Raw genomic sequence first — 47,264 nt, 5'->3', positions numbered from 1 at the left:
ATCAATCCGCCACGACGGCTCGGGATCCTGCGACGATCACTAGATCAGCAGCTCAACGCATCACTCATACAGTGATCCTTCATGGATTTGTCAGATGAGAGGTCGGCGCGGGCGATGAGCCGGCTGTCGGCGAGGAGGGGGCAGACGTAGTAGCCGTGTTCGCGGCGGGGTGCGGGTTTGTACGCCTCGAAGACCTGGGTGAAGCCGAACAGGCGCTGGACGCGGGGGCGGTGCCAGATGAGGTTGTCGAACGGGCTGAGGAAGACCGGCTCGCGGGGTGCGACCTGCGGCATGTCCAGCGCGCGGGGGTGGGCCCAGGCGGGGCCCCAGCCCTGGACGGTGACCGGGGTGAGCGCCGTGTGCGGCAGAAGGCGCCGCGCGGTCACAGTTCGGATGCGGAGGTAGTCGGCGAAGTCGGCGACGGTACCAATGCCGAGGACTGTTGCGGCGTTTTCGAGGAGCCGGGTCAGGCAGGTGTCGTCGTCCAGGTGGTCATCGAGGAGAGGGGCCGGGATGCAGCGGTCGGGCAGGTCGAACAGGCGTTGGCCCGAGGTGTAGCGGGTGCAGGCGAGGTCGCCGGCCCAGACCATGAACTCCAGGGCGGTCTTGGCACTCCCCCAGTTTCACCCTTTGCTGGGTTGGTCGGTGCTCAGGGCGCGCAGAGGCAGCGGGCCGTCGGCGCGGATGCGGTCGGTGATGGCCGCGCGGTGGCGTGGGTCGGGGCATTGGGGCCGGGTGCGGGTGTGGCGGCGCCGGAACGCCCACAGCGGCCAGTTGGCGAGGGGCACCAGGCTCAGGGCGTGCGCGGGATACACGAACGCCGCGGCCGCGGTGGCGGTGTTGAGGGCCGTGTCGACATCTCTGGTGGTGGCGTTGGGGATGCGGGTGGCGAGGGTGAGCTGGTGGGCGCGGGCCAGGACGCTGATGCTGTCGAGCTGCACCGCGTGCAGATGCTGCAGCACGGACGGGACGCCGACGCTGGAGTGCGGCGGGAAGGCCGCGGCTACCGCGATGGGGCGGGTCTGCGCCAGGGAGATCTCGACGGCGGCCTTCGGCGAAGCGCTCACATCGGCCTCCGTGTCACGGGTGCTGCTCGGCCGGTGCGGCCGGCCCGCCGTGGGCTTGTGCAGCCCGGGCGCCCACGCCTGAAGAAGCGTGGTCTGCCGGCGTGTTCTGCCGTGGGTGTACGCCGGGCCTGCTCGGCCGGATGCAGTGCCGGCTCATCTGGATGAGGGTGGCGGCGGTCCCTGTGGCCGCGCAGCCGGTGAGGGTGAACAGGGCGGTGTCCCATTTCTGTGCTTGGACGAGGGTTCCGATGATGGTGGCCATGATGCCGTTGGCGACGTCGGCGGTGGCGCCGATCCAGGTGTTTGCCTCGATGCGCGTCTCGTCGGTGGCGGTGGCGTCGGTCAGCAGGAAGGCGTTGATGAACAGCGGGGTGACGAACAGTCCGGCGATCAGGAGGAGGGTGGCCAGGAGCCACAGGGGCCGGGCGAGGAACAGCAGGAGCGCGGGGGTGGTGAAGCCGAGGGTGAGGATGCGGTACTTGTGCCACAGGTCGCTGTGCCAGGGCAGGACTGCGTAGGCGATACCGCCCAGGACGCCGCCGGTGCTGGTCGCGGCGAGGAGGGGACCGAGCCAGCTGGTGGCGTGTTCGTGCAGGGTGTAGGCGGGGATCAGGATTCCGGTGCCGCCGAACAAGGCGCCCATGACCAGCAGCGGCAGCAGGATGCCCGGCATGCCGGGCAGGGCGAGCGGCCCGAGCCAGCGTCGCCTGCGCGGGTGCGGTGGGCGGGCTGTTGGCGCTGCGCGGGTCAGGGTGAGGTGGTGGCGGCGAGTGGCGGTGAGGTAAAGGGACATGACGGTGACAAAGCAGGCGGCCGCCAGCTCGTAGCCGTGGCAGGGGCCGAACAGGACGAGGATGGCTCCGGCGGCCAGAGGGGCCAGGACGAAGCCGGCTTCCTCGAGCACGCTGTCCGCGCTGTGGACGGCTTTCAGCTGGGCCGGCCCGGTGGTCAGGCGCCGCCAGGAGCTGCGCAGGGCGGCGTTGAGCGGGGGGGCTGGTGAGGGTGGCGGCGATGACCAGCGGGAGGGTGGTGGGCCAGGGCCAGGTGTAGTGGATGCTGGCGGCGACCAGGGCGAGCAGGGTGGTGGTGGCGCAGGCCATGGCCAGCAGCATGCGCGGGCCGCAGCGGTCCAGCAGGCGTCCGCGCACGGGGGCGCACAGAGCCAGGACGAGGGTGTAGGTGCCGCCGACGGTCGCGGCGCGGGCGTAGCCGTGGGCGTCGGCGAGGGCCAGGAGCAGCAGGATGGGCAGCATCGCCGCGGTGGTGCGGGTCAGGAAGGCGATCGTGAGGAGTCCGCGGACGGGGCCGCCGGTCAACAGGCGCAGCGTGCTGGGGTGTTGCGTGACAGTGGTGGCTGTCTCGGTGGTCCTGATGGAGGGGGTCACGGTGCTGGCCTCGGTGCGTTCGGCGCCTCGGGCGCATGGGGGGCGCCGGTGTCGGCGGGAGAGGGGGCGGGCTGTGCTGCGGTGTCGTGCGGGGTGTGTGCGGTGGCGCGCAGGGAGTCGGGGTGCAGGAGTACGAGCCGGGCGATCTCCTGTCCGCGCTGGATCGGGGTGGGGCGGTCGGGCTGGACGGCGATGCTCATGCCTCCGCGCTCGGCCATCGCGTTGACGGCCTTGGCGGGGATCACGCCGAGCGGCACGCCCGGGCCCGGCGTGCTGGGACTGGGCGGGGGCATGACCATGAGGAAAGTGCCGGCGGGGATCTGGGCGGCGAAGCCCAGGCGCCATTCCACGGTGCCCTGACCGTTCGGGATGAACATGCCCTCCCAGCTGCCGGAACGGGTGCGGTAGTCGCCGAGGTGCAGCCAGGACGCGTCCTTGGTGGCGATCCAGTCCTTGCCGCGTTGGAACATGCGCTGGCCCCCGAGGCGCCGCCCGGCCTGCTGGGGGTCTTCGGCGTCGGGGACGGCCAGGCCGATGTCCTCCAGCGGCCGCATCGTGAGGGTGAGCGGGGAGCGCAGTGACCAGCCCAGTTCCTGGCCCAGGACCCAGGGCGGGCAGTCCGCGGGCAGGCGGGGGATGCGCAGGTAGCGGAACGAGTCCTGGTAGGCGTCGCGTTCCGCGCGGGCACCGGCCCGGTCGGCCTTCGGCTTCTCGGGCAGCAGCGCCCACGGGTGGAGCGGGTGAAAGGTGACCTCAGCCAATTGCGGTCTGCTCTCAGGCGAGAAAACACAGGGGATTCAGGGTCCTGGGGTGCCGTCGCGGGCCCGACGGCTGGCCGGGCCCGCGACGGCCAAAGGGGCCAGGGAAGAACGGGCGACGGCCGCGCCTTCCCTGGCCCCGGCTGGGGTCAGGCGCTGGTGTCGGCGCGGTTGAGGCGGCGCAGGCGCTCGGGCTCGGAGAGGGTGTCGAGGTCGAACATGACGACGGAGCAGGGGCCGTAGCCGACGGTGATCTCCTCGTAGGTGAAGGTGCCTTCGTCGCGGTCCAGCGGCGCGGAGGTGAGGTCGACCATGGTGAGGCTGTTGGGGGCGAAGTTGGGGTGGGCGGCCATCATGCCGGCGCGGGCGAAGTTGGTGACGTAGACGGTCTGGTCGCCGGGGTCGACGACCAGGCCGCGCGGGCCGGAGCCGGTGGGGATCTGGCGGGTCACCTGCAGGGTATCGACGTCGATGACGGCGATGGTGGAGGAGTTCTCGACCGTGACGAGCGCGTGGCGGCCGTCGGGGGTGAAGGCGACGCCGCGCCCGCCGGTGGAGGCGACGTCCACGCGGTGGGTCTGGTCGGTGTCGGTGTCGATGACGGTGGTGTAGTCGGCCTGGGTGTTGGCGACGAACACCCGCCGGCCCGAGGGGTCGATGCCCAGGCTGTAGGGGTGGGCTTCGCGGTCGACGGGGATCTGCGCGAGTTCGCTGACGCCCAGCGGGTTGCCGTCGGCCAGCGCGGAGATGTCGAGCTTGCTGACGTAGCCGCCGCCCCAGATGCAGACGTAGGCGAGGGTGCCGTCCTTGCTGATGCCCATGTGGCGGGGGTCGCGGCCGGTGGGGATCTGGTGGACCTCGACGTTGAGTTCGAGGTCGACGACCGAGATCGTGTTGGAGCCGGAGTTGGAGACCAGCAGGTACTTGTCGCCCGGGACCAGGCCCTGGCCGCGCGGTCCGTGGCCGACCTCGATCCGGCGGACCTCGGTCAGGGCGACGGCGTCGATCTCCGAGATGGTGTTCTGGGAGGTGTTGCAGACGAAGCCGCGGCCGTCCTTGGTGAACTTCACGCCGCCGCGCGGAGCGTTGCCCACCGGGATCTGCTTGACGGTGCGGTGCTCGCCCGGGCCGGTCTTGGTGACGACGGAGACCACGCCGTCGTCGGTGTCGGTCGAGAAGAGCTGAATGTTGCGCATGGCGGTTTTCCTTTTCTTCGAGAGGACAGCAGACCCGGAAATGGGACAGGGCTTTTCCGGTCCGCAGGTGAACGAGCAGGCTGACAGGACTGCGTGGTCAGCCGGTGAAATAGTTCAGGTTCCAGGCGACGGAGATACGCGTCTCGCCGCCCGTGACGGGGGGTACGGAGTGCTTGAGCCAGCCGGGAAACACGATTAGCTCTCCCGGTGTGCAGGCGAGACGCACCCGGTGGCTCTCCCCGGCCAGGCAGATCCCCGGGTCGTAGTAGTCGACCGCCGGCCGCGGGTCGCACAGATCGATCTCGCACGCGCCGGGCGCGGCGACGTAGTAGACCGCGGACAGCGCGGTGTTGGGGTGGAAGTGCGGCTCGTGCAGATCACCCTCCCAGTACAGGGAGGCCCAGCTGCGTGTCACTCCCACCGACACTGACGCCTCGCCGGCCAGCTGCTCACCCTCCCGGGCCAGGGAATGCGTGAACGCCTTGGTCAAGGGCATGCCGGTGAGGGATTCGACGAACCGGGCGGCGACCGAGCACACCCAGCGGCTCAGCCGGGCCGCCTCACTGCCGCCCCAGGAGGTGAACTCCCCCGCGGTCTCCCGCTTGTAGCCGAAGTCCTTCACCCGCTCCGCGTCCCGGCCGTCCACGGCGGCGGCCAAAGGCGGGTTCACGTCGCTCCCGAACGGACAGCCCACGCGGGCCACCGGCGTCGCGAACAGCTGCGACACCACCGCTCGCGTCGTCGTGCTGTCCTCGGGGCCCTGCACGCCGGACGCGGTGCGGGCTGTCTCGAATACCGGCATGACGTGGTAACCCCCACAGTAAATCAGCAGAATTCGCGGGAATCGAAGGGGACTTCCTGATGCGGGCAGCCCTCAGTCTTTCCCGTAATTCGCGGCCTGGCAATCTTTTCGGCCCTGCTCGAAAAGAGCGCGCACAGGAACTGCGCTCCTCGTCGCTTTTCCCGTCGGCGGCCCGTCAGCGAAGGCCGGGCCACTGGATTGCACGCCGCAGTCACAAGGGCCCTCCCCCGCCCCGCACTCCCCGCCAGTTGGCGACCGCCGCTCTGAGCGTGGAGGGCGTGCGCGGACGCCCGGCGCTGGTGCGACACCGTCTGGGCGCGACCTCAGGGGCCGGGGGGCGCGGAAGGGGTGGCAGGCAAGCCATGGGCTCTCAGGAGACTGCGGCCCAAGGGGGTGAGCGTGTGGCGGACGCTGGCACCGTCACGGCGCGTGGTGATCAGCTGTGAGCGGCTCAGGACGCCGGTGTGGTGCGACACCGTTGCGGCACTCACCTCGAGGGCGGCCGCGATGTCGTTCGTCGTGGCAGGCGCCATGTCCGCGATCTGCTGCAGGACCTGGGCGCGGGTCGTACCGAGCAGGGACGCCAGCGCCCGGGGACCTGGAGCCGGCCCGCCCCGGCGGGCGGACAGATCAGAGGTGGCAGACATGAGGGCCTTCCGCAGCGCGGTTGCAGATTTCGTCCAGGGCAGCACCGCAACCGGCGCTCGGTCTGGGCCGGGCGGTAGGCGGCCCCGCGCGCGGCGGGGCATTCCGTGGGCGCCGGGGCGCGGCCGCGGCAGGCGTCCGGGTTCGGTGGCTGGCCGTCAGCTCCCGCGCGGGCCGGGCTCGTTGACGTGCGCGACCGATACGGCGCTCGGGCGCGCCCCGGTGGCGAGGGTGTCGAGCTGTGGCTGGCCGTCGGTGGTGGACAGGTCGACGCCGTCCAGATGCAGCACGGCCAGCCGGCCATCGCCAGCGAGGGCGCAGTAGACCGTGCCGTCGTCCGGATCGATCGCCAGGTGGCGGGGCCCGCGGCCGACGCGTATGCAGCGGGTGACGCACCAGTCGAACAGGTCGACCACGGCGAGCAGCCCGCAGCGCTCCAACGCGACCAGCGCGAAGCCGTCCTGACCGGTGACCGCGATGCCGGCCGGCGCCGAACCCGGCACGCTCAACTCCACGCTCGTGAGCAGAGCTCCGTCGCCGGTACTCAGGACGGGCAGGCTCTCCCGGCGGGTGCAGGCCACCACCGCCTGCGCGCCGAACAGGGCAATGGCCCGCGGCTGGATGTGCGGATGCGGGCCGAGCACCGTACGCCACCGCACGCCGACACGCTCCGGCCGGCCCTGGGACAGCGGCATGAGATCCAGAGCGGTCACCGCACCCGATCCACGCTCGCAGACCAGCACGGCGCGACCGTCCGAACTCACCGCCATCGCACCCGGTTCACGTCCGACCCCGACCGATGCCACCGCCCGGGCTGCTGCCGTATCGACGACCGACATGGTGTCCGAGCCCGCGTTCGCGACCAGCAGGTAGGGAGTGCCGGGGACCGGTGCCAGGCTGCGCGGCGCCCAGCCCGTCCGGATCCCCCCAGTCGCACAGCCCGCCGGCACCTCGGCCACGAGGACCTCGTCGCAGACCGCGGCCGCCACGAACAACACCCCGCCCGGGCCGCACTGCACAACTCCCAGAGGTCCCCGTCCCATCGCCACAGACACCGGGCGCCGGTAGGTGGAGGGGCCGTCCTTCTCAGTCACCGTGAGACAGCCCGATCCCGTGTCCGCTGAGACCACGAACACCGCCATTCCCGCCCTCGCCTCCACACGCGCCCGCCCGACCGCTAACCACCACGGGGAGCACCCGCTCGCTCCCTCCGTGATAGCGCCCCACCGCGCCGAAAGAGGGCCGCCGTGCGTCAACTGTCCGTAACTACACGGCATATGTCTGATCGTGCAGTCTGGAAGAAACTATCCCTATCCGGTATAGGATGCGGCCCCAACTCACCCAAGGGGTGCACTCTCCGTGACAGATACGGGAACGCCGGCGACTGGCACACTGCATCACGTCGAGATCTGGGTCCCCGATCTCACCCGCGCGGTCAACGACTGGCAGTGGCTCCTGGAAGACCTCGGCTACAGCCTCCACCAGACCTGGGAACACGGCCGCAGCTGGAAACTCGGCCCGACCTACCTCGTGTTCGAGCAGTCCCCCGCCCTATCCAGCCCCCGGCACCAGCGCCTCGCCCCCGGCCTCAACCACCTCGCCTTCCACGTCGACACCCCCGACCGCGTCGACTCCCTCACCAGCAAGGCCCAGGACAACGGCTGGAGCCTCCTCTTCCCCGACCGCCACCCCCACGCCGGCGGCCCCCAGCAGTACGCCACCTACCTCGAAAACACCGACCACTACGAAATCGAACTCGTCGCACCACCCCACACCCGCGCCGCCCGCGCCGTGTAACTGCTGCGAAGCTCACCACCGCACCAGCGGCAGCTGCCGCCCGGTGTACAGCACCGGTTAGGCCGTTTCTCAGCAATCACCTCGCAGCCATCCACATCTGGGCCGCGCCGCCTGGGCGAGCCTGAACTGCCAGCCGCCGATCGGGGCGTGCGCCGCCCACGCGGTATTTGAGATCCTGTGGTGACTGTGCACGCCGCACGTCGTTCCCCCCGGTATGACCACTTGCCGCACAGCAACAGCTCTCGCGCTCACCGCAGCGGCCATCGGGGCCGCGCTCACCACTAAACTCGGCCTCAGCTAGCGGATCGGCCAGGGGGCGAAGGCAACCGATTACGCCCCCTCTGCGTTATGGAATGGAGGCCAACCACGGTGGGGGAAGGACGACCGTTGAAGGAAGAAGGGTGCCGACAGCAGCGAGCAGTCCACTGGGAGCCGAACCTGTTGCACGATCGAAGGACACGGCGCTGCCGGAGAATACGGCGCCGCTGAAGAACACCTTGCTACCGGAGAACGTGGTGTGCTCGAAGAGCACCCTCCCGCCGGAGAACGCAGCGTCGCCGAAGGACACCGAGCCGCCGGAGAACGTGGCGCCGCTGAAGGACACCGTGCCCTCGGAGAACGTGGTGCGGTAGAAGTACACCGCGCTGCCTGAGAACGTGGCGTCGACGAAGGACACCCTGCTGCCACCGGCAAATGTGGCGTCGATGAAGGACACCGAGCCGCCGGAGAACGTGGCGTCACTGAAATTCAGGTCACAGTCGATGGTGACCCCGGTGAGGTCGAGACTGCAGCCCTGCCAGGATCGGTGAGTTCCCCGGGAGATGCGGTAGTGGTCGCCGATGAGACGCATGATCGTATGCCGGACCTCTCGCAGTGCGCGGTGCAAATCCCTCTTTTCCTGGTGGGCGTCGCGCCGTTCTTCTGTGGGCGAGGTGCCGTCGGGCGACGGATCGGGCAGGTCACCAGGGTCGGAGGGGTGGGGGAGACGGAGGTAGGCGCACAGGACGTCAATGCAGGTTTGGCGCAGGTCGTCGTCGGGGGCGTCGTCTGCGAGGCCGGCTAGGGCGTGGACTCCACCGAGCCGGACGGCTGGGGAGTCGGAGCCGAGTTGTTCGACGGCCCGGGAAAAGCGCTCGGTGTGGAGCCGGATGGCTTCCCGGCGGGCGCCGGCTTCGTCGACACGCTGGCGACGGTAGGCAACGACCAGGGCAACGAGCGCACCGGCCCCGGCGACCACGCCGAAGGAGAGTTTCACAAGATCGAAGAGGGTCTTGGCGTCGAGCTTCTTGGTGGTGTCGATTTCTTGGAAGTCCAGCAGGCGCACCAGGCCGTAAAAGATGCCTCCGGCCACCAGGACCGCGGCGACGAAGGTGACGATCAGGGCTCGGCCCGCCCTCCATAGCCGCAGCTCCCGGTCGTCCGAGGTCGGTCGCGGCTGTCGGTTCGCTGTCATATGGAGGAAGACAAGGGGGCGAGACCTGCGGTTGCAGTACTTCCAGTGGCAGGGCATCGAGCAATCGATTCTGCCCCCACGGATCAAGGCGATGACGCGGGTCTGCTCCAAGCGGGCCTTCGTTGCCCATGGCGACGACTCTGGGCACACGGTGAGCCGGCCGCAGTCCGCGTCGTACGCCACGGTAAGGACATGACCGGTGAGTTTGGGGGCAATGGCCTCCTACCGCTCCCGCAGCGTCGTGCCGGCGGCCGGGAGCTCCCAGGCCCGCCCCCCATCGGCGCCCACCGGCTCACCGGGTGCGTGGTGGCGTCATCCGTGCGTGCAGCAGGGTGCTGCGGGTGAGTTCGGTGCCCTGCTTGTGGTCCTCGTTGAGCAGCGCGGTCAGGCCCTTGGGGGCGTTCCAGTGCTCGCGCAGGTTGGGGGTGCCACCGAGGTCGTCCAGGAGCAGGTTGATGACGGTGGCGGCCTCGCTGGGGCGGTCGCCGTAGCCGTTGCCCCACCACAGGTGCTCAGACGGTGTGCAGGGGGCGGGGTGCAGGTGGCCGTCGCTGGTGGTGACCCACACGGTGTGGTGGAGGACGACCGAGGCGAGTTCGGCGGCGCCGGCCGGGAGGGACAAGGGGGCGTAGAAACGCCAGACCTGTTTGCCGTCGTGGCCTGCGGTCCGCAGGACGGGCATGTCGGTGAGCGGGTCGAGGAAAAACGCGTCCGCCTTCTTGCCCTGGGCGAGGACGACGTGGGCGGCGGTCGGGTCGCACAGGGTGAGCCGGCGGGCCCACCGCTCGCTGATGGCGCCGGGGCGCACCGGCACCTCGGTGAGCGCGCCGAAGGGGAGCAGGTCCGGCCGGCGGCTGACGGCAACCTCGATCGCAGCGACGGCGTCGGGGTGGGTGCTGAGGGCGAGCTGGTGCCAGCCGGCCTCAAGGACCTGGCGGTCGCCGTCGCAGCGCAGGGGGTGGTGGCTGGTGTCGGGTTCGGCCGCGATGGTTACGGGGTTGCGCCGCTCGCCGTAGCCCTCCTTGCCGAAGATCTCATTGTCGTGGAGGGCGGCGGCGACCCTGTCGTTGCGGATGTCGTTGGCCATGTCCGTCGCGGCCAGGTGCGAGGTGACGTCGAAGGCGTCGTTACCCACGACGCGGCGCAGGGTCTTCTCCCTGTCGTTGGCCGGCACCTCCACGACGACCGCTCGGGCGCCGGGCTTCCAGGCCCGGATCAGGTGCGGCAGGCGCAGCAGGTCGGGCCACCAGGGCAGGTCCTGCCCCGCGAGGGCCGCGACGTCGCCCCAGTCGGCCTCGTACTCGATACCCGGATGCGCGGTGTCGGCCGCGACCAGGGCGGGCCCGCGGAAACTCATGTCCCCGTACAGGGCGCAGACGACGGCGACGCGGTCCGGGTTTCCGCGGCCGGCGATGTCGGTGGCGACGTCGGTGGCGACCCTGCGGTCGTCGCAGTGCACGAGCCGGACCGTCCCCAGGGCGGTGTTCCAGTCCAGCGCGGGGCCGCGCACCGTGTCCTTGTATCCGGCCCACCGGCCGGGCGGCAGGTCCTCGGGGAGCGGGCGCAGCAGCACGGCGCCGCGGTGGGCGAACTCCGGGGTGTGGGCCGCCCACCGGTAGAGCTGGAAGCCGTCCCAGACCTCCTCGGGCTCCTTCCTGTCGCCGAACCCGGCGAACGGGTCGTGCGGCGGCTCGGTCTGCTGCGGGAAGTCGTCGTACTTCCGAACCAGACGCCACAGCCCGAAGGAGTTGATGCCCAGCAGCTGCTGGACCTCCGTCCTGGACAGGTAGCTGACGCTCACGCCCATACCGTGCTCCTCACCGTCCTGGGGCTGCTTCGCCCAGGTCAGATCATGGGACGGACCGGTGGGCGGCGGTTGCGGAGCTGACCTTCCTGCCCGATTCCCCCTCCGCTTTGGCCGAGAACGCGCTCTTGGCCCCCGCCGGACACGGTCCTGCCAGTGCGGCTGCACGGAGTTACCTCAGCGGCTGGGCAGCGTTGGGCAGTACGCCGCTCTGGTCTTCCCGCTGCGGCGAGGTCCACTCCAACTCGACGAAGACCTGGAGGAACAGGGCCACGGTCGGCAGGAGTCTGCGAACATCAGGGCCACGATGTGCACACTTCCGTAAGCTGGTGTGCATGACAGGGACGACGTACTCGATCGTGGAAGCCCGTGCCCGCTTGGGCGCCATCGCGCGTGAGGTCAGCGTCACTCGCGAGCCGGTCGCCATCACCGATCACGGTCAGACCATCGCCATACTGGTCAGTCCTGCCGATGCCCTCGAACTGCAGGAGATGCGAGCCCTGGCCGCCTACCGCGAGCGTCAGGCCCGTGGCGAGGACGCCGGCGTCTCCCACGGCGAGGCGTACCGCCGCGTGTTCGGCGAAGGCGCGGTGTGAGCTTCGAGGTCATCTGGGAGCCCGAGGCTCTCGCTCAGGCGGAGCAGTTCGCAAAGGACGATCCTGGCGGGGTGCGGCAGGTGTTCGCGGCTGTCGACCACCTTGCCGACGACCCGCGGCCCGAGGGCGCGTTCGGTAGCGCCGACGTGCTGCGTATCCACGTCGGCCGCTACCGCGTGATGTACGAGATCAGTGACCGGCAGGTCCGCGTCAACGTGATCCACCTCGGGCGCGTGCGCTGAACGCCTCGAAGGTACAGCTACACGTGAGCGGAGCTCGCTGAGGCTGGCATCAAAGATCTGAGGGAGGGAGCCACCCATGGGGGCAATGGTGCTGTGCGCGGTGTTCTGGGCGGGCGCGGCCGCGGCGGTGATCCGGTGCGTCCAACAGTGGCGCAGTGGCGCCGATCGGGTGTGGTCGTCGAAGTGGAAGACGTTGGCCGGGGCCTTGGTCGTAACGGCCTTCCCGGTGATGGCAACGGCCCGGGTGGTGTCGCCCGACGCGCCCTTCCTCATGGATCTCGCCGGGCTGCTGGTTCTGGGCTCCGCCGGCTCCCTGGTGGCTGGATGGGTGGCGGCACGCCGCAGCAACGCCCAGGCGCGGGCGATGCGGAGCGGGCTCGGGCTGCCCGTCGAGCGGAGGCTGTGGAGCCCGTGGGTCCTGTCCGGCTTGTGGAGCGCCGCCGGAATCCCCTTCACCGCCGCCGCGGTGGTCATCACCACCCGGTACATCGAGGCACACTCCGAACCTGCTGCCGACGGCACCTGGGCAGAGGCGGACATGGTCGCCTGGCTCGCGGTCCTGACCATCGCCGCCTTCGTCGTCATCGGCACGCTGCACGGCCTCCTCCAACACCGGCGCCGCACCCGGGAACAGCAGCGCGTACGGCACGCTGAGCAGCAGTACCTCACCACCAACCCGGCCGACTGATACCCGGCGGCGAAGCTCCTCGCGAGCGGTTCTCGGCAGCGGCCCGACTGATCGTCACCTGGACGCAGAGCAGCGCAGAAGACCGTGGTGGCCGGGCGCATGCAGCACGGCCGGCGTGCGGACCCAGCGCCTCTGGCGGGGACCGCGCCGCCGGAAGGCCAGCACGATACCGCCGGGCGCGTCCCGGTCGTCGCTGTCCACGATGGGCTGCGCAGCCGGCAGCCACGTCGGCGACGACCGCGCATGCCGGGCCGGTCCGGACGGGGGCGGGCAGGACACCAGCTCAACGCACGACCCGCAGAAGCAGATCCGGGGCGCCGGCTCCCCCGGCGGCCGCCGGTGCCTGCCCGTGCCCGCCGCCCGCAATCCGTCAACTCCCCAGACCATGCCCAGCCCAACGATCCAGGCGCCGACTGGACGCGGTACGAGCGCCCGAGGACAGGAGCACCAGCGTGCGCCGGGTGCGGGCACCGCAACGCCTCGGAGTCAGGTACCCAGTGCCTCTAACCGTGGCCGTGGCCGTGGCCGTGAGGAGAGTCAACGACCAACACCCGCACACCCCAGGAACGGCCCGTACAGCACCAGGCCCGACGCCGGTAGGGTGGTCCAACCGGGGCGGATGGCTGGCAACTCTGCCGGTGACGGAACGTTCGCCCCAGGTATTTCCTCACCCCACGGCGCACACACGCTCGCGCACTGCCGGTCGTTGATCACCACGCACCTCGCCCCAACAGGTGCGTGCACCGGCTCCCGGGAATCCCAGCACAGCGGGACCCCGGAAGCCGCCCCGCCCCCGGCGAGCCGGCGCGGCCTCGCCGGGGGCGCGGGCACCCCGATGACCGCGCGAGCTCTGCGCCACGGCGCCCCATCCCCGCCGCGCCCGCAGACCAAGCCCCCACCCTCCTTTTCTTGATCAATTGGGCGCAGGGAGTCGGGCAGAAGGGGATGCCTGACCCCCGACCATGCTCCGCAATGGCTCTGACCTGGTTGTTTGTGCCGTCTGTCGGGAACGGGGTGTACCAGATGGTGAACCAGATACTCGTACCGGATGGTGTACCAGATCGGCTCTGGCAAGATTTTCGTAGGTGGAGATCATCTTGGTGAGGTGGTCGGCCGGTCTGCGTAGCGGCGCCGGAGGTGGGCGATCAGGACGACGCGGTGTCTGAGGAGACGGACGCTGGCGCGTCCCGCCATGATCCGTTTCTGCAGCTTGACGTCGGTGATGCGGCCTTCGTTGACCCCGGAGTTGTAGGGGGGTGGTGATGCCCTGGGTGACGGCAGCTCGGTCTTCACGCAGGGCTCTGGCCAGGCCGATCAGCGGTGCGAGTCCGCTGTTCGCGAGGTCATCCAGCCACTCAGGCAGGGATGTCGCGTCGCGGTTGTCGAGCATGGCGGCGAACCGGCGGACCAAGTCGTGGGCGGTCCTGAGTTCAGGACAGTGGTCGAGGAGGCGGGGCAGGCGGTCGTTGATGTGCGGGCTACGCCGGTGGGGGTGGTTTGTGATCCATCGGGCGGCTTCGCGTGGTGAGGGCGGCCGCTCGCGGGGCTCGTCGATGGGCAGGCCCCGCCTGAGCGGTGCGACGGCCATTTTCACGCGCTGGTAGTGGCCGAGGTAGCCCTTGATCTGCAGTTCTTCGTGCAGGATCTTCGCGCTGTGCTGTCCCTCGTCCCAGCGTTGCTGCAGGTAGTCGAGGTAGGCATCCAGGGTGGAGAACTTGCGCGGAGGGCGCCGCACGACCTCCTGCCAGGTGCGGGCTCGGACGTACTTGCTGACGGTACGGCGGTTCAGGCCGAGCTCTCGGGCCACGGAGCTGTGGCTCCGACCAGCACGGGTCAAAGCCTGAACGGCTTCGAAAAGCCTTCGAGCGTGACGCTCGGCTCGCGTGTCCTCGGTGGTGTTCTCGACGGTTTCCTCGACCGGCGCGGGAGCGGTGTCGCTGATCGGAGGCAGTGCTGTGGGCAAGCAGCCGCGGTGGGCCGAGGCGATGTCCTGCACCCGGCGGGAGAGGCCCTGCCAAAGGTGAAAACGGTCGCTGACCTGCACGGCGTCCGGGGCGCCGGCGGTGATGCCCTGCCGGTAGGTGCGGGAACCGTCGCGGCATGCGACCTCGACGCCTGGGTGTTCGCGGAGCCAGCGGCCGAGCCGTTCCGCGTCGCGTCCTTCCCAAAGCGTGAGTGGGAGCCGGGTGGTGGCGTCGACGAGGATAGTTCCGTAGGTGTTGCCGTAGAGAGCGAAGTCGTCCACTCCCAGCACCCGGGGCGCAACCAGCGCAGGCAATGGCACGCGCATCAGCTGGGACAGGACGGCGGCCCTCGAGAGCTTGATGTTCAGGATCCGAAGCATTCTGGAGCCGCCGCGGCCGGCCAGCATGACTCCGACATCCTCGACCAGGCCTTGTAGTCGTGGTGTCCGCCGCTGATAGCGCATGGTCAGCCCTGGCACTTGCTCCGCGAAGGTCACCTTCGGGCACGTCGCGCTCTCGCAGTACAGACGGCGGACGGACAGGTCGATGAGGAGAGGCCTGCCCGCGAGCGTGACGTCGGAAAGGCGGCGTGCATAGCGGCTGTGGCACCACGCGCTGAGCTGCCCGCATCCCGTACACCCCGCCGGAACACCGGATCTCGTACGGGCATGGACCGCCACCACAGAATCAGAGACCTCGACCGAGACCACGAGCACGTCGGACAACTGGGGTAGCAGACTTGCCAATTCGACAGGGCACAGTCAAAGGCTGCCCGCTACAGGCGCTGCCCGATCCCGTCCTCGAGATGATCTCCACCTACGAAAATCTTGCCAGAGCCGGCTGTGGTGCGAGATCTCGCTCAGTTCCTCGATCCGGATGCCGGTCATCCGCAGGACCTCGACCGCGGCCCAGCCCCAGAAGGAGTTGCTCTCCTCCCTCGCCAGGTTCCGGCGCCGGCCGGTTGCGGGGTCCTCTGCCCAAAGGTGAGGCGAATGCCGCTTGAGGATCGCGCGCCGCAGCGTCTGTCCGCCGGCGGTGAACAGCTCGCCAGGGCGGATGTGCTCGGCGGCAGTCAGACGAGCCGCCGCGGCTTTGCGGTTCCGGACAACTGCTTCGAGCAGGGCCGGGAGGACAGGAAGTCGCTCGCGGGTGCGCTGGTCCATGCGGTCCTTCTGCCGCGACTTCATCTTGCGGTGCTGCACGTCGTCGGCGCGGACCGGGCAGGGAACCGCCCACGGGCCCCAGCGTCTGCAGGCGTCGCTTCCAGGCTGCGGCGGCGTCCGGCGCGAGCAGGAGCGAGTCGATGCCGGGATGGTGTTTCTCCAGGTCCTTCCAGAACCACAGGGCCAGCGCGGTCGCCAGGCCAGTCAATGTGTTGTAGTCGACGCCGGGCTGACGCTCTGCCAGATAGTCGACCAGCAGGTCGCGGACGGGGCGGCAGGCCAGCTCGTAGCGGTCGACGAGTTGCTCGGTGGTGAGCTGGCCGGGGAAGCGCGTGCTGAACATGCGGAGGTGTCGAATAAATCACCAAGATCGCCCAGAAATGGCTCGCGGTCCGCTCCCGCGAATGCAGCGGCCGCACCGGAGTGCTTCCGGTGCGGCCAGCGAACTGATAGCGAACTGATGCTGAATCAGTCAGTCGGACCCTGGCCGTGTAGCCAGTTGAACTACTCTTGACGAGCTGAATGTCTGAGAAACTGCGGCCCGAACTGGTGAGCCCGAGCGTCCTGGATCAAGCACCCAGCAGTTTCCCCACACCTGCGCAAACGCGGCGCCCGAAGCAATACAGCTGGGCGCCGCGCTAATTTCGCTAGCGGCTCATTCGAAGCGCACTACGAATCGATCCTTGCCTCCGAATTCGGCATCTTGCTCCATGACCCGGATGAGCAGTCCTTTAATCTGGGTGAAAAGCTGATCACCCATGGTCTGCTTGCTTGCGTCGGATTCTTTCCAGATCAGTTCCACTGGGCGCTCCACGTCGGTTGTGAGGCGGTCCCAGAGGGCGTCTAGGTTGTTTCCGTAGTACGGCCCGAAATCCAATGGGCCGGCCAGTTCTCGATGCAGGTCCTGTTCGGTTCGGATTGCTTCTCCGTGGAGGATGACTTTCATGTTTCTACTTCCAGTTCGGTAGCTGATAGAACGACACGTAGTGGTCGGATGTGACGTAGGCCAGCCCGTCGTCCGACCAGACAAGACGCCAGCCTGGTTGCTTGGAACGCTTCATCATCGGGTTGATGCCCAGGTCTGCTTCGTAGTAAGTGCGGCCGGACTTGGCGGGCAGCTGGCCCCTGCTGTTCTGCCAAATGTCTCCACCTATTTGACCGTCCCTGACACTGTTGCCGAGGGCCTTGCCCTCCTCCCAACCAGCTTGTTTGGCTTGAGCTTTGGTGATGTATTGAGAAGGGAGCTTTCCGATCTTCTTTAGGCTTTCGATCAATTCGTTGGCGCTCTCTGCCGCAGCGAGGTCCATGCCCATTCGCCGACAGGTCGAGTTGTGAACCAGGACCGGTGTGCCGCCAGCCAGCACATAGTACGTGTGCAGGTCATCGACGGTGAGGTTGTAGGTGCGCGCGTGCTGGCTAAAGGCACGGTTGGCTTGGACGCTTACGGTGCTTTGGTCGCTGCTCAGCAGCGTAGTGCCGGGGGTGAGTTCGCTCGCCTTGAGCCAGGTGTGCGCTGAAGGGCTCCAGAACGGGTGCTCGTAAGTGGCGGTGATCTTCTCAGAACCGTTGCGGGTTGCGAGCGTGAGTTCGTTGAAGTTCTTATCGTCTTCAGTGATGATCAAGTCAGTGACCCTGCGCGGGCCACTTCTTCCCGTGACTGGGTCGGTTGCTAGTACCTCATCACTCTCGCGGATATCTTCGATTTTCTTTGTGGTGCGGTCGGCCATCAGCACTTTGGTGCCAGCGAGGAAGCAGTGGGTGCAAACTATGCGTGGCGTTTTCTCCGCGCCGTCCAGTTTGCTCAAGATGCCAGCCAACATCTTTAGCTTGGACTTGAAGGTCAGGCTTTCCGTCGAATCACCGCAGGCCCAGAGATCGTAGTCGTCTACGCAGCGCACGAGTGAGCTGAGGTGGACGACGTAGTTGACGTAGCCGTTCAGCTGGAGCATGGCCTTTTCGAAGGCCGGTCCGCTGGCGAGGATTTCGCAGGCGACTTCGTGGTGCTGGCACCAGCGGGCGGGATTGTCCTGTGCCTCTTGGCAGCCGGGGAACCCACACCGGTACGTTTCGCGGGCACGGGCTCCGGGGGACGCGGCTGCCTTGCGGCGGGCTTCTTCTTCGGCCCGCATTTTGGTGACGGCCGTGTTGTAGGCGTCCGTGGCTGCCTTGCCGGCGGTTTCAGCATCCTGACCAGCGGAGGTGGCAGAGGCACGGGCCTCATCAGCAGCGGCCCATGCCGTACTTGCCGAGAAATGCGCCGATGCTGCCGAAAGTTGTGCCTGGTCGGCCGACGTGGCCGCCTCGCTGGCTGCATTCTGTGCGTCGTTGGCAGCCTGACGGGCGGTTTTGGCGGAGGCGGCGGCGTTGGCTGCAGAGGTTTCGGCTTCCTTGGCTGATTTGGCTGCCTGATCGGCGTAGTTCTTTGCTTCGTTCTTGGATGTTTCGGCTTGTTGGGCGTAGGTAGCGGCGTCGGCTGCGACCTGCTTAGCGGTGGCGGCGGCCTTGAGGGCTTCCTTGGCGTTTTGCTGGGCAGTGGCGGCGATGCCGGCGGAGTCGGCGATCAGCTGCTGGACCTGCGCGTTGTGGGTGGCTGCGAGGAGGTCTTGGCGCTGGGTCTTGTACTGGCCGGACTGGATGAAGGTGCGCAGCGGAAGGGCGGGGCCTTCCATCGCGATCCGGGCCGCGGCTTTGGTTTCGGGGCCGCCACTATTGACGAGTTGGGCCGCGCTGATGCGGTCGTCGTCGCGCTGGGCGGCGTACTGGCCGGTGGTGATGAACTCGCGGTACCTGTCGATGTTCCCGGAGTTGAGGGCCGCATCGCCGGCTGCCTTGACCTTGGGGCCGCCCGCGTTGATGATCCGGGCGACTTCCAGGCGGAAGTCGTCCTCGGCCACCTTGTACTGGCCGGTCGTCAGGAACGCAGTAATCGCAGCGGCATCGCCCTTGAGCGTGTTCTCCGCGGCCGTGCGAACCTTCTCCAGCTGGCTTTCCCCGGCCAGTTCCTCGACGCGGTCGCGTTCGTCTTCCTGTCCGGCCTGCTTCCAGCCCCCACGGACGTACTCAACCACGGCCATGTCCGGGCTGGCGAGGGCGGCTTCGGCGGCAGCGACGCTCCACTGCCCGCGGCCCTTCAACGTCAGCAGCGCGACCTGGCGGCCGTTGGCCACCACGGCCTTGGGGTCGACGCCGGGCTGAGTGGCATCGGTGGCCAGGCGTTCGGCCCGGGTCTGCAGGTCCTTGGCCTGCTGTGCCGCCTTGGCGTTCTGAGCCTTGCTCAGCTCCTCCTGGGCCGCGAGGTCCTGGGCTTGTGCGATGCCCTCGTTGGTGCGTGTGGTCAGGCCCTCGGCTGCGACTTCGGCTGCCAGGTCGTGGGTAGAGCGGGCCTGGGCCACCGCTTCGCTGGCAGCATCGGCTGCCTTCTGCGCGGCGGTGGCATGCAGGAACGACTCGTCGGCAGCAGTGGCCGACTCACCCGCGTGTTCGGCTGCCCTGTCGGCTTCCGCGGCGGCCTGCTCGGCATGAGTGGCAGCCGAGTTGGCCGCGTCGCGGGCGCCCTTTGCGGCGGTGGCGGCCTTGCGGGCCAGCGCCTCAGCGGCATGGGCCGCCCGGTTGGCTTCCTTGGCATGGCGACGCGCGGCCGCGGCGGCGGCCTTGGCCTCGGCGTTTGCCGCATCGGCCTGGGGCACATAGCCGCTGGCTTCCTCGGCTGCAGCGGCTGCGTCGTCCGCGTTGCCGCCGGCGCTCAGGGCCGCGACAGCCGCGTCCCCGGCAGCGTCGGCCGCCTTCCATGCCTGGTCGGCAGCGTCGGCAGCCAGGTGCGCCCCCTTGGCCGCGGTGCTCGCCCCCTCGGCCGCGGCGCGGGCGGATGCGGCCTTGGTCTTGTCGAGGGCAGCGTCGGCGGCGGCGTTCTGGGCGCGGGATGCGGCCTGGGCGGCGCCGGCGGCCGCGGATGCGGCCTGGGATGCGGCGCTCGCCGCGACCCGGGCGGAGTTGTTGGCGGCACGCGCCGCATCGATGGCCGTCTGGGCGGCGGAGGCGGCGGCCTGCTTGGCCGCGGTCGCGGCCTCCTTGGCCCGCGCCGCTGCCATGTCCGCGTCGTTCTTCGCGGCAGCCGTCTGGGCCGCTGCCCTCTGGGCGGCCTCCTTGGCCAGCTTGGAGGCCTTGACCGCGCGGTCGGAGGCATCCTTGGATGCCTCGGTCTCCACGGCTGCCTGGCGGCCGGCCTCCTGGGCCTGTGCGGCCAGCTGGGCCACCGTGGCGTGTTCTTGGTCCATCGCGCGTGCGGTGTACTGGCCGACTCTGAGGAACTCGCGGATATCGTCCGCGGTGCCGTTCATGGCGATGTCTGCGGCCGTCCGGACGTTGGGACCGCCGGTGCTGAGGATCTGGGCGAGCTGTATGCGCTCGTCGTCGTCGCGCGCGGAGTACTGGTACTTGTCCAGGAACTCCTGGATGTCCTCGGCGGTGCCGTTCAAGGCGGTGTTGCCAGCCTCCTTGACATGCCGTCCGCCCGCGTTCAAGATCTGGGCGACACGAACCCGCTGGTCATCCTGGAAGGGGGCCTTCCAGCCGTCCTTCAAGAACGCCCGCAGTTCGTCCAGGGGGCCGTTCAGGGCCCGGTCTGCGGCATCCTGCACATGTCGCCCGCCGACACTGGCTATCTGGGCTGCAGATATCCGGTCGTCGTTGTCCTTGAGTGTGGGGGCGACTTGGTTCAGCTTGTCCTTTATGGTCTGACCTCGAACGATGCCTCGAACGGAATCGCTCATCCGGGAGTTCGCCGGACGTGGACACGGCCTTCGTCTGATCATGTGCTCCGACCAAGGACACGCATGCTCAACACGAAGGCCGTGGGGGAATGAGTCTGCTGCACCACGATGCCCAGCGGAAGGCGTTCGCTGAAGCGTCACACTTCCGGGAGGACTTCTTCGAGTGTCTGGCCGCGCGACGTGACGAACTATTCGAGCTCGCGGACGCGCTGCTGTGCGCGGACGGGCCGGTGACCGCGCCGGTGGACCTGACGCTGCTGGCCGAGCACCGCCGCGGGCACGGCGCGCTGTACGACGCGCTCAACCGTGGCCGTCTCGATGCGGTTCGGCTGCGGCGAACGCTGGCCGCGTTACCCCAGCCGAAGGCCGCCGACGACCGGCTCGTCCTGGCCGTGGATGTGAGCAACTGGCTGCGGCCGGACGCCGAGTGCAGCCCGGACAGGCTGTTCTGCCACACCTTCGGCCGCGGCCGGGACCAGCACCTGATGATCCCGGGCTGGCCGTACTCGTTCGTCGCCGCTCTCGAATCGGGCCGCACCTCGTGGTGCCAGCTGCTGGACGCGGTGCGGCTCGGCCCAGAGGACGACGTCGCCGAGGTCACCGCCCGCCAGGTCCGCCGGGTCGTCGGGGACCTGGTCGCCGGCGGGCGGTGGCGCGAGGGCGATCCGGACATCCTGGTCGTCTTCGACGCCGGCTACGATGCGCCGCGCATTGCCTACCTGCTGAGGAACCTGCCGGTTGAGGTGCTGGGGCGGATGCGCTCGGACCGTGTCATGCGCCGACCGACGCCCACGCAGTTTGAGTACGCCGAGGCGTATCCCCGGGGCGGGCGGCCGCCGAAGCACGGCAAGGAGTTCCGCTTCGCCAAGCCCGAGACTTGGGGCGAGCCGAACGCGGCGACCGTCCAGGTCACCGACCGCTACGGCACCGCACGCGCGATGGCGTGGGACCGCATCCATCCCCGGCTCACCACCCGCTCCGCCTGGATCGACCACGACGGCGAACTCCCCATTATCGAGGGGACATTGATCCGCCTTCAGGTCGACCGGCTGCCTGGTGGCGGAGACCCGCTGCCGCTCTGGCTGTGGTCCTCCGCCACCGCCATGACCGGCGCCGACATCGATCTGCGCTGGCAGGCGTTCCTTCGGAGGTTCGACCTGGAGCACATGTTCCGCATGATCAAGCAGACACTCGGCTGGACCCGCCCGAAGCTCCGCACCCCGGAAGCGGCAGACCGCTGGACGTGGCTGATCATCGTCGCGCACACCCAGCTCCGTCTCGCCCGGCCACTCGCCGAGGACATCCGCCGGCCTTGGGAGCGACCGATGAAACCGAACAGGCTCACCCCCGCCCGGGTCCGCCGGGGGTTCAGAAACCTCCGCCCTGCCTTGCCCTGTCCGGCCCGTGCGCCGAAACCATCACGGCCGGGTCCCGGCAGGCCGCTCGGCTCGAAGAACCAGCGGCCTGCCACCCACTACGACGTGGGCAAAACCGTCCGCCGCCCCGAAACCATCAGCGAACGCGACCGGATCAGACCGTAAGGGACAATCAGACAACCCTCACGACATCCGACAAGGAGATGTCGATCCTGGTCGCGCCCCGAAGATGTCCACCGTCAACTCGACACGGCCCCGAACATGGTCAATAGCCACGACAGGGCTCGTGAAGTCTGTGAACGGTCCCCCGGTAATCCGCACGTCAGTCCCGACCTGGATGTCCATCTCGTGCATCACACCAGCCCTCTTCACGCTGCTACTTCGACCAGCCATCGCTGTCAGAAGCGAACCTACCCTTCGGCGGAACGGGACCGAACGGCCCGGGGCAGGCCGGGATGTGATCGTTGATTAAAGCACAAGTTCAGTGCCTGTTCCTAAACCGGCTTGCTGAGCGGCCTCGGGCTCTACGCTGGCGGGGTGTCCGAGGACGGCAGGCGGGCCGTGGAGCGGGTGTGCGGAGGCTGTGGTGAACGGCTGAGGCCGGGAGCACGGTCCGATGCCGTGTACTGCGCGGCTGCATGTCGTTCCAGGCAGTGGCGCCGGGACCGCCGGTTGCGCAAGCGGGTGGCCGCGGAGCTGAGCGGTGCTGGCGAGGCCAAGTGCCCCGAGTGTGGGACCACTTGGGTGGCCGGGGTCGACCGCCGTTCGAACGCGGTCTACTGCTCACGGCGGTGCGTCACGAGGGCTTGGAGGGCCCGGAAGGAAACGTTCGGTGAACGCGCACAGTGACCGCATCGCGAACGCATCCAGATCCCAACTTCGGTCAGAACCCGGTTAATTACGGTCGTTCGTTGTGATCATCACATAATCGGTCTGACTCTCGGCCCAGGAAGCGGGCCGGGTCTTGTCACGGCCGCGGGGCCGTGCCCCGGCCCAGCGGTGGGTGGTGGATGCCATGCCGGAAGAGATCGAGACGAGTGGCAAGGTCGGCAGCGTTAGCGCGAACCGCTATGCGGAGATCGTGGCTGAGCTGCGGAAACTGGTTGACACGGCCAGTCGTATCCAGTTCACGATCGGCGACTACGCCCTGGAGATCGAGCCGATGCGCGAACACGGCGGCTCGGCGCCGGCCGATGAGTTGTTCACGGTCAAGGACTCGCTGTTCCGTCTGTCCGAGGACATCGGGCTGTCGTACTCAACGGTGAAGACGGCCCGGTGGACGGCGTCGAGGTGGCCGGAGGACCGCCGGGCTCAGGGGGTGTCCTTCACGGTCCACAACATCCTGGCGGGCATCGTCGACGACGAGGAACGGTGGGCGACCATCCTCACTCCGCCCGAGGGCAAGGCCCGGTGGACGCCGGACGAGGCCAAACGCCGGACGGGCCGTCAGGTCGTCAAGCCCGTCACTCCGCAGGAGAAAATCAGCGCGATTCACACCCTGGCCCAGGACGAGAAGGTGGCCGCCCAGGTCACCGGGGATCTGCTGCGGCGTCCGGCGGTCGTCGCGCAGGTCAAGGAGGAGGACAAGGTCCGGGTGGTGGAGGAACTGACCCGTGAGGAGAAGGTCGCGGCGGCCGTCGCCCCGGACTTCCTGCGTCGGCCCGAGGTGGTCGCCCGGGTCGCGAAGGCGGACAAGGTGAAGGTCGTGGAGGAACTGACCCGCGATGAGCACGTCGCGGCCGAGGTGACCACCGGCCTGCTCCGGCGTCCGGACGTCGCGTTCCGGGCGATGTCCGACGACACCGCCCGCCACCAGGTCAACCATGCCCAGGTCGAGCGCGGCCGGCAGGCCCGCGAGCACTTCGAGGAGACCAGCCCCGTCGCGCCAGCCATCCGCAACATCGACCGGTCGGTGGAGTTCCTGGACCTGGTCACCGCCTGCCACGCGTTCGTCGCGGCGGCCGGGCGGGTCGTCCCGGGCATGCGCGACCGCCAGCTCGGCGACGACGAACGCACGATCATCCACGAGAACGTCGCACGAGTGAGGGCGACGCTGGACTGGATCGAGACCGCGGTGGACACCGGCAAGGTCGACGTCGACGGCGAGCTGGCCCGACTGCTGCAAGGTGAGTAGGCGATGCCTCGCGCTTCCCAGCGCAGATCGCCCGCAGCCCAGCGACATGCCGACACCGTCCGGTTCGTACTCTTTGAGGCCCGCCCTGCCGGTCTGGCGTTCAACCAGCTGGTCAGATCCAGTGAGCTGTCGCCCAGCCAGGCCCGCGCGGGCCTGGCCTGCCTGCGGGACACCATCGCCGAACGCGGCTGGCCCCCGCTGATCTGGACCCGGGTGGACGGCTACAAGTTCTGTTCGGACCCGGCCGAGCTCCAGGCATACGAGGTCGCGATCATCCGGGAGAAGCTCACCGAGATCCGCCGCTTCATCACCGGCGTCGTCGCCCCACACGCCGCCCTGCAGCCCAAGGGCCGGTGGATCAAACACCTGAACACCCAGCTCAGCTCGGTCGAGTCCACGCTCGACGTGATCGCCGACTACATCGACGCCTGACCGGCTGGGCCGGCCGCGAAGCGGCCGGCCCAGCCCCGTCCTTGAAAGGGAGGGAACAGAAGTTGCCGCGGCGCCGCTGCTACCCCTCCGACACGTTCGACGACGAATGGGCCCTGATCGAGCCCCTGCTGCCGCCCCCGGCCTGCGACTCCCCCAAAGGGGGACGCCCGGAGAAGCACCCCCGCCGGGAGATCGTCGACGCCATCCGATACGTCGTCGACACCGGCTGCAAGTGGCGTGCCCTGCCCAGCGACTTCCCGCCCTGGCGGACCTGCTACAACTTCATGGCCCGCTGGGCGGCGACCGGCATCATCGGGCAGATCCGCGACCATCTGCGCAAACGCATCCGCCGCGAGATGGGCCGGGCCCCCGGCGCGGTCGCTACCGTCATCGACTCCCAGTCCGTCAAAGCCGCCGAGACCGTCGGAAAGGACTCCCGCGGCTACGACGGCGCGAAGAAGATCAACGGCCGCAAGCGGCACATCGTCGTGGACACCAAGGGCCTGCCGCTGTTCGGCATGGTCACTCCCGCCGACATGACCGACCGCGACGCTGCGAAGGAAATCCTGTTCCGGCTGCGGCTGATGCACCCGGAAATCACCATCGTCTGGGCCGACTCCGGCTATGCCGGACAGCTCGTGACCTGGGCGAAGAAGCACCTTGACCTGACGCTCAAGACTGTCAGCCGTCCCAAGGACGCTGTCGGGTTCGTCATCCTGCCCCGCCGTTGGGTCGTAGAACGCTCGCTGGCCTGGATCATGCACGCCCGCCGTCACGCACGCGACTACGAACGGCTCATCCAGCACTCGGAATCACTGATCACCTGGGCTGCGATCACGCTCATGACCAGGCGCATCACCCGCCGCACGTCCCGCAGGAACGGACAGGCAGCTTCCCGCGAAGCCCAGCGGGACTGATCGTTCTCAAAGGTATGGTCAGCCCCTTGCCCAGGCCGTCCCGAAGTCTCCGGCCCGAGCCCACTCTCCCACCCAGCCCACATTCCCGCAGACGGTGCGGCTGATGCACCCTGAGATCACCATCGTCTGGGCCGACTCCGGCTATGCCAGACAGCTCGTGACCTGGGCGAAGGCCCACAGTGATTGTCGAGAGGTCCAGGGTTTTTGCTGTCTCCCTTTGACGCCCCGCGAGTGGTGCCGGATGTCTCACCGGCTAGGCATCGGTGACGTCCCGGGGCGTCGCCGGGTGAAGGGAGTCGATGTCCTCCATGAAACTCAACATCCGGGCGTTGACGAGGTCGGGGTGGTCGATCTGCGGCCCGTGTCCGGTCGCGGCGACGATCTCGGCGCGGGCGCCGGGAATCACCCGAGGAACGCGTTCGAGCTGACGCTTCGGGTGCACCAGCAGGCTGCGCTTACCCATGATCAGGTAGAACGGCGTCCGGATGGAGCCCAGCTCGGCGTCGGACAGCGGCAGTGGAGCGGGACGGCGTATCCGGAAGGCCTTCACGCCGGCCTGGATCCAGGCGCGCAGATCCGGGTCGGATACGACCGGCTGCTCCAGCCACTTGGCCAGGGCCGGGCGCAGCCGCTTGGGAGCGAAGGTGGCGAAGAGGCTGGCGAAGATCCAGACGAAGAAGCGAAGCCCGACCTTCTCCAGCCCGCCCGGGTCGAGGGCGGTGACGGAGGCGAGCCGTTCGGGTCGGCGGTGGGCCTGGTTGATGACGAGCCAGCCGCCGTAGGAGGAGCCGACGAGGTGGACCTTGTCGAGGCCGAGGGCGTCGAGGGCCTCGTCCATCCACTGGGCGGCCCGCTCGGGTTGCCACATCGGCGCGCGGTGGATGCTGCGGCCCGGGTCGCCAGGGGTGTCAAGGGCGTAGACGGGGCGATCGGCGCTGAGCGCGGCCGTGTTGGGGTACCACATCGCGGAGCAGCCGCCCGAGCCGTGGATCAGGACGACCGGCGTACGGGACTCGGCCGCCGGGTCCGCAGGGCCGTACCGGTAGACGTGAGTCGTCCCGAAGCTGGTCTCCACGTCGGTTTCGAAGCGGATCGGTGCGCCCTTCGCGTACAGCACGTCGCAGGCGGCGAAGTAGCGGTCGCGCAACTGGTCGTTGACGTAGCGCCCTATGTCGCGGCGCGTTCCGGGCGTGTTCTCGGACATGGGCTACCTCCGTGAGATCCACTCTTTATGATACGAGCGTATCATGTTGGTGATACGGCGGTATCATGAAAAGAAGTCCTTGGGCCGGACCAGACGGCGAACAGGGATCCCACCAACCCACCACGGCCGGAGACACCACGGATGCCCAAGCGCGTGGACCACGATGAACGCCGCACCCAGATCGCTGAAGCACTCATCCAGGTCGCAGGCCGGCAGGGCCTGCACGCGGTCGGCATGCGTGACGTCGCCGCCGAGGCGGGCGTCTCACTGCGCCTGGTGCAGTACTACTTCCAGACCAAGGAAAAGCTGCTCTTCCACGGCCTCCAACACCTGACCGACCGCTTCACCGCACGCGTTGGCGCCCGCCTCGCCGCTGCCGGCCAAGACCCGGGCCCCCGCGCGGCCGTCGAGGCTCTGCTGCTGGCCTCGCTGCCGACCGACGAGGAGAGCCGAATCTTCCACCTTCTCTACAGCTCCTACTCGATCCTGTCCGTGACAGACGAGGCCCTCGCCGCCCAGCCCTTCATCGACAACCCTGACGCCGCCGAGAATGCCCTCACCCAACTGATCCAACAGGCACAGGAGACGGGCCAAGCCGATGCTGGAGCCGACGCTCGCACTGAGGCGATCAGCCTGCTTGCCATGACGGCGACCATGGGCACCAGCATCCTCGTCGGACAGCGCACGCCGGAGTCTGCCACCGCGGCACTCCAGTACCACCTCGACAGGATCTTCAATCGCAGCCAGGCCTCGCCTACGACCCGGTGACTTCCGCTCTCGGCTTCACCGGCATCGGCCTGAGGTGCTGCTGAGCTGAGACACCAGCTCGCGGTTGGTGGCCCGAGTGGCTGCCGAGATCCTCGCCGCGTTCACCAAGCCGCGAGTTGAGCTCCACAACCCGCGGCTCGAGGTGGGTCAGCTTCTCCTCGAGAGCGTCGGCATCGTGAAAGCTCCGAGCCCAGCAACCTTCCAGGCCTCCTGACCGAGGACATGGGACAGCCGTTGTTCAAGCTCATGAACTGCTGGACCTGGCGGGTCGTCGGCGAGGTTAGCCAGGTCGGCCTGGAGGAGAGGAAGCGGCGACTGACCTCGGCCCGATGGGCCTGCCGGCGGTTGCACAGAGCGGACCGGTACGGCGGCGTGGAGTCGCCGTACCGGTAGTCAGTCGCGGTGCACGTGCGCCAGGCGCGCAACGAACGACAAAGCGATCTTCAGCCTGTCGCAGATCAGTCGTCGAAGGCGGCCAGGACGCGGCAGCGTCCACGGACTGAATCGTCAGCGCATGCCTTCGCGAGCGGGTCGGCAGGCAGCGGCCAGCTAACGCTTCCCCGCCTGGCCGGATACCGCTCGCGGCAGAACGGATGACGGCCTACCTCGTGGCTCAGCTCGGAACATTGAACGGTCTTCGGCGAGGGACCACACACTCGGAGCACGCTCAGCCAGGCAATTTCGCTGCGTAGATCCAGTCGAAGCCGTCGTATCCGGGGCCGTCGAGATGTTCTGCCCGCATCAGGCCGGCACGTACCGCCACGCGCTGCGAGGCAGCGTTAGCTGGTCGGACTCGGGCGATCAGCGGGAGGTCGGGAACGTGGCGCGATACCCAGTCGGTCACTGCGGTCGCCGCCTCGCTGGCGAAGCCCTGGCCCCATGCCGAGGCGGCGAAACGGTAGAAGAGGTTGAGAACGTTCATGCCATTCAGGTCCGTGGGCTTGACCCCGCAGAACCCCAATTGCCGGGCAGAGTTGTGACGTCGGACAACCCAGTACCCGTATCCGCAGCTCTGCCATTGGTTGTTCCAGCGCTGATAGAGCTCCTCGGCCTCTTCAGACCGGGCAAGGGCGTCGGAGGGATTGTGCAGGCAGGTTGCGGGGTCACTGTGGATCGCGAAGATTGCATCGATATCGGCTTCGGTCGGACGCCGCAGTGATAGTCGGGCGGTCGACAGCTCTTCGCCTACCAGGTCCCATTCGCTCATACGAAGATCGTAGAGCCATGAAGATGGCGGCGACGTGGAGTCCGGCGAGGTAGATAGTGGCGGACTCGCTCTCGGCCTCAGTCGTTCACCACAGCCTCCGCACACCCGCTCCACGGCCCGCCTGCCGTCCTCGGACACCCCGCCAGCGTAGAGCCCGAGGCCGCTCAGCAAGCCGGTTTAGGAACAGGCACCAACCGCAGCCGCTCCCGGAGACGGTTTTCCCCCGCCGGGTTCTGTGCCGGCGAATGCGGCGGGAGTGGCGGCGAGCAGAACGTACGCGGCGACGTATGACCGGCAGCCATAGACCTTGGCCTATGACTGCCGGTCAAATGCCCTGATCGGCGACGGCCCTGGCGGCTGCGTAGCCAGAGCCCGAACTATGCGCCGCAGGGAAAGAGCACGGCGTTGAGGAGCGTCGCGACTTGCTGGATGGGTCTACTTTCGCTTAGTTGCGGAATATGCCCATACAGCAAGGTAAGCGAGAAGGCTGCAACCTGCGGCCCAGAGAATGATCAAGCCGACAGTTTTGGCCCGGAGGTCCGATAGGTCTGGACCCAGAGTAAAAAACGTCAACACGAATAGGCCGAGGCCAACGGCAAGCACGGCGTTGCCGTTGATGCGATCTCGCATGCTGTTCACTGTCCTTGATACTCGAGGTAGCCCTTCGTGGCGGCTCCCGCTGCGCCACCGCCGAATGCCCCTACCAGTGCCGACGGCAGGCAGCCGATTTCGGCTCCGGCGACACATCCGGCAATTGCCCCAGTGACGGCCCCGCCTATCGCTCCGCCCACGGACGCGAATCCGATCTTTCGTACGCTGCTCCAGAAGCTGAGCCCGGTCGGGTCAGTCTGGTTGATAGGGTCGCCGGCGGTGTAGAGATAGGGATTTTGTTCCTTGCCGCTGGGGTCAGGCTGGGTGAAACGGCCGAGGTTGGGGTCGTAGTAGCGGGCTCCCATCTTGTACAGGCCCGACGGGTCCTGATAGGCGCTGGTGTAGCGGAAGGGCTGGTTGGTGCCGCTGTTGGTGCGCTGCTCCCCGTACGGCCCGTAGGAGTAGGTGGCCGTGCGCTTGCCGGACGCGTCGACCAGGCCGATGACGGAGTTCTGGGCGTCGGTCAGGTAGTACTGGCTGGCGCCCCCGCTCTTCATGGCGACCAGCGTGCCCGAGGGCTCGCGGATGAAACCGGTCGCGGCGCCGGAGACGCTCTGTCCGGTGATGCCGACGGCGGCGTTGGTGAACGTCGTCGAGCCGGCCTTCAGGCGCTGGGTGTTGTCGGTGCCCGCGTAGGTCTGGTCCGTGGTGGTGCCGGACTGGGTGTAGGCGCCGAGCTGGATGAACGGCGTCCACGACTCGGAGGTGCGGGTGCCAGTCGGGCTGGCAGCGGAGGTCTCGTTGCCCGCGCCGTCGTAGGTGAAGGCGTCGTTGCCGTTGAACGAAGTCAGTTCGCCTGCATCGTTGTAGAGGGCCTTCTGCCCGGCGTCGTCGCAGCTGGACGGCAGCGACGTGCCGGTGGAGCGGCCGGTACGGTTGCCGGCCTGGTCGTAGCAGTAGGACCAGCCTGCCGTCGTGGAGCCGGACTTGGTCTCCACGGCCTTGGTCAGGCGGCCCAGGGTGTCGTAGGTGTAGTCCAGGGCGGCGCCGTCGGTGGTGCGCTTGCGGACCTTGTCGGTGTCCTTGCCGGAGTTGGCGTAGTCGTAGGTGATCGTCGACAGCGTCGTGGAGCCGGACTTGGCCTCGATCTTCGTGGGGCGGCTGGAGTCGTCGGATGTGACGCTCTGGGTGGTGCCGCCGGGGAAGGTGGTCTTGGTGCGGTGACCGTTGTTGTCGTAGGCGAAGCTGGTCTTGGCGCCGCCGGGTTCGGTGACCGAGGTGAGTTCGTTGGCGTCGTCGTAGCCGTAGGTCACGGTGCCAGCCGAGTCGGTGGCGGTGGCGAGGTTGCCGGTGGCGTCATAGGTGATCGACGTGGCCGGGGTGCCGGGCAGGGCACGGGTGCGCTCGCGGTTCTGCTCGTCGTAGGTGAACGTCGACGTGCCGCCGGGGGTGGCTCGGGTCTGCAGGTTGCCGTCCGCGTCGTAGGTGAAGGTGGCCGTGGAGCTGTCGGCGGTCTGGGTCTTGATGCGGTCGCGGTTGTCGTAGGTGTAGGTGGTGGTGACACCGCGGCCGTCGGTCATCGTCTTCTGGCGGCCGAGGTCGTCATAGGTGTAGGTGATCGGCTTGAGCGGGGACGGTGGGGTGACCTTGGTCAGGTTGCCCTTGGAGTCGTACTCGTAGGACGTCTTCTTGTCCCGCGGGTCGGTGGCGCTGCAGCGCTGGCCGGGCAGGCCGCCGCAGTCCATCGTCCCCGACTTGGGGTTGTAGGCGTAACTCCACTTGGCGCCGGTGCCGCTGGTGGTGGAATCGGTGGAGGTCAGCAGGTTGCCGGAGGTGTCATAGCCGTTGGTCGTCTTCTCCGCCGAGGCCGTGGTGGCGGTCTCGGGGAAGTAGCCGCTGCCCTTCTTCACCCACGTTGCCGTCGCCGATGCCCCCGTCGGGATCGTGACGGTGGTGGGGTTGAAGGCGCTGTCGTACGTGTAGCTGGTGACGTTGCCGTCCTCGGGGGCCGCGCCCATCGCGTCCGTGGCGGTGGCGATGTCGTTGTCCGGGCCCCAGGACTTCGAGCGGGTGTGGCCGAGCGGGTCCTCGGTCTTCTTGGTGCGCCAGTAGCCGTCGACCGTCTTGATCGTGTTCTTGCCGCGCGGGTCGGTGACGCGCACCACGCCTTCGGCGTCGGGGTTGTTGTCGGCAGGCAGGATCCAGCGGAAGGCTGTGGTGTTGCCGGCGCCGGTGGAGTTGGTGACCACTCGGGTGATGGAGGCGACCTTGTCGCTGTCCCAGGTGAATGTCGTCTGGCGGCCCTCCGCCGTCGTGACCTTGGTCAGACGGTTCGAGGTGTCGTAGTCGAAGGTCGTGGTCTTGCCGTCGGTGTCGGTGAAGGTCTTGATCAGATCACCGGAGTAGGTGTAGCCGATGGAGCGGCCGGTGTTGTCGGTGACCTTGGTGATGTGGTTGCCGTCGTTGGTGAACGTCAGCGTCCGGCCCGAGGCGGAGGTGATCTTCGAGGTGAAGTTGCCCGAGTAGGCGATGGTGGTGGCGTTGCCGTTCTTGTCCTCCACCTTCGACACCCGCGCGATGCCGGTGGTGCCCGAGCGGGAGAAGGTGGTCTTCTCCCCTGTGCGGCGGCTGGTGAGCGTGAAGGACTTCTTGTCGGATGCCTCGGTCAGGTCCTGCTTGTAGCCTCTGGCCGGGGTGAAGGCGGAGCCGGAGCGGGCGAAGACGGCGACCGTGCCGGTCGGTCCTTCCACGGAGACGCCGTCGGCAGTCGTCTCCTCGATGCGGTAGTCCGCGCCGGAGGTGGCGTTCCAGCCGACAGCGTTGAGGCTGTTGAAGGTGTTGCCGTAGGCCAGGCCCGGGCCTGCGTCGGCGATGTCGAAACCGTCGACGGTCAGCAGCAGGTTGCCGTTGCCGTAGTTGACCTGTGCGCTGACACCGTCCGAGAGTTGCGCGGAGTAGAACTCCGACCACGGCACCTGTCCCACGCCTATGGCGTAGAAGCCGGGGTCGGCCGTGGCCGACTCGACCACCGGCTGCCCGGCTTGGCCGGTCGCCTTGAACGCCGTGCTCGCCGGGGCCTTCGTCTTGCCCAGGGGCGAGGGGGCCGGGTTGCCCGCCGCGGCGGTGGCGGGGGCGGCCACCGGCTGGGCGGAGGCCGGGACGGCGGTGGCCATGGTGGCGGTCGCGGTGGCCGCGGCCAGGATGGACAGTGGCAGCCAGTGTCTGCGGCGCCGGAATGCGGGCATGCGAGGATTCACGAAGGTCTCTCCGATGCATTGGATGAAGCGGAGCGGAGCAGGGCCTGCTGGGGCGGCACCCCTTGCACGGGTGCCGCCCCGTCCTGCTCGGAGGAGGTCGTACGTTGCGGCCCGCGGCATTGCGCCGGCTGGCAGCCGCGTCAGCAGCGCTGGGACGTGCGGGTGTGAAGCGGCTCCGGGTCGTTGGGGATACTCATCGTCCCGTCGCCCGAGGTGCACTCGTCCGCCGTCTTGGCCGCGTTGCCCCAGAACTCCTGGGAGTGCGTGCCGAACACGTCCCTACGGCCCACCAGCGCGTTGCGCTTGTAGGACCACACACCGACCGTCAGGTCGAAATTGATCTTCTTGTCCAGGAACGACTTCCAGACCCACACATAGCCGTAGTTCTCGTCGCACTTGGCCGAGTAGAACTGCTTGACCGAGGCGATCTTCTCGGTGCCCTGGTAGATGTACTCCGTCGTCCCGATCTGCGACGCGTCCGCACACACCCCCGCCGCCGTCGCGACGCTGCTCAGCGGATTGCCGGCTTCCGTGCCCGCGGCCCCCGCCGCCTCGTTCGCCGAGCGCTGCTGCGGCGTCTGCGCAGGGCCGGTCCCTGCGGCAGCCACTCCGCTGCCCAGCAGCGACAGCGCCGCTCCTGAAACCACTGCGGCGACCGCCATACGCGAACGTCTCACGTGTATTACCCCCCTGGGAAGACGCGCAGCCCCAGCGCCCGGACAGGGCCCGGGCCGCCGCGCGCGATGGAAGCGCACCCGACCGGCACGCCTTCTCATCTTCACCACACACCGCACCGGAATCACACGTTCCACCCATACGAATACCAGGCGTAATCAAGTTACACAGGGTAAATCAATGGATTTTCACCACTTAAACCGTTGAATCCAGGGTTCGTGCGCACCATTGACATAGCCGGCCAGGCGTAAACGCATGTCCATTGCACTTTCCCAGGATGGGCACTTAAGTGTGATGTGCACTACAAGCATGCACCTCGACGGAGGGGGCAGACGAGCACATTTGACGGGCCGTCAACTGACCTTTAGAGGAGCCGCGTTACTGGCGGCAACACACAGCCGCGACCCGGTACCGACCCGTCAGCACGCCCGTTCCCTCCGCAGTCACGACTCCTGATGCGCTGTCCGTTGCCGCAGAGGATTTGGACGGCACAACAGAAGCAGCGACGTCTTCGCGGTACAGGTGCACCTGCTCGCCGGAAACTGACTCCAGACGCAGGTCGGCCCCGACCAGAGGTATCTGGTCGGGGCCGACGCCGTGTACAGGCCGCGGTACCGGGCCCGGAAGTCGATCAGTATGAGCGGTGGCGAGTGCCGATGGGCTGTGGGTACTGGGCTGTGCGTCAGCTGCCGGTGTACTGCGGCAACCGAGTCAGTGTGTGATCCGGGCGGGGGATCTCGCCAAAGTCTTCATCGAAGGGCTCGGTGGAGAGACCGTGGATGACCGCCTCCAGGCGGGGCGGCAGGCAGGGACGGCGGCCTTGCCAGCACCGTGTGATCAGGTCGCGTCGCACCCGGTCTGGCAGCAGGGGAGGGAGCGGGGAGGCGTCGAGGGCCGGCTGGGGCGCGGTCGGCGCTGGGGCGGGAATCTGGGTTCGCCAGTGGGCTGCGGTGCGGTGCTCGGAGCGCTGCTGGTGCAGGAGAGTGAGGCAGAACGCCGCAGTGCGGTTTCCGGCGCCGGCGGCGAACTCGAACCAGAACTGGGAGGGGTCGCGGTAGCCGGACAGGTGGAGCAAAGCGGCGAAGACGAGGGCTCCTTCTGGTTCGATCGGGTCGGACTCCACCAGCAGGCTGATGCTCCGTTGTGCTTGTGGGGTGTCCACGATCAGGCTGGAGGCCAAGTCGAGGTCGTGGGCAGCCTGTTCGTGCACGGTGGCGTAGCGGGAGGCGACAGGCGTGGCCGGGCCAAGCCCGGTACCCGCATCGGCGAGGGCCCTCACACGGTCGAGTGCTGCGTCGGCGTCATAGTCCTGGTACACGCCGGCCAGGGCCTCGGCCTGGGCGAGTGCCCTATCGATTCCGATGTCCGGTTCGTGATCGGTGCGGGCCACTACTTCTCCTCAAGTTGGATGTCCAGCTGTCTGGCCAGGGCGCGGCGCGCGTGCCGGATGTGGGAGCGGACGGTGGCGACGTCGATCCCCAGATATTCCGCCACGTCGGGCTCTTCCATGCCGAGGACGAAGCGCAGCATCACGACGTCGTACTGACGCTCGGGCAGGGTGGAGGCGTTGTAGAGGCCGATCTCCTGCGAAATGACACGGAGTTCGTCGCGCATCTCGTGCAACAGAAGCTTCTGAACGGCGGTCAGGAAAGCCGCGTCAGCGACCTGCGGCTCCAGGGAGCGCGCGGTGAGCCAGCGCTGGACTTCCTCCTTCAGGACCTGCCAGGCGTACCGCGGGACGGACTCCTGGATCAGGACATGAGGCCATGTCCTTTTCAGACGGGCGCAGGTGGCGTCCACGACGACCTCCGCGCCCGCGCGGCTGCCGACCTGAGTGTGCGCATAGCGCATCCACAGCTTGCGGTGGTAGGCGTGAAACGCGTCGAAGGTCAACGCCAACCGCCCGCGGCGTGAAGCCGCGGCCCGCCCCGACGGGTTCATCACACCTCACTTTCCGGGGCGATGGCGTCCGGGTGGGAAGAGGCAGAAGCGCTCTGCCGGCGAAGATGCTGCACCCCGGCCTGCACGGCGGCGGCGAGTACCCCCTGGCCGGCCCGGCGCAGGTCAGGTACGAAGATCCGGGCGGCGGTCCCCCAGACCGCCACGGTGTCCAGATCGATGTCCACAGGATTCCTAAGGTGGCTGGCACCGCGCCGCTCCACGATGAGGCGGCGTCGGTGTGGGAAATCTGCTTTCCCATTCATCAGCCAACCCGAGAACAGGCATCTTCGTGCAAGGCCCCAGCCAGACTGACGCAGATGACCACAACGCGATCAACAAACCCCGCAGTCGGACCATTTCTGACCGATACGGCCGCCCCGTGCCCGTGTTGTCGGCGCAAGGCGGTGCGCGGTGGCTGGTCATGTGGTTGCCCCCAGGACATGCCAAGGGGAGGCTGGGGTGGCGAACGGTGGCGTCAGCACGGCGTCGACCGCGAAGAGGCAGACCAGGGGGCGACATGGGCAACGGCACCGACGTAGTTGACCTGCAACTCGACCGGCCGCACTCGGCACGCATGTACGACTACTTCCTCGGCGGCATCACCAACTTCCCCGCCGATCGCGACGCCGCCGCCAAAACCATCGCCGCGTTCCCCGCCACCCTGATCGCTGCCCGGAGCAACCGCGCCTTCATGCGCCGCTCCACCCACTACCTCGCGCAAGCCGGCATCGAGCAGTTCCTCGACATCGGAACCGGCATCCCCACCAGCCCCAACCTCCACGAGGTCGCCCAGAGCGTGAACCCCCGCGCCCGCGTCGTCTACACCGACAACGACCCCATCGTCCTCACCCACGCCCGCGCCCTCCTCCACAGCCACCCCCAGGGCAGCACCACCTACCTGCCCGCCGACATCACCGACCCCACCGCACTGCTGGACCACCCCGTCCTGCGATCCGCATTCGACTTCGACCAGCCCATCGCCCTCAGCCTCAACGCCCTGCTGCACTTCGTCACCGAACCACACGACCCCTACGGCATCGTCCAGAAACTCAAAGACGCCCTGCCCTCCGGCAGCCACCTGATCATCAGCCACGCCACCCCCGACTTCGACCCCGCCGCCATCGCCCGCGTCACCGGCATCTACAAAGAAGCCGGAACACCTATCCAGGCCCGCACCCGAGACCAGATCGCCCGCTTCTTCACCGACTGGCAGCTCCTCGACCCCGGCCTCCAGCCCATCCTGCGCTGGCGCCCCAACCCCGACGAGGCCCACAGCACCCTCACTGACGCCGACGCCGCCTGCTACGCCGGCGTCGCACGGAAACTCTGACGCAGCGCTGACGGCGTTCCGGTCCAGGCATCTGTGGCCGGGCCGCGGAATCCGCGCGAGGGGGCCGCCCCGCCAGGACTCCCGCGCCATCCCCAGAGTCAGGACCACCAGCCTGGAATCGCGATCACCCAGCCCACCCGGCATGTGGACAGCATGCCCGCGACGAGGCCTCTACCGGTGCGAGCACGCATGTGAGGTCCAGGACCCGCACGGGCGGCCCCGCCACCGTTCAGCGGCCCCGGTCACCGTCAAGGTAGCCGCGCGGACCGCCGCGGCCACGGTGGTCTCCCTGGTGCCCGGGTCCATCCCCGCGAACGCGGCGATGGCTGGGACGCCCCCAGCACGGCACGTCGGGCTTCCGCAGAACTCCACCTCCCGCCTACAACTCGGCGCCTGGCTCGCGAAGCCGGGATCCGGCCGGTCTTCGACACCAGCGTCACCGACTGGGACACCGCAATCCTGCTGGCAGAACTGGGACTGAGCCTCGCCGTCGTCCCGGCCCTGCCCGCCTGGAGCGGCCCCGGACACCCCGGCCTGCGACTGATTCCCATCCCCGCGCTCCCCGCGGGCTGGGCGGTACGCCGCTGGGATGCCCTCTCCCCGCCGGCCCGCGCGTTCGCCGAGGCCGTCGCGCACCACTGCGGCAAGCAGACCGTTCGGGAATAGCCGCCGCCCACGACACGCCGTCAGTCCCTTTCGTCAGGGACGCGCGCGCCCCCAGCCCGGTTTTGGCGGGAGCGGCCAGGGCGGTGGTGGCGGCAGGTGTGGCTCCGACCGGAAGTCTTCGTCCGGGCCGCGGCCGACCAGCCAGGCGAGGAGCGTGTGGTCATGGGTCGGTAGGTTACGGCTGGCCGGTCAGCAGGTGGCCGATGGTCGCGATGCCCTTGGCGATGGCTCGTTCGCCGATGTTGCCGAAGCCGAGGACGAGTTGCGTCGGCGCGGTGGCGTGTGAGGCCCGGTGGGCGCTCATGCCGTAGAGGCCGACGGACCGTTCGCGGGCGGCGGTGACGATGTGGTGTTCGTCGGTGCCAGCGGGCAGGTGTGCGACGGCGTGGAAGCCGGCGGCGAGGCCGGTGACCGGCAGTTCGGGGGCGTGTTCGGCGAGCGCGGCGAGCAGGACGGTGCGGCGGGTGGCGTAGGTGGCGCGCATGCGGCGTAGGTGGCGGTCGAAGCGGCCGGACTCGATCAGTCTGCTCAGGGCGAGTTGGTCGAGTGTGGGCGTGCCGCGGTCGCTGCGGTGCTTTTGCTCGGCGATCGGTCCGGCCAGTTGAGGCGGGCAGACGATCCAGCCGATGCGCAGGGCGGGGGCGAGGGACTTGCTGACGGTGCCGATGGAGATCACCCGGTCCGCGGCCAGTCCCTGGAGGGCGCCGACGGGCTCGCGGTCGTAGCGGAATTCGGCGTCGTAGTCGTCCTCGATGATGACCGCGTCACGGTCGCGGGCCCACTCGACGAGGGCCAGTCGGCGCTCGGGGGCGAGGGCGACCCCGGTCGGCCACTGGTGGGCGGGGGTGACAACGACGGCGCGGGCGGCGCTCGCGGCCAGCGCCCGCACGTCGATGCCCTGCTCGTCCACCGGGACGGGGATCGCACGCATGCCCACGGTGGCGGCTGCGGCGGTGACGGTGCCGGGTGAGCCTGGGGTCTCGAAGGCCACGGTGTGCGCACCCGCGTCCGCGAGGGAGCGGAGCGTCAGGCCGAGGCCCTGTGCGTAGCCGTTGCAGACGACGATGTGTTGCGGGTCGGTCGCCGCGGCGCGCACCCGGCGCAGGTACCCGGTCAGGACCTCGCGCAGGGCCGCGTCGCCGCGCGGGTCGCCGTAGTCGAACTGGGCGGCCGGCATGGTGCGGGCGGCCTCGCGCAGGGCCCACAGCCAGTCCTGGACCGGGAAGGAGCCGAGATCCGGTACGCCGCAGCGGAAGTCGGCCACCAGGCGTGACGCGGCGGTGCTCGGTTGCGGGATGCCGGGCGGTACGGCGGCGCCGGTCGCCACCCGGGTGGCGGACCCGGGACGGGTGGTCAAGTAGCCCTCGGCCTGGAGCTGGGCGTAGCACTCCTGGACCAGGCCGCGGGAGACGCCGAGCGACCGGGCGAGATCACGGGAGGACGGCAGGCGTTCGCCGACCTGCAGGCGGCCGGTGCGGATCGCGTCCCGCAGCCCGTGCTGTAGTTGGGCGTGCAGCGGTCGGCCGCTGGTCCGGTCGATGGTCAGCAGCAGCTCGGGCGGGGAACTGGACCACTCCGGCGGCATGGAAGTGGAGCTTACCGGCGATCCGGTCGCGCTCTTAGCGTCCAGCTGTGACCGAAACGCTCGACACCACTTCCCCCACGACCACCACGCGCCCGGCTCTGCTGACACGGCCGCTGCTGCTGCGCTTCGTGTCCATCCTGGGCGCCTCGACCAGCTTCTACCTGCTGCTGTCCGTCGTCCCGCGCTACGCCTCGACCGGAGACCGGGGCGGAGGCGGCGGCGCAGCAGGACTGGCCACCGGAGCGCTGATGCTGGCGACGGTGCTGGGTGAACTCGCCACCCCCGTCCTGGTCCGCCGCTGCGGCTACCGCCTCGTACTGGCCGTCGGCCTGGCCCTGATGGGCGCACCCGCGCTGGCGCTCGGGCTCTCCCGGAACCTCGGGTGGATCGTCGCGATGTGCCTCCTGCGCGGACTCGGCTTCGCCTTCACGGTGGTCGCGGGAGGCGCGCTGACCGCCTCCCTCATCCCGGCCGAACGGCGCGGCGAAGGGTTGGCGCTGGTCGGCATCGTCAGCGGACTCCCTTCGCTGCTGGGCCTGCCGATCGGGGTGTGGTTGGCCGCACACGCGGGCTACGCCGTCGTCTTCACGGCCGGCGCAGTGACCGCGCTCGCCGCGATTCCCGCAGTGCCCGGCCTGCCCGACCGGATCCGCGCCTCCGGGCGGCCGATCGGCATCACCGAGGCGCTCCGCACTGCCGAACTGTTGCGCCCCGCCGTCGTCTTCGCGGTCACGGCGCTCGCGGCAGGGATCGTCGTTACTTTCCTGCCGCTCGCCGTCCCTGCGTCGGCCACGGGCCTGGTCGCGGCGGCGCTGTTCGTCCAGCCCGCGGCGGCCACGCTGGCCCGCTGGCTCGCCGGGCGTCACGGTGACCGGCACGGCTCCGCCGGGCTCGTATTGCCGGGTCTGCTGCTGTCCGCGCTCGGCACCGGGCTCATGGCGCTGACCGGCCATCCCGTGGCTGTGATCATTGCTGTCGGTCTGTTCGGCATCGGCTTCGGCGTAGCCCAGAACGCCACGCTCACGCTGATGTACGCGCAGGTCTCCACCGCCGGCTACGGCACCGTCAGCGCGATGTGGAACTTCGCCTACGACGCCGGCATGGGCGTCGGCGCCGTCGCCTTCGGCTGGCTCGCCGCCGGAACCGGCTACCCGTGGGCGTTCGCGCTGACCGCCCTGGCCATACTCAGTGCCCTCGTCCCTGCCCTGACCGACCGCAGCGCCGATCACCCGAAGCGTCGTGCCGGCCGCTGACTCACCACACCCGTCGCGACCACCACGTTATCCCGCCGATGCGGTTTTCCCATCTTTGCAAACCGTGTAATAGGTAATGGATGGAACTTCGAGCTTGAAAACCATTCCGAACTGTTCACGGATGTCGGATACTGTCTTGGAGCTTGGTTCTCGCAAGCATCGGGTGGTTGGCGGATCGTGCTGCAGGCACGCAGATGCTTCCTCGATCAGCTTCTTCGGGGTGCTGCGTACGGAGTCCCATGACAAGCTTTGCAGGCGGCCGAACAGCCCGGCGGGCTCGGGCAGATTTGGGCCGGTGGGGTTCGGGCCGGTTCCTCGATAATAGTCGACAAAGGCGCTGCGGCCGTCGATGTGATGAAACGGAATGCTGGCGCTGTCATCGTGCTGCGAGGCGTAGCGATCTCCGGCTGTCAGAATCCCGTCCAGCACGTCCCCCATGCGGTGTGGGTCGGCACCGAAGTACGCGGTGATCCGCAGGGCGCAACGGATCTTGTACTGGTCGTCGCCGCTCTGAAAGAACAGTTCCTTCGCCTTCCCTCCCGCACAAACGTCATTCAACGTGACCAGGCCGAGAGTGAGTGGGGTGTGCGTAGCGTACTCGTTCACGGTGGCCCGGAGCCGGCCCTCGGCGATCTTCCGGGACTGCAGAGCCTGAGAACTGCCCGCGAGGGAGCGTACCTCCTGTGGGCTCGTGGCTCGGTCCTGGGACGAGCACGCTGAGAGCGCGAACACAAGGAGGACCCCAAGGGGCCGTGACACGCTGGCACGCAGGGCGGATAACGCAGGAAGCACCTTCTTCATGGCCATGTGCCCATTCTGGCACCTCAGTTGGGGATGTCTATCCGTACAGGTACTCATCCATACCCGGGGGCGGCCCCGGGTATGGATGAGTGGCGCTACAGGCCCATGCCCGTCATAGTGCGCTCCAGTGAGTTCGCGTAGAGGCGCGCGCCTCCGATCTTGGGATGGAACGACTGGTTAGATAAGCCGTACGCACCGAGGAATTTCAAGTCCCATTTGGGCTGGTCCGACTTTGTGAGAGCCGTCACGATGCCATGGACCTGTTCTGGGTCTCCACAGATTCCCTTGCCAGCGAAGTCATTGGTCGGATCGGAAAACTCCACCGGCGCTCCAGCCGTCTTCGCGTCATCCTTCGCGCCCTGCATCGCTGCCGTGAGGACATCGGCGATTCCGTTAAGCCACGCTGCGGAAGGGGCGGACATACCTAGAGAAGGCAGCGGAGGGACGGGAGGGACGGTCGGGAAGTCCATGCGGAGGCAAGACCCGCTGTTGGAGATCAGATGCGGATAACCCATGAGGATGATCTTCACATATGGAGCTTTCTGGTGGATGGTCATTAGTGTCTGAGTGATGTCCGGGCGCACGATCTCTTTTATGACTCCTGGGACGGCGGTGGATAGTGGCTGCCCTTGGAATTTCGCATCCCGCCCCTCGACGGCCGCGTCCAGGTCATCGAATGATTTTGTTTCGCAGCTGTTTCCGCCTGCGGCCACCAGGCATTGCTGGACGATGCTCGCGAAGCGCGCGTCGTTACCTCCGATGGAGATCGTAACCAAGGTCGTGTTGTTGTTCAGGTAGCCCTTCTGTATCTGTGGTAGCTCACCGGAAAGGGGGTTCCGCAGCACGTTATAGGTGCGCGCCCCCGAGCAGGCGATGAGGTGGTAATCCATGTTGTTGTCGGAACCGTCGTCGAGAGCACCGATCGACTTCGACGCACCCGGAAGAGAGGCTTGCCTCGACCACGCATAGGTGGACCGATGGCAGCCATCTCGCGAGGGGTCGTTTTCGTCGATCTTCTTGTTCTTGCCCCGGTAGTTGGTTTCCGGATAGTAGTCGCGGTCGCCTTCCGATGCGCCTTCCCCGGAGGAGTAGGAGTCGCCCATGGCTACGATGACGTTCTTCGGCTTGCCGGGCAGCGGCTGGAAGGCCACTGCGCCCCAGGCGTCGCGGCCGCACAGTGCGTGCCTCGATCGCGGGCGACTGTCGCGGGCGGGCCGGGCCGGGGCAGACTCTCCCCTGGAGGTGTGGTGTGTTCCATGCTGTACGTACCGTGATGACTTTCGCCGCAGACCCCGAAGCGTCGGCCCGGTGGTGGGGACAGCTCCTCGACACCCCGGTGAAGCTCGACGTCAGCGACAGCGGGGCGGTCTACGCCTGGGTGGAGATCGGCGGGGTCGAGGTCGGCTTCCACCCTGCCGACGACGAGCGCAATCCCCGAGGCGGCAGCCCGGTCGTCTATTGGGGTGTCGACGACATCGACCAGGTGCGGGAGCGGCTGCTGGCGGCCGGCTGCGAGCATCACCGCGGGCCGCTGACCATCGAGCCGGGCCGACGGATTGCCCAGGTGCGTGACCCGTTCGGCACCATCGTCGGCATTAAGGGCCCGTAGGACGGGCGAAGGCCCGGTGCCCCGCTGAAGCTGGCGGTCAGCGGGGCTTGGGTTCTAACGGTCCAGGCCGTGCAGGCTCTCCAGTCCGGTGGCCGCCGCGTACGCGCGCAGGGCGGACCTCAACGTGCTCGCCGTCCAGTTGGCGCCGCGTGCCGCCGTGGCATCGAGATACAGACCCAGGACCCGGCCGGCGCTCAACTCGTGGCCGGCCTGGCGCAGGACGGCGGGCAGGGTGACCACGTCGATCAGTCCGGTGACGTCCGGACGCACGCTCTCCACGTCGAGCAGCATCACCTCGCCATCCGACCGGAGGCGCAGGTGCTCGGGCTTGAGGTCGAGGTGGCCCAGGGGCACCAGGTTGGGACCGTAGGCGTCCGCATAAGCGGCCAGGACCTCGCCGTACGCCACCGGGTCGGCGATCCAGACCGGTGCCGGGGCGCCTTGCAGGGTGGCGAGGGTGAAGCCGGCCATGGCTCCGGCGGCCTCGGCGGTCTGTCGCTGCGAGGCGGTGTGCACGGCGGCGGCTCGGTCGGCCAGCACCGCGGGCATCTGCGGGCGGGTCCAGTCGGCGGCCTCGGGCAGGTGCTCCAGCAGCAGCGACAGCGATGTCTCGCCCTCCGCGTACAGCCGGGGGACGGGGGCGGTGCCGGTGAGCAGCGCGTGCGCCAGTGTCTCCCCGGCGTACGCGGTGGGATCGGCGTGGAGCTTGAGGACCAGCGAGGCCTCCGGCGGGTCCGGGTTCACCGCGAATACCGCGGCGGTGTAGCGGGTGCTGAGGACGCAGAGCCTGCCGGTCACACCGGGGTGGTCATCGGCGAGCGCTTGGCGGGCGCGGCCGATCAGGGCGGCCGGGTCCGATGGCATGGGGGCGGCCAGCCAGCCGGGCGGTCGGATGCGGGCGAGTCCTGTCAGGGCCTCGGCGGCCGTGCCGGGCGCCGACGACGTCATCGGGTGCTCGCCGGGGCGGTGATGGCGGTGGCCATGGTGGCGTAGGAGCGTGTGGCGAGGTCGGGGCGCTGGTGTTCGCCGTAGATGCCGAAGAGGGCGTAGACGAGGCTGTCCAGCGGGCGTCCGATGTGCCAGCACTCCATCGCGCCGCCGGCCACGTCCCACACTTGCAGGCGGCCCTGGAGCAGGGCGAGGTAGTCCTGGAAGAACATCTCGGCGCCGAACGGGTAGGTGGCCATAGCCTCTTCGCGGCCGGTCGCCTCGACCTGGACGAAGTCGGCGGTGGTGACGTCCCAGGCGAACTGCAGGAGCTCGCCGCCGGGGCCGTCCTTGAGCCGCAGCACCGCGCGGTGGGGGCCGAGCGTGCCGGAGAGGTATTCGTGGATGCTGCAGGCCAGCATGCCGGTGGCGGTGGCCAGCAGTTCGCGTCCCAGCCGCGGCAGTTCCGCCGTCACGACCTTGAGGGCCTGGTCCTGGTCGGCGGGCTCGTCGGCGAGGGGGGCCAGTTCGACGGTGCCGGGGTCGGCGAGGAACGCGGCGTGCGCGATCAGTGCCTCGTACTCGTAGTCGCCGTCGATCCGCACCCAGCCGACCTGGTCGGCCGTCACCTTCTGCGCGGGAGTGGCGGGGACTGTCAGCCGGTCCCCGGGGCGCGGGCCGTGGACGCGGAAGAGGTTCTGCAGGTCGTTGGCGGCCGCAGCCATCCTTGGGTGGTCGGAGTACAGGAACGGTCCGTGGGGGGAGGCCGGGGGCAGGAAGCCGTTGCCGCACAGCGCCACGTCCTGGACGCCGTCGAGCGGGGCGAGGACTTCCAGGAGCAGCTGGTTGAGCACGCTCAGGCCGGTCTTGTGCCGGGTGCCGTCCATGCCGGGCAGCAGGTTGACCGAGGAGGCGGGCATCCCCGGCGGCACGATCTGGGAGTTGTTGGAGATGATCGCGACGCGGGGCACGGGCTGGGCCCCCTCGGTGACCTGCTGCACGTACAGGTCGGAAGGGTCGGCGTCCACGGCGATGAACACGGCCGGGCCGTCGCCGACGCGCAGGCACGGCTGGACGACGCGGTCCTCCCAGAACAGCGTCCGCGCCCCGGCCGGATAGAGCGTGACACGCAGTTCGCCCAGCTCGATCGGCGTGGTGTGGTCGATCCGGTGCAGCGTAAACCCGAGCCTGGTGACCGCCTCCTCGACCGGAGCGGGTAGCAGGGGCCCTGTGTAGATGGGCACCTGCCGGTCCAGCAGGTCCAGGGAGGGCAGGTGGAAGTGGTCCAGGTGCTCATGGGTGAGCACCACGGCGTCGGGTCGGGGCATCAGACCGTGGTCGACGGCGCGCGGCGGCCACACCCGGCACTCAGCGCGACCGGGCAGGCCGAACGTGCTCTTGAGGACGGGGTCGATCAGGACGCGGTGGCCGCCGCCCTGGACCAGCCAGGTCTGGTGGCCCAGGAACGTCAGCTCCAGGCGGTTGTCCACGCGGGTTGCCTCCTTCATGTTCTCGACCAAGCGGGGACGGGCCGGGGCGGTCGGGACGGCCCCAGCCGTCCCGACCGCCCCGGAGCTTTTCAGTGGTGGTAGGTGTGCGGGGCTGCGGCCAGCGCGCCGGTCCCGACGAACCGGCCGACCTTGGCCTGGAGCCCGGCTACCTTCTTCGGGTCGAGCCTGACGGCCGGGGCCTTCGCGACGGTGGTGGTCTTCATGGCGCGGTCCTCCTTGCAGGGCGGGATGTTGGGGATGCGGCCCGTCGGGCCGCTCCCGTGACCACAGTTCACCGCCGTGCGCGGCGCGGGTCGAGGCCAGATCACCGGACACATCACCGGACACCGTGACGGGCCGCTTCTGCTCCCTCGCTCACGGTGGCCAGGGTGGCTACCGTGGTGGTCCTGAAATCCCGGGGGTGCCCATGCCCGAACAAGCCGCCGCCAACTGGCGGTTCGTCGCCGCCCGCACCAAGCGCGGCTGGCACACCCAGCAGGACTTCGCCGACGCCTACGAGGACAAGGCGCGCGAACTGCGCGAGCAGGCCCGGATCTCGGTGCGCCAGGTCCGGCGATGGGAGTCAGGCCGCTCGACCTGGCCCAACCGGGACGCCAGGCGCGTGCTGGAGGCGATGTTCGACTGCCCGATGGAGAACCTCGGCTTTCGCCGGCCCGCCCGGCCAACCGGTCGGCACCCCGGCGAAAGCGGACGACAGGTGGAGGAGCACGACGTGTACAGACGGACATTCCTGGGCCTGGCGGGCATGGCACCGGTGCTCAACCTCGCGGACCTTGGCCATCTCACCGCCGCCGCCCACAATGCCCGCCATTACGGCGGCCGCGAACTTCTCGACCACCTGCGGACAGCGCTGGACGAGACGGCTCGCAGGGACGGGCAGGCCGGCCCGCACGAGGCGCTGCCCACCGCGCTCGGTCTTCTCAGCGCGATCGACTCCGCCGCCCGCACCGCAGCCCCCGAGATGCGACGCGAGCTGATGGTTCTCGGCGCCCGGGGAGCGGAGCTCGCGGCCTGGCTCCACCGGGACACCCATGCCCCGGCCCACGTTGTCGCCTACTGGCACCACCAGGCGAAGGAGTGGGCGACGTTCACCGGCGACGGGGCGATGCATGCCTACGTCCTGCTCCGCCAGGCCCAGGCCACCGAGCGCACCGGGGCGGCCCGGATGCTCGATCTCGCCCGCGCCGCCACCGAAGGCCCCTGGACGCTGCCGCCAAGGCCCCGCGCGGAGGCGCTCCAGCAACAGGCCCGAGCGCTGGCCCTGACAGGCTCCGGCGCCGAACAGGTGGCGCGCGTCCTCGACCAGGCCCATGCCGCCCTCGATGAGGCCGCCCCCTCGCACGAGCCCGTCACCTGCACCGGCCCGCTCGGCGACGGCTACACCCGCGAACGGCTACTGGTGCAGAGCGCGATCTGCTACCGCGAAGCCGGCCAGAGCGAACGGGCCGTCAGCATCTTCGGAGAACAGCTCACCGCCCGGGTGTTCGCACCCCGCGACCGCGCGTTCTTCACCGCCCACTACTCCGGCGCCCTGGCCGCGGCCGGCGAGCCTGACGAGGCAGCTACTGCCGCGCTCCAGGCGCTGGCCCTCGCCGCCGGTGCCCGATTCGGACAAGCCCTCGCCGAACTCCGCCGCACCGGCGACGACCTCGCGCCCCACGCCCGCCGACCGGCCGTCCGCGAGCTCCGCCGGCGCCTCGGCGAGCTTGCCGTGGTCTAACCGGCGAGAAAGGCGCTCACCTTCACGATCACCTCGCGCTGCCACGCCTGGGACTGCGGGTGCAGGTATCGCGGGTCGTCATGAACGGCGAAGCCGTGCTGGGCGCCCTCCAGCTCCACCAGCTCCACCGGCCCGCCGAACATCGCCCGGAACCGGCGGGAAGACTCAATGGGCACGAAGGTGTCCGCCGTGCCGTGCACCATCAGCACCGGCGTCCGTACCCCGGCCAGGATCGCCGGAGTGTCCAGATAGAACACCTCGTTCAACAGGGCCCGGTTCAACTTGAACGGCGACTTCTCCGTGAAGCCCTGCTCCTCCAGCCGCACCGCCATGTCCCCGGACAGGTAGTCGCCCGACCAGCCCGGCCGGGAAGTGACGTACCGCTCCTTGTAGTCCAGCCGCGGGTTGAGCAGCACCAACTTGCCGACATCGCCGGGCCGGTGGGCGGCATGCAGGGCCGCAGCGCCTCCTGCGAACGACGCGGCGATCACATTAACCGGCCCCGGCCGGCCGGTCCGTTCCCGTACGTGGTCGCAAGCCGCGCGGATGTCATTGGACACCGCGGCGATCGTCAGCTCCGACTCGCGCCCGCCGCTTGCCCCGTGCGCGCGCAGGTCGAACCGCAGGCTGGTCACACCCAAGCCGGCCAGACCGGCCGCCAGTCGCGTGAAGAAGCCGCCCTCCTCCCGGGTCACTCCTGACCCGTGCACGAGCACCGCCACCGGGCCTCGCGTTCCCGCGCCGCACACCGTGCCGACCAGCGGAGTACCGTCCAGGGACTGAAACACCGTCTCGTGATCGACCATAAGCCGATGGTAGTGAGAAGACGGGGCGCCGGGGTGATACCCACCGTCGCAGACCAGGGCCAGTTGAGTCGTGGCGCGAACCCACCGGCCGGAACCCAACGCTCCACCGGCTGCCTCTGCGCCGGCTCAGCCCCCCCGTTATGTTTTTCGCGGTCCTGCAATGGGGCCGCTGGCCTCCGGGCCCGGTATGACTGTGTTCCCTCTGTCGAACGGATGACCTGGGGG

39 protein-coding genes and 2 pseudogenes are annotated in these 47,264 nt (G+C 68.7%); 14 read left to right on the top strand and 27 right to left on the bottom strand.

The window, feature by feature from the left end:
* Positions 1-44: 44 nt before the first annotated feature.
* From ACFYM2_RS33945 to ACFYM2_RS33915, 7 genes and pseudogenes are all read right to left on the bottom strand, one after another.
* A pseudogene (locus tag ACFYM2_RS33945) lies at positions 45-962 on the bottom strand (DNA glycosylase AlkZ-like family protein).
* A gap of 118 nt (positions 963-1,080) precedes the next feature.
* On the bottom strand, positions 1,081-1,971 hold the full coding sequence (locus tag ACFYM2_RS33940; RefSeq protein WP_388841618.1) for an MFS transporter: 891 nt from the start codon (positions 1,969-1,971) through the stop codon (positions 1,081-1,083).
* A 477-nt stretch (positions 1,972-2,448) separates the two neighbouring features.
* Positions 2,449-3,213, bottom strand: coding sequence for a hypothetical protein (locus ACFYM2_RS33935; RefSeq protein ID WP_388841615.1), 765 nt, complete (start codon positions 3,211-3,213; stop codon positions 2,449-2,451).
* 146 nt (positions 3,214-3,359) lie between these two features.
* Positions 3,360-4,406: a beta-propeller fold lactonase family protein gene (locus ACFYM2_RS33930; RefSeq protein WP_388841612.1), complete on the bottom strand. Its 1,047-nt coding sequence runs from the start codon at positions 4,404-4,406 to the stop codon at positions 3,360-3,362.
* 97 nt (positions 4,407-4,503) lie between these two features.
* Positions 4,504-5,208, bottom strand: a complete 705-nt coding sequence (locus tag ACFYM2_RS33925; protein ID WP_388841609.1) for a TIGR02466 family protein — start codon at positions 5,206-5,208, stop codon at positions 4,504-4,506.
* Positions 5,209-5,531: 323 nt separating this feature from the next.
* Positions 5,532-5,855, bottom strand: coding sequence for an ArsR/SmtB family transcription factor (locus ACFYM2_RS33920; protein ID WP_388841606.1), 324 nt, complete (start codon positions 5,853-5,855; stop codon positions 5,532-5,534).
* A 156-nt stretch (positions 5,856-6,011) separates the two neighbouring features.
* Complete coding sequence (locus tag ACFYM2_RS33915; protein ID WP_388841603.1) at positions 6,012-6,842, bottom strand: YncE family protein; 831 nt, start codon at positions 6,840-6,842, stop codon at positions 6,012-6,014.
* 370 nt (positions 6,843-7,212) lie between these two features.
* Between ACFYM2_RS33915 and ACFYM2_RS33910 the strand changes: the two genes are divergently transcribed.
* Positions 7,213-7,650: a VOC family protein gene (locus ACFYM2_RS33910; protein WP_388841600.1), complete on the top strand. Its 438-nt coding sequence runs from the start codon at positions 7,213-7,215 to the stop codon at positions 7,648-7,650.
* Between the two features lie 346 nt (positions 7,651-7,996).
* Here ACFYM2_RS33910 and ACFYM2_RS33905 read toward each other — a convergent pair whose 3' ends face one another.
* Entirely contained in the window at positions 7,997-9,214 is a 1,218-nt protein-coding gene (locus tag ACFYM2_RS33905; RefSeq protein WP_388841597.1) for a pentapeptide repeat-containing protein, read from the bottom strand.
* Positions 9,215-9,395: 181 nt separating this feature from the next.
* Positions 9,396-10,910: a hypothetical protein gene (locus tag ACFYM2_RS33900; protein ID WP_388841594.1), complete on the bottom strand. Its 1,515-nt coding sequence runs from the start codon at positions 10,908-10,910 to the stop codon at positions 9,396-9,398.
* Between the two features lie 332 nt (positions 10,911-11,242).
* On the opposite strand from ACFYM2_RS33900, the gene ACFYM2_RS33895 reads away from it, so the two are divergent.
* The 3 genes from ACFYM2_RS33895 to ACFYM2_RS33885 all read left to right on the top strand — a co-directional run bounded on the left by ACFYM2_RS33895 (position 11,243) and on the right by ACFYM2_RS33885 (position 12,433).
* Positions 11,243-11,503 (top strand): type II toxin-antitoxin system Phd/YefM family antitoxin, encoded by a 261-nt coding sequence (locus tag ACFYM2_RS33895; RefSeq protein ID WP_388841591.1) that lies wholly within the window; start codon positions 11,243-11,245, stop codon positions 11,501-11,503.
* Positions 11,500-11,745, top strand: a complete 246-nt coding sequence (locus ACFYM2_RS33890; protein WP_388841588.1) for a type II toxin-antitoxin system RelE/ParE family toxin — start codon at positions 11,500-11,502, stop codon at positions 11,743-11,745. The genes ACFYM2_RS33895 and ACFYM2_RS33890 overlap by 4 nt, the downstream gene beginning before the upstream one ends.
* A gap of 76 nt (positions 11,746-11,821) precedes the next feature.
* Positions 11,822-12,433 (top strand): hypothetical protein, encoded by a 612-nt coding sequence (locus ACFYM2_RS33885; RefSeq protein WP_388841585.1) that lies wholly within the window; start codon positions 11,822-11,824, stop codon positions 12,431-12,433.
* Positions 12,434-13,346: 913 nt separating this feature from the next.
* Here the strand turns inward: ACFYM2_RS33885 and ACFYM2_RS33880 are convergent.
* From ACFYM2_RS33880 to ACFYM2_RS33865, 4 genes are all read right to left on the bottom strand, one after another.
* Positions 13,347-15,143 (bottom strand): ISL3 family transposase, encoded by a 1,797-nt coding sequence (locus ACFYM2_RS33880; RefSeq protein ID WP_388841582.1) that lies wholly within the window; start codon positions 15,141-15,143, stop codon positions 13,347-13,349.
* 15 nt (positions 15,144-15,158) lie between these two features.
* A complete protein-coding gene (locus tag ACFYM2_RS33875) occupies positions 15,159-15,560 on the bottom strand; it encodes a hypothetical protein (protein ID WP_388841579.1) in 402 nt (133 codons plus the stop codon).
* A 655-nt stretch (positions 15,561-16,215) separates the two neighbouring features.
* On the bottom strand, positions 16,216-16,506 hold the full coding sequence (locus tag ACFYM2_RS33870; protein WP_388841576.1) for a barstar family protein: 291 nt from the start codon (positions 16,504-16,506) through the stop codon (positions 16,216-16,218).
* 4 nt (positions 16,507-16,510) lie between these two features.
* Entirely contained in the window at positions 16,511-20,329 is a 3,819-nt protein-coding gene (locus ACFYM2_RS33865; protein ID WP_388841573.1) for a polymorphic toxin-type HINT domain-containing protein, read from the bottom strand.
* Between the two features lie 89 nt (positions 20,330-20,418).
* On the opposite strand from ACFYM2_RS33865, the gene ACFYM2_RS33860 reads away from it, so the two are divergent.
* The 4 genes from ACFYM2_RS33860 (at position 20,419) to ACFYM2_RS33845 (ending at position 25,188) form a co-directional block, all read left to right on the top strand.
* Positions 20,419-21,870 carry an NF041680 family putative transposase gene (locus tag ACFYM2_RS33860; protein ID WP_388841569.1) on the top strand — a complete coding sequence of 484 codons (1,452 nt, stop codon included), beginning with the start codon at positions 20,419-20,421 and terminating at the stop codon, positions 21,868-21,870.
* A gap of 850 nt (positions 21,871-22,720) precedes the next feature.
* The gene (locus ACFYM2_RS33855; protein WP_388841566.1) at positions 22,721-23,839 is read left to right on the top strand and encodes a DUF6192 family protein; all 1,119 of its coding nucleotides are present in this window, start codon (positions 22,721-22,723) and stop codon (positions 23,837-23,839) included.
* Between the two features lie 3 nt (positions 23,840-23,842).
* Positions 23,843-24,271 carry a RacP protein gene (locus ACFYM2_RS33850; RefSeq protein WP_388841563.1) on the top strand — a complete coding sequence of 143 codons (429 nt, stop codon included), beginning with the start codon at positions 23,843-23,845 and terminating at the stop codon, positions 24,269-24,271.
* 62 nt (positions 24,272-24,333) lie between these two features.
* Positions 24,334-25,188, top strand: coding sequence for an IS5 family transposase (locus ACFYM2_RS33845; RefSeq protein WP_388841560.1), 855 nt, complete (start codon positions 24,334-24,336; stop codon positions 25,186-25,188).
* Between the two features lie 253 nt (positions 25,189-25,441).
* On the opposite strand, the gene ACFYM2_RS33840 is transcribed toward ACFYM2_RS33845, so the two are convergent.
* Entirely contained in the window at positions 25,442-26,392 is a 951-nt protein-coding gene (locus tag ACFYM2_RS33840) for an alpha/beta fold hydrolase (protein WP_388841557.1), read from the bottom strand.
* Positions 26,393-26,533: 141 nt separating this feature from the next.
* On the opposite strand from ACFYM2_RS33840, the gene ACFYM2_RS33835 reads away from it, so the two are divergent.
* Positions 26,534-27,160, top strand: a complete 627-nt coding sequence (locus ACFYM2_RS33835) for a TetR/AcrR family transcriptional regulator (protein WP_388841553.1) — start codon at positions 26,534-26,536, stop codon at positions 27,158-27,160.
* 667 nt (positions 27,161-27,827) lie between these two features.
* Here ACFYM2_RS33835 and ACFYM2_RS33830 read toward each other — a convergent pair.
* The 6 genes from ACFYM2_RS33830 to ACFYM2_RS33805 all read right to left on the bottom strand — a co-directional run bounded on the left by ACFYM2_RS33830 (position 27,828) and on the right by ACFYM2_RS33805 (position 35,016).
* Entirely contained in the window at positions 27,828-28,367 is a 540-nt protein-coding gene (locus ACFYM2_RS33830; protein ID WP_388841550.1) for a GNAT family N-acetyltransferase, read from the bottom strand.
* A gap of 635 nt (positions 28,368-29,002) precedes the next feature.
* Positions 29,003-32,203, bottom strand: coding sequence for an RHS repeat-associated core domain-containing protein (locus ACFYM2_RS33825; protein WP_388841546.1), 3,201 nt, complete (start codon positions 32,201-32,203; stop codon positions 29,003-29,005).
* A gap of 152 nt (positions 32,204-32,355) precedes the next feature.
* The gene (locus ACFYM2_RS33820) at positions 32,356-32,892 is read right to left on the bottom strand and encodes a hypothetical protein (protein WP_388841543.1); all 537 of its coding nucleotides are present in this window, start codon (positions 32,890-32,892) and stop codon (positions 32,356-32,358) included.
* Between the two features lie 680 nt (positions 32,893-33,572).
* Positions 33,573-34,280, bottom strand: a complete 708-nt coding sequence (locus ACFYM2_RS33815) for a glycoprotein (protein WP_388841540.1) — start codon at positions 34,278-34,280, stop codon at positions 33,573-33,575.
* Positions 34,280-34,783 (bottom strand): RNA polymerase sigma factor, encoded by a 504-nt coding sequence (locus ACFYM2_RS33810; protein WP_388841537.1) that lies wholly within the window; start codon positions 34,781-34,783, stop codon positions 34,280-34,282. Before ACFYM2_RS33810 ends, ACFYM2_RS33815 begins: the two co-directional genes overlap by 1 nt.
* A 47-nt stretch (positions 34,784-34,830) precedes the next feature.
* Entirely contained in the window at positions 34,831-35,016 is a 186-nt protein-coding gene (locus ACFYM2_RS33805; protein ID WP_388841533.1) for a hypothetical protein, read from the bottom strand.
* Between the two features lie 332 nt (positions 35,017-35,348).
* Here ACFYM2_RS33805 and ACFYM2_RS33800 point away from each other — a divergent pair, with 332 nt between their 5' ends.
* Together ACFYM2_RS33800 and ACFYM2_RS33795 are read left to right on the top strand one after the other, a co-directional pair.
* Positions 35,349-36,161, top strand: a complete 813-nt coding sequence (locus ACFYM2_RS33800; protein ID WP_388841530.1) for an SAM-dependent methyltransferase — start codon at positions 35,349-35,351, stop codon at positions 36,159-36,161.
* A gap of 343 nt (positions 36,162-36,504) precedes the next feature.
* Positions 36,505-36,827: pseudogene (locus tag ACFYM2_RS33795) on the top strand (LysR substrate-binding domain-containing protein); the annotation flags it as partial.
* 175 nt (positions 36,828-37,002) lie between these two features.
* On the opposite strand, the gene ACFYM2_RS33790 reads toward ACFYM2_RS33795, so the two are convergent.
* On the bottom strand, positions 37,003-38,412 hold the full coding sequence (locus ACFYM2_RS33790) for a PLP-dependent aminotransferase family protein (protein ID WP_388841527.1): 1,410 nt from the start codon (positions 38,410-38,412) through the stop codon (positions 37,003-37,005).
* A gap of 47 nt (positions 38,413-38,459) precedes the next feature.
* On the opposite strand from ACFYM2_RS33790, the gene ACFYM2_RS33785 reads away from it, so the two are divergent.
* Entirely contained in the window at positions 38,460-39,665 is a 1,206-nt protein-coding gene (locus ACFYM2_RS33785; RefSeq protein ID WP_388841524.1) for an MFS transporter, read from the top strand.
* Between the two features lie 27 nt (positions 39,666-39,692).
* On the opposite strand, the gene ACFYM2_RS33780 is transcribed toward ACFYM2_RS33785, so the two are convergent.
* Together ACFYM2_RS33780 and ACFYM2_RS33775 are read right to left on the bottom strand one after the other, a co-directional pair.
* Complete coding sequence (locus tag ACFYM2_RS33780; RefSeq protein ID WP_388841521.1) at positions 39,693-40,472, bottom strand: hypothetical protein; 780 nt, start codon at positions 40,470-40,472, stop codon at positions 39,693-39,695.
* An 89-nt stretch (positions 40,473-40,561) separates the two neighbouring features.
* A complete protein-coding gene (locus ACFYM2_RS33775; RefSeq protein WP_388841519.1) occupies positions 40,562-41,617 on the bottom strand; it encodes an SGNH/GDSL hydrolase family protein in 1,056 nt (351 codons plus the stop codon).
* A gap of 122 nt (positions 41,618-41,739) precedes the next feature.
* Between ACFYM2_RS33775 and ACFYM2_RS33770 the strand changes: the two genes are divergently transcribed.
* Positions 41,740-42,075, top strand: coding sequence for a VOC family protein (locus ACFYM2_RS33770; protein WP_388841516.1), 336 nt, complete (start codon positions 41,740-41,742; stop codon positions 42,073-42,075).
* A gap of 54 nt (positions 42,076-42,129) precedes the next feature.
* On the opposite strand, the gene ACFYM2_RS33765 is transcribed toward ACFYM2_RS33770, so the two are convergent.
* The 3 genes from ACFYM2_RS33765 to ACFYM2_RS33755 form a co-directional block, all read right to left on the bottom strand.
* Positions 42,130-43,023 carry a hypothetical protein gene (locus ACFYM2_RS33765; protein WP_388841513.1) on the bottom strand — a complete coding sequence of 298 codons (894 nt, stop codon included), beginning with the start codon at positions 43,021-43,023 and terminating at the stop codon, positions 42,130-42,132.
* A complete protein-coding gene (locus ACFYM2_RS33760; RefSeq protein WP_388841510.1) occupies positions 43,020-44,510 on the bottom strand; it encodes an MBL fold metallo-hydrolase in 1,491 nt (496 codons plus the stop codon). The genes ACFYM2_RS33765 and ACFYM2_RS33760 overlap by 4 nt, the downstream gene beginning before the upstream one ends.
* Before the next feature lie 71 nt (positions 44,511-44,581).
* The gene (locus tag ACFYM2_RS33755) at positions 44,582-44,716 is read right to left on the bottom strand and encodes a hypothetical protein (protein WP_388841507.1); all 135 of its coding nucleotides are present in this window, start codon (positions 44,714-44,716) and stop codon (positions 44,582-44,584) included.
* A gap of 203 nt (positions 44,717-44,919) precedes the next feature.
* Here ACFYM2_RS33755 and ACFYM2_RS33750 point away from each other — a divergent pair, with 203 nt between their 5' ends.
* Positions 44,920-46,233 (top strand): multiprotein-bridging factor 1 family protein, encoded by a 1,314-nt coding sequence (locus tag ACFYM2_RS33750; protein WP_388841504.1) that lies wholly within the window; start codon positions 44,920-44,922, stop codon positions 46,231-46,233.
* On the opposite strand, the gene ACFYM2_RS33745 is transcribed toward ACFYM2_RS33750, so the two are convergent.
* Complete coding sequence (locus tag ACFYM2_RS33745; RefSeq protein ID WP_388841501.1) at positions 46,230-47,039, bottom strand: alpha/beta hydrolase; 810 nt, start codon at positions 47,037-47,039, stop codon at positions 46,230-46,232. The genes ACFYM2_RS33750 and ACFYM2_RS33745 overlap by 4 nt on opposite strands.
* Between the last annotated feature and the right edge of the window lie 225 nt (positions 47,040-47,264).

The organism is Streptomyces sp. NPDC006711 (assembly GCF_042869775.1).
In the GTDB taxonomy this organism is placed as follows: domain Bacteria; phylum Actinomycetota; class Actinomycetes; order Streptomycetales; family Streptomycetaceae; genus Streptomyces.
The sequence above is the reverse complement of the archived record's forward strand: the minus strand, read 5'-3'. Positions and strand labels throughout refer to the sequence as shown.

Coding starts and splice junctions, on each gene's coding strand:
- ACFYM2_RS33930 (WP_388841612.1), bottom strand. CDS start 4,406: ATGCGCAACATTCAGCTCTTCTCGACCGACACCGACGACGGCGTGGTC.
- ACFYM2_RS33925 (WP_388841609.1), bottom strand. CDS start 5,208: ATGCCGGTATTCGAGACAGCCCGCACCGCGTCCGGCGTGCAGGGCCCC.
- ACFYM2_RS33920 (WP_388841606.1), bottom strand. CDS start 5,855: ATGTCTGCCACCTCTGATCTGTCCGCCCGCCGGGGCGGGCCGGCTCCA.
- ACFYM2_RS33900 (WP_388841594.1), bottom strand. CDS start 10,910: ATGGGCGTGAGCGTCAGCTACCTGTCCAGGACGGAGGTCCAGCAGCTG.
- ACFYM2_RS33895 (WP_388841591.1), top strand. CDS start 11,243: ATGACAGGGACGACGTACTCGATCGTGGAAGCCCGTGCCCGCTTGGGC.
- ACFYM2_RS33885 (WP_388841585.1), top strand. CDS start 11,822: ATGGGGGCAATGGTGCTGTGCGCGGTGTTCTGGGCGGGCGCGGCCGCG.
- ACFYM2_RS33875 (WP_388841579.1), bottom strand. CDS start 15,560: ATGGACCAGCGCACCCGCGAGCGACTTCCTGTCCTCCCGGCCCTGCTC.
- ACFYM2_RS33870 (WP_388841576.1), bottom strand. CDS start 16,506: ATGAAAGTCATCCTCCACGGAGAAGCAATCCGAACCGAACAGGACCTG.
- ACFYM2_RS33865 (WP_388841573.1), bottom strand. CDS start 20,329: ATGAGCGATTCCGTTCGAGGCATCGTTCGAGGTCAGACCATAAAGGAC.
- ACFYM2_RS33860 (WP_388841569.1), top strand. CDS start 20,419: ATGAGTCTGCTGCACCACGATGCCCAGCGGAAGGCGTTCGCTGAAGCG.
- ACFYM2_RS33855 (WP_388841566.1), top strand. CDS start 22,721: ATGCCGGAAGAGATCGAGACGAGTGGCAAGGTCGGCAGCGTTAGCGCG.
- ACFYM2_RS33850 (WP_388841563.1), top strand. CDS start 23,843: ATGCCTCGCGCTTCCCAGCGCAGATCGCCCGCAGCCCAGCGACATGCC.
- ACFYM2_RS33840 (WP_388841557.1), bottom strand. CDS start 26,392: ATGTCCGAGAACACGCCCGGAACGCGCCGCGACATAGGGCGCTACGTC.
- ACFYM2_RS33835 (WP_388841553.1), top strand. CDS start 26,534: ATGCCCAAGCGCGTGGACCACGATGAACGCCGCACCCAGATCGCTGAA.
- ACFYM2_RS33830 (WP_388841550.1), bottom strand. CDS start 28,367: ATGAGCGAATGGGACCTGGTAGGCGAAGAGCTGTCGACCGCCCGACTA.
- ACFYM2_RS33825 (WP_388841546.1), bottom strand. CDS start 32,203: ATGCCCGCATTCCGGCGCCGCAGACACTGGCTGCCACTGTCCATCCTG.
- ACFYM2_RS33800 (WP_388841530.1), top strand. CDS start 35,349: ATGGGCAACGGCACCGACGTAGTTGACCTGCAACTCGACCGGCCGCAC.
- ACFYM2_RS33790 (WP_388841527.1), bottom strand. CDS start 38,412: ATGCCGCCGGAGTGGTCCAGTTCCCCGCCCGAGCTGCTGCTGACCATC.
- ACFYM2_RS33780 (WP_388841521.1), bottom strand. CDS start 40,472: ATGGCCATGAAGAAGGTGCTTCCTGCGTTATCCGCCCTGCGTGCCAGC.
- ACFYM2_RS33770 (WP_388841516.1), top strand. CDS start 41,740: ATGACTTTCGCCGCAGACCCCGAAGCGTCGGCCCGGTGGTGGGGACAG.
- ACFYM2_RS33765 (WP_388841513.1), bottom strand. CDS start 43,023: ATGACGTCGTCGGCGCCCGGCACGGCCGCCGAGGCCCTGACAGGACTC.
- ACFYM2_RS33760 (WP_388841510.1), bottom strand. CDS start 44,510: ATGAAGGAGGCAACCCGCGTGGACAACCGCCTGGAGCTGACGTTCCTG.
- ACFYM2_RS33755 (WP_388841507.1), bottom strand. CDS start 44,716: ATGAAGACCACCACCGTCGCGAAGGCCCCGGCCGTCAGGCTCGACCCG.
- ACFYM2_RS33750 (WP_388841504.1), top strand. CDS start 44,920: ATGCCCGAACAAGCCGCCGCCAACTGGCGGTTCGTCGCCGCCCGCACC.
- ACFYM2_RS33745 (WP_388841501.1), bottom strand. CDS start 47,039: ATGGTCGATCACGAGACGGTGTTTCAGTCCCTGGACGGTACTCCGCTG.